The following is a 56632-nucleotide window of genomic DNA, read 5'->3' as shown; positions in this document are numbered from 1 at the left end:
CTGCCGTCGCCGGCCGCAACCCGGACGGCGTCCGTGCGGCCGCCGCCAAGTACGGTTGGGATTCCGTGGAAACCGACTGGCGCCGCCTGATCGAGCGCGATGACATTGACCTCATCGATATCTGCACCCCCGGAAACACGCACGCCGAGATCGCCATCGCCGCCTTGGAAGCGGGCAAGCACGTGCTCTGCGAAAAGCCACTGGCCAATTCGGTGGAAGAGGCGGAGAAAATGACAGCGGTTGCCCAGGCGGCAGCCGAACGCGGCGTACTGTCCATGTGCGGCTTCAGTTACCGGCGCACTCCGGCTTTGGCTTTGGCAAAGCGGATGGTCGAGGAAGGGCGCCTGGGCGACATCCGCCACGTCCGGGCGCAATACCTGCAGGACTGGCTCAGTGACGCGGATGCGCCGCTGACGTGGCGCCTGGACAAGTCCAAATCCGGCTCCGGTTCACTCGGCGATATCGGCGCCCACAGCATCGACGCCGCACAGTGGATCACGGGCTCCACCATCACCGGCGTTTCGGCGCTGCTGGAAACCTTCGTGAAGGAACGCCCTGTGGGTGGAGATTACGTGGGCCTCGGAGGTCGCGGCGGGACGGACGCCCCCAAGGGGCCGGTCACGGTGGACGACGCCGCGCTGTTCACCGCCCGGTTTGCCGGAAAACACGACGACGGTGCTGGCGCCACCATCGGCATCTTCGAAGCCACTCGTTTTGCCCTGGGCCGCAAGAACGCCATGCGCCTGGAGCTCAACGGGACCAAGGGCTCGCTGGCTTTCGACTTCGAGGACATGAACTCGCTTCAGTTCTACGACTCCGCGCTGGAACCTGACGCCGGATTCCGCAAGATCATTGTCACCGAACCGTCCCATCCGTACACGGGCAATTGGTGGCCCACCGGGCACGGACTTGGTTACGAGCACGGATTCACCCACCAGGTGGTGGACCTGGTGAATGCCATCGGCGCTGGGGAGCAGCCCACGCCGTCGTTCTCTGATGCCTTGCAGGTTCAAAAGGTGCTGGCCGCGGTTGAGGCGAGCGCGGGCAACGCGAGCCGCTGGCAGAACGTCTGAGAGGAATGAACATGACCCGACCCATCACCCTTTTTACCGGCCAGTGGGCCGACCTGCCGTTTGAGGAAGTAGCCCGGCTGGCTGGCGAGTGGGGCTTTGACGGCCTGGAGATTGCCTGCTGGGGCGATCATCTGGACCCCCGGCGCATCGTCGAGGACGACTCGTATCTTCAAAGCAAGCTGGACATCCTGGAGAAGCACCACCTCTCGGTCCATGCGATCGCCAACCACCTGACTGGACAGGCAGTGTGCGATGACCCCATCGATGAACGTCACCGGGACATCCTGGCACCAGACGTGTGGGGCGACGGCGATCCTGAAGGCGTTCGTCAGCGGGCCGCCGAAGCAATGAAGACCACGGCACGTGCGGCGGCAAAGCTTGGCGTCAAGACCGTCACGGGGTTCACGGGCTCGTCCATCTGGAAGTGCGTTGCCATGTTCCCGCCGGCTTCAGAAGGCATGATCGAGCGCGGCTACCAGGACTTCGCAGACCGTTGGAACCCCATTCTGGATGTCTTTGACGAGGTAGGAGTCCGTTTTGCCTTGGAAGTCCATCCGTCGGAAATCGCCTACGACTACTGGACTGCCAAACGCACACTGGAAGCGATCGGGCACAGGGACAGTTTTGGCCTGAACTTTGACCCCTCCCACTTCATCTGGCAGGACCTTGATCCGGTGATGTTCCTCCAGGACTTTGCGGACAAAATCTTCCATGTCCATGTGAAGGAATCCGTGCGCCAGCTCAATGGACGCAACGGTCGTCTTGGATCCCACCTACCGTGGGCGGATCCCCGCCGTGGCTGGGACTTCGTCACGGCAGGCCATGGAGACGTGAACTGGGAACCCATTTTCCGGATGCTCAACTCGATCGGATATACCGGACCTACCAGCATCGAATGGGAAGACGCCGGCATGGACCGGCTGATCGGCGCCCCGGAAGCGTTGGACATGGTCCGCCGGCTCGCTGCTATCCGTCCCCCGGCTGCAGCTTTCGATGCCGCCTTCGCCGCTCGCTGAAACTGATTTTCGAAAAGCCAACAGACTCACCCGGACGTTTACGAATATAAAGGAAAACATGACAAGCAAGAGCAAGACCGCACTGGTGGTTCGAGGCGGCTGGGACGGACACCAGCCGGTTGAGGCGACCGACCTGTTCCTCCCCTTCCTCAAAGCCAACGACTATGAGGTCAGGGTGGAGGAATCCCCCAAAATCTACGCGGACACTGAATACATGGCCGGGGTGGACGTCATCGTGCAGTGCATGACAATGTCCACCATCGAAAAGGACGAGTTCGAGGGGCTCCGCACCGCCGTCGAAAATGGCACTGGACTTGCCGGATGGCACGGCGGGATCGCGGATTCCTACCGCAACACGTCGGACTACCTGCACTTGATCGGGGGCCAGTTCGCCTGCCACCCGGGCAAGCATGAGGACGAACGGATCGGCGAGCAGTCGGATAACTATGTTCCCTACACGGTGAACATGCTCCCCGCTGCGGCCGAGCACCCCATTACCCAGGGAATCGGGGACTTTGACCTCGTCACCGAGCAGTATTGGGTTCTGGCAGATGACTACATCGACGTCCTGGCGACCACGACGCAAAAAGTCCGCGAATGGGATCCGTGGAACCGTGAGGTCACCTCCCCCGCCATTTGGACCCGGCAATGGGGCAAGGGAAGAATCTTCGTCTCCACTCCCGGCCACCGCGTGGAAATCCTCCAGGACAGCAACGTCCGCACGATCATCGAAAGGGGCATGCTGTGGGCATCCCGCTGAATGTAGGAATCATTGGCTGCGGCGCCATTATCGCCCAATACCTGACAAACTTCCGCCGGCTGGATTCCATCAACCTCGTGGCCGTCGCTGATCTGGATCCCGCCCGCGCCCAAGCTGTCGCCGACTCCTACGATGGCGTCCGTGCCTTGTCCGTGGATGAGCTGCTCGGGGCGGACGACGTCGAACTTGTCCTCAACCTGACCATCCCGGCAGCGCATGCTGAGATCGCCCTCAAGGCCATCGCGGCGGGCAAGTCCGTTTATGGCGAGAAGCCGTTGGCAGCAACCACGGCAGAGGCCCGGCAGGTACTCGAAGCGGCCAACGCGGCGGGAGTGATTGTGGGGTGCGCTCCGGATACAGTCCTCGGCACCGGTATCCAGACCGCCCGAAAAGCGATCGACGACGGCCTGATTGGCGCGCCGGTTTCGGCGACAGCCACCATGGCTACGGCAGGGCATGAGCGCTGGCATCCGAATCCCGATTTCTACTACCAGCCCGGCGGCGGTCCGCTGCTGGACATGGGCCCCTACTACGTGTCCGCACTGGTCACGTTACTTGGCCCCGTAGTGTCGGTGGTGGGCGCAGCCAGCCACACCCGCAGCGAACGCACCATCGGTTCCGGGCCCCGCCAGGGGCAAAAAATACCGGTGGAGATCGACTCCCACGTCACGGGTGTCCTCGTCCACGCTTCCGGCGCCCTGTCCACGCTCTTTATGAGCTTCGACGCCGTCAAGACCAAGAGCCCCAACATCGAAATCCATGGTGAGAAGGGTTCGCTCGTCGTTCCGGATCCCAACCACTTCGACGGCGATGTACAGCTGTTCGAGTTGGGAGCCGAGGAGTGGAAAACGCTGCCTGTCTCCGCCGGTTACGTTGACGCCGGCCGTGGCTTTGGCATCGCCGATTTGTCAGCCACTCCGGCGGGACAAGAACCCCGCGCCGGTGGCCAACTCGCTTTCCATGCCCTTGAGGTCATGGAGTCCGTGCTGGAATCCGCCAAGACAGGACAGGCGGTAGGCATCCAGAGCACGGTAAGCCGCCCGGACATGGTGGAACTGACAGAACTTTCGACGCCGGTACGCGCCTAGCGCTGCAGCCTCGGGCCGAAGTGACAGTTGACCCCCATGTTCTTCCACAACATGGGGGTCAACTGTTATTTCGTGTGCCGGGCCCGGCGCAGTGTTGCCTCCGCGTGTTTGAGGATGGGGCCATCAATCATCTTGCCTTTGAACTGGAACACGCCCGTTCCGGCCGCAGATGCTGCATCAAGAAGCTCGGCGGCCTCCGTCACGGCTTCAGGCGTTGGTGCGTAGGCCTCGCGGACTGTTGCCACCTGGCTCGGGTGGATGCAGGCTTTGGCACCGAAACCGCTGGCCACGGCGTCGAGGGATTCCACGGCCAGGCCGTCAAGGTCGGGAATGTTGACATACACAGAGTCGATGGCTTCCTTGCCAGCGGCTTTGGCGGCAAGCAGCACAGCGGACCGTGAGTGCAGGGCCACGGCCCGATAGCCGCCGTCGTCGTTCCTGCTGGAGAGACCGCCCAAGGAAGCAAGCAGGTCCTCGGCGCCCCACATCAAGGCAACGACGTTCGGCTCCGCGGCGATTGCTGAAGCATTGACGATGCCCGCGGCTGTTTCGCAGAGCGCGATCACGCGGTAGCCCTCAAGCGCCCTGAGCTGTTCGGCACTCTCCGCCTTGGCGAGCATGACAGTGCGGTAGGGAGTGTGCGCCAGGCTGTGCAGGTCCTTCTCGAATTCCGCGGAGCCCACCGGGTTGACGCGGACAATCGTGCGGCTCGGGTCCAGCTCAGCAGTGTCTCCTTCGGATCCGAGCTGCGCAAGGATCGCGCCCCGGGCACGCTGCTTGTCCCCCGGCGCCACGGCATCTTCAAGGTCCAGGATCACGGCGTCCGAACGATCCGCCGCCTTGCCGAAACGCTCCGGCCGGTCAGCGGGGCAAAAGAGGAGTGCCGGCCCCATGGTGAACGGCGTAGCCGCACCATGAAGGGACGAATCGGGAGAAGGCATGAAGGGTTCCTTGCTGCTGGGCTGCTGGAATGCTGACAAATGCGGAAACGGCCTAGGACTGTGCGGCGTGTGCTTCCTGGGTCCACATCAGGCAGGTACGAGTGGCAAGTGCCACCACCACCCCATCCTGGTTCCTGCCGGTATGTTGCATGGTCACCACACCCTGGCCGGGACGCGAGGACGACAACCGTTTGGCAGTGATCACCGTTTCCGTGTACAGGGTATCCCCGTGATAGAGCGGGTGGGGAAAGGTGACATCCGTCAGCCCCAGCTGGGCGATGATGGTGCCCTGCGTCAACTGGGTCACCGACTGCCCCACCATTGTGGACAAGGTGAACATGGAATTCATCAGCCGTTGCCCGAATGGCTGCGTTGAACTCCATGCTGCGTCCAGATGCAGCGCCTGGGTGTTCATGGTCAAGGTAGTGAACAGGACGTTGTCCGTCTCCGTGACTGTTCGTCCGGGTTTGTGGGCATAGATCACGCCCTCTTCAAGCTCATCGAAGTACAGTCCACGCTGCTCAACAACCCGGGTCATACGGTGAGTTCCTGGTCCTCTTCGAAGAGTTCAGCTCCGGTGGCAGCCACGACCTCGTCCAAAGTGACGTTGGGAGCCAGCTCGCGAAGGACCAGCCGAGGCTCCCCCTCGTCCTTGACGACGTCGATCACGGCAAGATCGGTGATGATCCGGTCCACGCAGCCCTTGCCCGTCAGGGGCAGGGAGCAGTCCTTGACGATCTTGGGCCTGCCGTTGCGGTCCACATGCTCCATCATGACGATCACCTTCTTGGCGCCGAACACGAGGTCCATGGCCCCACCCATACCCTTGACCATCTTTCCGGGGATCATCCAGTTGGCAAGATCGCCGTTGGCTGCCACTTCCATGGCACCCAGAACGGCGACATCCACGTGGCCGCCGCGGATCATGCCGAAGGACGAGGCCGAATCGAAGAACGCAGCGCCCGGTTTGATGGTGACAGTTTCCTTGCCGGCGTTGATGAGGTCCGGATCAACCTGGTCCTCGGCCGGATAAGGTCCGACGCCCAGGATGCCGTTCTCGGAATGGAGGATCACTTCCACACCTGCGGGAATGTAGTTGGGAATCAGGGTGGGCATCCCAATCCCCAGGTTCACGTACTGGCCGTTGGTGAGTTCCTGAGCCACGCGTGCGGCAAGTTCGTTGCGGCTCCAGCCTTTGGCTTCGTGATGTTCGACGTCGGCACGGCGGTACTCGTGCCGCACGGCTTCTGGACGGGGCGGGATGTCATGGTACGAGTTGTCATTCACTGTGCTGCCCCTGTCTGCCCGGTTGCCTGGCTGCTTGCTTGGCTGGTGGTCAGAGCCACCGTCCGCTTCTCAATCCGTTTCTCCATGGTGGGGGCCACCACCACTCGTTGCACGAAAATGCCAGGCGTATGGATGTGTTCCGGGTCCAGCTCACCGGCTTCCACGAGTTCCTCGACTTCGGCAATGGTTGTCTTGGCGGCCATGGCACACAGGGGGTTGAAGTTCATGGCTGTTGCATGGAAAACGAGATTGCCGTGGCGGTCGCCCTTCCACGCATGGACCAGCCCGAAGTCCGGCGTCAGCGATTCTTCCAACACGTAGTCGGCGTCCTTGAAGGTCCGCACCTCCTTGGGTTCGGAGGCGATCGCAACGTTCCCTTCGGCGTCGTACTTTTGCGGCAAGCCGCCCTCGGAGACCTGGGTTCCCACGCCGGCCTTCGTGTAAAAGGCGGGAATACCGGCGCCGCCTGCGCGCAATTTCTCGGCGAGGGTTCCCTGCGGGGTGAGGACCACTTCCAGTTCGCCCGCGAGGTACTGCCTGGCAAACTCCTTATTCTCACCCACGTAGGAGCTGATAGTGCGTCGGATTCGCCCATCCTTGAGGAGGATTCCAAGGCCCCAATCGTCCACGCCACAGTTGTTGCTGACGGTCTCCAGGTCCGTGGTGCCTTGGCTATGGAGCGCGTCGATCAGCGATACGGGGATGCCGCATAAGCCAAAACCGCCGACGGCGAGCGAGGCGCCGTCCGGGATGTCCTTCACCGCTTCCGCGGCGCTGGCAACAACCTTGTCAATCATCCTTGATCCTTCCCCTACGGTTACAGACCCAGCTCGCGGGCGATGAGCATCAACTGGACCTCAGTGGTGCCCTCTCCGACTTCCAGAATCTTGGAGTCGCGGTAATGGCGTGCCACTGTGAATTCGTTGATGAAGCCATAGCCACCGAACACCTGGGTGGCGTCCCGTGCGTTGTCCATGGCAGCCTCGCCTGCGACCATCTTAGCGATGGCCGCTTCAGTCTTGAACGGCTTGCCGGCCAGCATCCTCGCTGCCGCATCGTAATAGGCCAAACGAGCAGTATGGGCCCTCGCCTGCATCCTTGCGATCTTGAACTGGATGGCCTGGTACTTGCCGATGTTCTGGCCAAAGGCGCTGCGTTCCTTGGCATACTTCACCGAAAGATCCACGCAACCCTGGGCCGCGCCCGTGCCCAAGGCGGCAATGGCAATCCGCCCCTCGTCAAGGATGGACAGGAAGTTGGCATATCCCCTGCCCCGCTGGCCCAGGAGGTTCGCTTCAGGAACCCGGACGTTGTCCAAAGTCAGTGGATGCGTGTCCGACGCGTTCCAGCCCACCTTGTTGTAGGCCCTCTCTGCCTTGAATCCCGGGGTTTCGGTGGGCACCAGGATGGTGGATATTTCTTTTTTGGTGCTGCCGTCGGGGTTTTCCGTCTTACCGGTGACGGCGGTGACGGTCACCAAGGTGGTGATGTCCGTGCCGGAGTTGGTGATGAACTCCTTGTTGCCGTTGATGACCCATTCGCCGTTGTCCAGGTGTGCGTGGGTCTTGGTACCCCCGGCATCGGAACCTGCTTCCCGCTCGGTCAACCCGAATCCAGCCAAGGACCGTCCGGATGCCAACTCCGGAAGCCAGCGATCCTTCTGTTCCTGCGTGCCGAAACGGTATACGGGCATGGCGCCCAGGGACACACCGGCCTCAAGCGTGATCGCCACGGACTGGTCAACGCGGCCCAACTGCTCCAAAGCCAGCGCCAAGGCAAAGTAGTCCCCGCCCATGCCACCGAACTCCTCCGGGAACGGCAGGCCGAACAGCCCCATCTCCCCCATCTGCTTGACCACTTCATACGGGAAGCTGTGTTCTTCATCGTGCTTGGCGGATACGGGTGCCACCACTTCATCGGCGAATTCGCGGACGGAATCACTGAGGTCCTGGTATTCCTCGTTAAGGTCAAAACTGCTCATGGCTAAACTTCCTTGTCTGTGTCTGCAGGTCCTTCAAGAGGGCCTGCTGCGTGAATAGTGGCGAGCACTTGGTCGGCTTTGACCAGGTCGCCCGGTTTGCTGGTGAGGTGGACGGTTCCGGCAACCGATGCCACCAATTGGTGTTCCATTTTCATGGCTTCGACCGAGAGGAGTGGCTGTCCCTCTTGGACCATGTCTCCGTTGGCCACTGCCACCGAAACCACTGTTCCGGGCATCGGCGAGCGCACCTCCGGATCTGCAGCCCCCTCTTCGCGCTGGATGCCTGCCAGCATCCTCCGGAGACGTTCGGCACGGTCCAGGACTTCCAGGCGGCAGGACCAACCGTCGTTGCCAAGGTAGATCGCCCGGATCCCGTTCGTCTCTGCTGGTCGTAGCCCCACCGCATAGGTGACCAAACCGCCGTCGATCTCCAGTACGATGCCGTCCATGGTCCGTTCCACGGCGTTGACTTTGGCGGAACGGCCCGCGTCAGGGCCGCCGTCGATGACTGCCGAGAAGGTGCCGGAGTCCTCAGTCAAAGCAACGGTAGAGGTGCCGCCGCCCGGCAGCCCGAACGTGGCACTCCAGGCGCCGCGGGCGCCAACGCGCCAGGAATCAAGCGAACTCCAGGCGCTGCCGGCATGGGCAGAAGCACCAGAGTTTTCCTTCAGCCACAGCGCGTTGCTTTCGAGCCACAGCGTCAGGGCGGCAGCGATCAACTCGTTGGCGCCTGCGTGCCTGAACTCCATGGACGGCAGCCTGCGTTCGATCAGGCCCGTGTCCAGGTGGCCCGCGCGGACGTCAGGATCATTGATCAGCAGCCGGAGATATTCCACGTTCGTGTCCAGGCCCAGCAGGGTGTACCTGCCCAGGGCAGCGTCCAAGGTGTCCAGCGCAGCAGCGCGGTTTTCGCCCCACGCGATGACCTTGGCCAGCATGGGATCGTAGTCGCCGGTAATCTCAAGATCCTCGCGCATGGCGGAGTCGATCCGGACGTTCCTGTGGGAGCGTTGCTCGCCGAGCACTTTGGGATCCGTCCCGCCATTCTCGGCGAGCGCGACGACGCGCCCCATCGAGGGCATGAAGTTCCGCTCCGGTACTTCGGCATACACGCGCGCCTCTACGGCGTGGCCGTCAAGCACGACGTCGGACTGCGCGACCGTGAGTACCTCACCGGCGGCGATCCGCACCTGCCATTCAACGAGGTCTATCCCTGTGGCCATTTCGGTGACAGGGTGCTCCACCTGCAGACGCGTGTTCATCTCCATGAAGAAGAACTCATCGGGATGTTCGTCGGACACCAGGAATTCCACCGTGCCGGCACCGCTGTATTTGACCGAACGTGCTGCGTTGCAGGCTGCTTCACCAATGCGGGCCCGTTCGGCCGGGCCGTCCGCCAGCGATTCAAAGAGTGCTGAAGGAGCTTCCTCAATAACTTTCTGATGGCGGCGTTGGAGGGAACATTCGCGCTCGCCCAGGTGGATGACGTTGCCGTGGTTGTCAGCGAGGACCTGGACCTCGATGTGGCGGGGTGCCTTGATAAGCCGTTCCAGGAAAAGGGTGTCATCCCCGAACGCCGAAGCTGCCACACGCCGTGCGGTCTGCAGTGTGGCAGCCATGTCTTCGGGCCGCTGAACGATGTGCATCCCCTTGCCGCCACCACCTGCCGAGGGCTTGATGAGCAAAGGAAAACCTACCGAGGGCGCAGCGTCGATCAGTTCCTGATCGGTGAGGCCGGGGACCGCAATTCCGGGTACGCAGGGGACGTCGTAGGCCATGACATGATTCTTGGAACGAATCTTGTCACCCATGACCTCGATCGCGTCGACGCCCGGTCCGATGAACGTTATCCCCGCCACGTCAAGGGCTTTGGCGAACTCCACATTCTCGGACAGGAAGCCGTAGCCAGGGTGGACCGCCTCCGCACCGCTGCGGCGGCAGGCATCGATGATGGCATCGATTTTCAAGTAGCTCTCAGAGGGCGCCGTCCCCCCGATGGCCACTGCGGTATCGGCAAGCGCCACGTGCTTGGCGTGCTTGTCCACGTCCGAATAGATGGCAATGGAGCGGATGCCCATGTCCCGGAGGGTTCGGATCACACGGCAAGCGATCTCTCCACGGTTGGCAACGAGGACGGCGTTGAACGGACGGGATGCCGCGGTGGCGGCTGATGCTGTGGTGGTTGGCAGAGTCATGGTCACATCCTGAAGAGGCCGAAGGAGGTCTCGGGCAGTTGCTGGCGGGAAACGACGTCCAAAGCCATGCCCAGGACCCGTCGGGTGTCTGCGGGATCGATGATGCCGTCATCCCAAAGCCGGGCAGTGGAGTAATAGGGACTGCCTTGTTCTTCGTACTGCTGCTTTATGGGAGCTTTGAAGGCCTCCTCTTCCTCGGCAGACCATTCCTGACCGGCGGCCTCATACTGGTCTCGTTTGACCGTTGCAAGGACACTGGATGCCTGGTTTCCGCCCATCACGGAAATACGGGCAGCGGGCCACATCCACAGGAAACGCGGAGAGTAGGCCCGCCCGCACATGGAGTAGTTTCCGGCGCCGAAGGAGCCGCCGATGACAACGGTCAGCTTGGGGACCCTGGCTGTTGCCACCGCTGTGACCATCTTGGCGCCGTTCTTGGCGATGCCGCCTTGCTCGTAGTCTTTGCCCACCATGAAACCGGAGAGGTTCTGCAGGAAGATCAGCGGGATGCCGCGCTGATCGCAGAGTTCGATGAAGTGCGCACCCTTGAGCGAGGACTCACTGAACAGGACCCCGTTGTTGGCCACGATGCCAATGGGATGTCCATGGAGATGCGCGAACCCCGTCACCAGCGTTGTGCCGTAGTTTTTCTTGAACTCATGGAACTGGGAACCGTCCACAAGCCGGGCGATTACTTCGCGGACATCGTACTGGGCGTTGACGTCTGTGGGGACCACGCCATAAAGCCCGGAGGGGTCGACGACGGGCGGCAGGACGACGTCGAGAACGTCCCACGCCGGCGGCGCTGGCTTGGGCAAGGTGCCGACGATGTCCCGTACGATCTCCAGCGCATGCTGGTCGTTCTCGGCCAGGTGGTCCGTAACTCCGGAAATCCTGGAGTGCACGTCCCCACCGCCCAATTCCTCGGCCGTGACAATCTCGCCAATCGCTGCTTTCACCAGCGGGGGGCCGCCGAGGAAGATAGTGCCTTGGTTGCGGACGATCACTGTCTCGTCACTCATGGCCGGCACATAGGCTCCGCCGGCAGTGCATGAACCCATCACCGAGGCGATTTGAGGGATCTTCGCTGCGGACATGCGCGCCTGGTTGTAGAAGATCCGGCCAAAGTGCTCTTTGTCGGGGAACACCTCATCCTGCTTGGGCAGGAACGCTCCCCCGGAGTCCACGAGGTAGATGCATGGAAGCTTGTTTTCCAGGGCAATTTCCTGGGCCCTTAGATGCTTCTTGACCGTCATGGGGTAGTACGTGCCGCCCTTGACCGTGGCATCGTTGGAAATCACCAGGACGTGCCGGCCATGGACCAACCCAATACCGGCAATCACTCCTGCGCCCGGCGAATCATCGTTGTACATGCCGTTGGCGGCCAAAGGCGCTATCTCCAGGAAGGGACTGCCCTCGTCCAGGAGGTAGTCAATTCGCTGGCGGGGCAACAGTTTGCCACGGGCGACGTGCCGCTCCCTGGATTTCGCGGGTCCCCCAAGCGCTGCTGTGGCAAGCCTTTCCTTCAGTTCCCCTACGAGGGCCAGCTGCGCTTCCTGATTGGCTTCAAAGGTGCCGCTGTTGGGTCCTGCCAAGCTGGCGATTGTCTCCATTGACCACTGTTCCATTCCCGGCCCCAGGCCATTTCGGTTAGTGCCACGTAACTGAAATTTAGGTTAGTCTTTATTAACTGTGATGTCCAGCACAGTGGGAGCATACGAACCCACATGTCTGACAGTGGCACCAAGGAGGAGAACGTGACCGGAGGCCCGGAAACAGGCACTGTCCGCAGCCCAGCCGCAGCAACCCAGCGAGGCCAGGCCAAGGAACTCCGCAGGCTGGCATTGCTTTCAGCGGCGGCGGGACTCTTCGCGGAGAATGGCTTCAACAGGGTTTCGCTCGAGGATCTTGGTGCGGCCGCAGGCGTCAGCGGGCCCGCCGTTTACCGGCACTTCCCCGGTAAGCAAGCTGTCCTCGGCGAGCTTCTCCTCAGCGTCAGCCGCGACCTGCTCGACGGCGGCCTCCGTGTGGTCGCGGAGGCGGAGAATCCCATGGAGGCGCTGAAGGGCTTGATCCAGTTCCAGGTGGATTTTGCGCTGAGCAACCCGGACGTCATCCGCGTCCAGGACCGCGACTTCGGGAGCCTCAGCAGCGCTGACCAAGCCGAAGTCCGTGCCTTGCAGCGCGCCTACGTGGAAACGTGGGTAGACGTCCTGGCTCGCATCCACCACGGCGCAGATGTCGCCGGCCTCCGCGTCAGGGCACATGCAGCCTTTGGCCTGATCAATTCCACGCCCCACTCCGTCCGCCATCACGGACGGAGGATCGCCGTGAAGTCTGCCAGGCCCATTCTGGAGCAGATGGCTTTGGCCGCTCTGACATCAGCCTGATTGTTGCTTTTGCCGGGAGGTTCGAGCTGTCTTCCAGGTTCCTCTTAAAATGTCGGACCCCGATGAAATGATTTGATCATGGAAGATATGGGGCAGCTAACGGCAGTTCGGACGGAATCGTCCCCTGTTGTTGCTGCCCTGGCCGCTGCCCGGTCACAGCGCTTCTTGAGCATGCCGAACTTGGTCAGGGCCGGGTTCAAGGATTCGACGGCGTCCATCATCGCGATCGGCCATTTCCACGGGCTGGGCAACAGAGCCGGGCTGGCTCAGCCGAGCCCCCCTTTCGAAAATAGGCACCCCAGTCCTGCGGCGCCCGGACGGGACGTGGCGGCTCTTCTTGAGGACGGCGCGGCTCTTCTGGACCCCTTGCGGTTGACTGCAGCAGCCGATGCGGCGCGGTTGTTTGGGTTTGTTGAGGCCGCTGACTTTGCCGGCAGGATCGAGGAGATCTCCCGGTCGTTGGAGTACTTGCAGGTTGTCGCGGCGCAAGCGGTGGAAAGGACCCGGAAGGAAGCACAGCAAGCGTCGCCGGGGTCCTCGGATGGCGCGCCGGAGTGGCGGACCGGTTGGACTGAACCAGCCACGCGGGCGACGGTTACGGGCACGGCCAGCTTCCTGGATGACGGGTACCGGAATGCCGCTGAGTTCCTTCGGGCCCGGTTGCGGATCAGCATCGGGGAAGCCCGGCGCAGGCTCGCCCTCGCACCCGACGTCCTTCCGCAGACCGGAATGGCCGGGCAGGAGATCCCGGCCCGGCGCGAAGTGCTGGCCGAAGCCCTCTCCTCAGCACTGGTGCCTTCCCGGTCCGCGACGATCATCAGCAGCGCTCTGGAAAAAGTCCGGCTGCTCACCGACGACGACACCCTCACCCGGATGGAACACGCCCTCACCGTAACAGCAGTGGAAACCGACCCGGACTTCGTCACCAAAATGGCCAAACGCTGGGTCGATTCGATCGACCAAGACGGCTCCGAACCGTCCGAAGAAGTTCTCCGCCAACTCCAAGGCGCGTTCTTCCGCCGCCGACGCCGCCACGGGCTCCACCACATCGAAATCTTCGCCACCGCCGAACAATACGAAACCCTGGCCACCGCCATGAACGTCGCCACCAACCCCCGACTCACCACGGATAGTAATCCCACCGGACCGGATCTCGACCGGCGTTCCCGCCCCATGAAACTCCTCGACGGACTCGTCGGAGCCTGTGCCGTCGCGATGACCACCGGGAAACTGCCAGCAAACGGCGGACTCCGCCCCCAAGTCACGACCACCATCGACTGGCGGGACCTCGTCCAACAACTCGCCGGCACAGCCCCCACAGACACAGGACCTGATCCGCAACAGTCCCGGATCAGCTCTGGCACCGCGACCTTCGTCGGCCCGATGCACCCCAACACCATCCGCAAAATCGCCTGCGACGCCGACATCCTCCCCGTCCTGCTCGGAACCGACTCCCGCGTCCTGGACATCGGCCGCACCACCCGGATCTTCCCACCCCACATCCGCAAAGCCATCACCGCCCGCGACGGCGGCTGCGCCTTCCCCGACTGCACCATGCCCGCCCCCTGGTGCGAAGCCCACCACATCACCTACTGGTCACACGGCGGCACCACAGGAACCGAGAACGGCACCCTGCTCTGCAGCCACCACCACCACGTCATCCACAAAGAAAACTGGCGCATCGACATCACAACAGGGGTTCCTTGGTTCATCCCCCCACCCCACATCGACCCCAAACAAACACCCCGACGCAACCACCACCACACACCCCAGAGAACATAAACGTGCCCGACAATGATGGGGGGTGCGGCCGGTGCGGTGCCCCGGGTATGCGGAAGTGTGCCTGATGCTCATGGGTGCCAGATGCTCATGGGTGCCAGGTGCCTGCGCCCGTATGTTCTTGGGCCGTTCCAGTATTCCTAGGACTCACAGGGCCAGTTTCAGGGGCTGTGCGGGGCGGAAGTGGAGCCTAGGCTGAAGCTCGAACCCATACTGAATCCATAAAGCAACATGGTTGGTACCAGCCACTAACGAGGAGCGCACCATGAGGATTGCCGTAACCGGCGGAAGCGGAAAATTGGGCAGGAGCGTGGTCCGTCGGCTGAGGCAGGATGGCCACCACGTGCTCAACGTTGACCGCGCAGGCAAGAGGGGCCACGGCTACGTAAATGTGGACCTTCGCAATTATGGGCAGGTCCTGGATGTCATCCTCGGCTTGGACGACCAACACAGCGGCTTGGACGCGATCGTCCATCTGGCCGCCATCCCCGCACCGGGGTTGGCTCCGGACGCCGCAATTTTTGAAAACAACATGCTCTCCACCTACAACGTCTTTCAGGCAGCGCGGCGAGCGGGCATCAAGAAGGTGGTTTATGCCTCCAGTGAGACGGTCCTGGGACTCCCCTTCGACATCGCCCCTCCCTACATTCCCGTGGATGAGGAGTATGCGGCGCGGCCTGAAAGCACGTACTCCCTCGTGAAACACCTCGAGGAGCAGATGGCCATCCAGCTCACGCGCTGGGACCCGGCGTTGAGCATCACCGCACTAAGGTTCTCCAACGTGATGGACCCCGAAGACTATGACGCCTTCCCGTCCTTTGACTCGGACGCCACGCTGCGCAAGTGGAATCTGTGGGGCTACATCGATGCCCGCGACGGGGCCCAAGCGGTTGTCCGCGCCCTGGAGAAAGGTGCACCCGGTTTCGAGGCCTTCATCATCGCCGCTTCTGACACCGTGATGAGCCGAAGCAGCGCCGAGCTTGCCGCGGAAGTCTTTCCCGGCGTCGAGGTTGTCAAGGAACTGGGCCAGCACGATACGATGCTGTCCATCGACAAAGCCCGCCGGCTCCTTGGTTTCGAGCCGGAACACAGCTGGCGCGATGTCCACTCCAATCGGACCACCCCCACAGAAGACTGAACGCGCGACAGAAGACTGAACGCGCGACGACCCACCCCTTAGCCACAGTTTCCTGCAAGCACTCGTAAAGGGGTGGGTCGGCGCAGCTTCCTACATTCGTGAAGCTAGACCATAGTCAACACCATGGCGGGATCGGACAGGATAGCGCCAAGGTCCGCCAGGAAGCGTGAGCCCTGTTCGCCATCCACCAAGCGATGATCAAAGGACAAGCTCAGAGACATCACCTGCCGTACGGCAATCTCATCATCCACCACCCACGGCGCCTTCCGCACAGCACCCAAGGCCACAATGGCAGCCTCGCCCGGATTCAGGATGGGCGTTCCGGCGTCGATCCCAAATACTCCGATGTTGGTGATGGAGATGGTGCCGCCCGAAAGATCTGACGGAGACGTCTTGCCGGCACGTGCGGTATCTGTGAGTCCCGACAACGCCGTAGCAAGTTCCCGTAGGGTCAAGCGATCGGCATCCTTGATGTTCGGTACCGTCAGGCCGCGTGGCGTAGCAGCCGCGATGCCAAGGTTGACGTAGTTGAACTGGATAATCTCCTGGCGTGCTTCATCCCAGCGCGAATTCAACGTTGGGTTGTTCCGTAGTGCTATCAGTACCGCCTTGGCCGCGATCGTGAGAGGGGTGAGCTTGTAGCCTTCGAACGCTTTGCTGGCCCGAAGCCGCGCCAGCAATTCCATGGTCGCTGTGACATCGATCGTCAGGAATTCCGTCACATGCGGCGCCGTGAATGCGCTCTGCACCATGGCGGCCGCAGTGAACTTCCGGACACCCTTGATCGGCAAGCGCGTTTCACGCTCGCCGGTCGCTGCGGGCTCCGCCGGTGCTGCGTTTGCGGCTTCCGCTTCACCCGTGAAGCTCTGGACGTCTTCCCGCGTGATGAGTCCCCCTGGGCCAGTTCCGCGAACCAACTGCAGGTCAATCCCCAGATCGCGCGCCAGCTTACGGACCGGCGGTGTGGAACGTGGACGCTCAGCCGTGGCCGCGTCAGGGTGAGGGGTTGACTCCCGCGCCACTTCCGCGGGGCGAGCCTGCGGCGTTTCGGCTTGGACGGCTTGGACGTGGGCGCGGACGCGGCGCGTCGGCCGACCGGTGTGCTCGACGACGGCGCCATACCCCACCAGGTTCGGCTCACGTTTGGCGGGACTTGCGGTCGCCCCGCTCGCCTCGACTGGTTGCGACCCGCCGTTCGATTCAGATCCGCTGTCCGATCCAGATCCCCCGTCTGATGCAGGTTCGCTAGTGGACTTCGGTTCGCCGGCAGCCTGATGTCCAGCGGCAGGTCCGTTGCCCCCGTTGGAGGCTCCGGGGTCGTCCACTTCAAAGGAAACGATCGGTTTGCCGACCTCCACCACGGAACCGGGCTGCTCGTGCAGGGCCGCTACGACGCCGGCGAAAGGCGACGGCAGCTCGACGACGGCCTTGGCCGTCTCCACCTCCGCAATGACCTGATTGAGGGTGACGGTGTCCCCCACTGCGACCTTCCAGCTCAGGATTTCCGACTCGGTCAGGCCTTCGCCAAGGTCCGGCAGCCTGAATTCCTTGATCATGGTGGTGGTCATCCTTCCAGTCCACTCAGGGAGTTGGGGCGGCCCAAGGTGCGGTCCACGCCATCCAGAATCCTGTCCAGATCCGGGAGATGGTGCATTTCAAGCTTCGAGTAGGGGTAGGGAACGTCGAAGCCGGTAATCCGGACGGGGGCGGACTCCAGGTAGTTGAAGCAGCGCTCAGTAATGCTGGCCGCAATCTCCGCTCCGAGGCCACCGGATTGTCCGGCCTCGTGCGTGATGACCAGACGGCCCGTCTTGCGCACGGATGCTTCCACCACCGGGTAGTCAACGGGAGCCAACGAGCGCAGGTCGATGACTTCCACGGAGACTCCTTCATCAGCCGCAGCCTGGGCCGCATCCTTGGCGGTTTTAACCAGAGGGCCGTAAGCCACCAGGGTGACGTCCGAACCGGCGTTGACCACAGCTGCCTTGTCCAATGGCATCGCTTTGGAGAGGTCCATGGACTCGTCGACGTCACCTTTGTCGTGGTAGCGGCGCTTGGGTTCGAAATAGAGAACAGGATCATCCGAGGCAATGGCCTGCTGGATCATGGTGTAGGCGTCCTGAGGGTTGGACACCGCCACTACCCGAAGTCCTGAGGTGTGAGTGAAGTATGCTTCCGGCGATTCCGAGTGGTGCTCCGGCGAGCCAATGCCTCCACCGAAAGGAACGCGGATGGTGATGGGCATCTTGACCCGCCCCTGGGTCCGGTAGTGCATCTTGGCCACCTGGCTGACGATCTGATCGAAAGCAGGATAGATGAAGCCGTCGAACTGGATCTCGCACACTGGTCGGTAGCCCCGGTAGGCCAGGCCAACAGCGGTTCCGATGATGCCGGACTCGGCCAGGGGCGTATCAATCACACGGTGCTTTCCAAAGTCCTTCTGGAGTCCGTCGGTGACACGGAAGACACCACCGAGGGAACCAATATCCTCACCCATGAGGATGACCTTGGGATCGTTTTCCAGTGACTTGCGAAGGCCGGCGTTGATAGCCCGGGCAAAAGTGAGCTGGGACATCAGAGTGCACCTTCCTCGACCGGCTGGTTGAAACTGTTCAGGTATCGCGAATACTGATCCTTCTGGCGTTCAATCCAGGAATTGGGTGTGCTGTAAACGTGGTTAAAGACGTCCAACGGCTGCGGATCAGGCATGTTAACGCAGCTGGTACGGAGTTCGGCTGCAACGGCGTCGGCTTTGGCTTTGGCTCTGCTCTCAAGGTCTTCGGTGAGCAGGCCCTTGGCGTCAAGGAGCCTCCGCAGACGGAGAATAGGATCCTTGGCAGCCCAGTCCTCCAGCTCATTCGGGTCCCGGTACCGCGTGGGATCATCGGCAGTAGTGTGCGGACCCATGCGGTAGGTGACCGCTTCGATAAACGTTGGCCCACCACCGCTGCGGGCGCGATCCAAAGCCCAACGGGTAGCGGCCATGACGGCGAGGACATCGTTGCCGTCAACGCGCAGGCTGGGGATGCCGAACCCTGTTGGCCTGTCGGCCAGTTGAACGTGGGACTGCACCCGCACGGGTTCGGAAATAGCCCAGTGGTTGTTCTGGCAGAAAAACACCACGGGCGCCTGGAAACTGGCGGCAAACACCATGGCCTCGCTCACGTCACCTTCACTCGTGGCGCCATCCCCGAAGTAGGCAAGTACTGCCGTGCTGGCGCCGTCCAGTTGGACGCCCATGGCGTAACCGGTGGCGTGGAGGCTCTGGGAACCAATGATGATTTGGGGCGTCGCCATGTTGATTCGCTTTGGATCCCAGGAGTACAGGGCATTTCCGCGCCAAACCTGGGCGATCTCCGAGACATGGGCTCCACGGATGTACGCGACGCCGCTCTCACGATAGCTGGGGAAAACAAAGTCGTCGTCGCGCAAGGAACGGCTTGAACCGATCTGGGCTGCTTCCTGTCCCAGCAGCGGCGGCCAGAGGGCCAGTTCTCCCTGCCGCTGGAGGGCTGTGGCTTCGGTATCGATCCGGCGGATGACTGTCATGTCCTCCAACAAGGAGCCCAATTGCTCATCGCCGATGTCCTTGATCCAGAGATCAAATTCCGGGTGGCTGATCCGTTCGCCGTCCGGCGACACTAACTGCAGGAGGTTGCCCCCCGTCCGCAAAGGATTATGTGCACTTTGTCCGGGGCGCGGAGCGTCATTTTGCACTCCCTTGCCCGCCTTATCCGTCAACACAGGTGATCGCAACCTTCCGGCTAGGTTTTGTCGGCCCTGCTGGACTTGTGATCCAAGCACAGACCGACCCCCTGGCTCCTTCGCCAGCGTTAATTGTGACCCTACTCACAAGACGCACGGGGTACAACTACCGATGAAAAACTTGAGCATTCTGCCATGTTGGCAGCGGCCAGGCCGTGCTAATCTTGCGCATTATGCAACCTTTGGATGGCACTGACACCCGGCTCCTTTCAGCGATGGCAAAGGATCCCAGAGGGACCGTTGTGGCCCTCGCCCAGAGACTTGGCCTGTCCCGCAATACCGTCCAGGCACGCATGGCCCAGCTTGAGAAGAAGCATGCTTTTCTCTCCTTTGAGCGGCGCATCAATCCGGTCGCCCTCGGCTACCCCCTCACGGCATTCATCACCGTGCATGTCCAGCAACAGAAACTCGCCTCCCTCGCGAAGGATCTTGCGGACATCCCGGAGATCCTGGAAGGTTTTGGCCTCACCGGATCAGCCGACTTGCTCTTGCGGGTGGTGGCGCTGGACGCCGAGGACCTTTACCGGATCAACGGCAAGATCCTTGCGTGCGACGGCGTTGACCGCACCGACACTGCCTTGGCGATGCGGGAAATGATTCCGTACCGGGTGCAACCCCTGCTGGGTCGGCGCTCTGAAGGCTAAACCCCCGGGCTTTCACCTGCCGTTTAGTACCTTTTGGCCCTTGCCTGTGGAACCGTGAATGCGATTTGATTCAGATGGACGCATCGGGGGCCGGCCAGCGGTTTCCGGCTACGTGGTGGCGCTGCCGCAGGCTGCCGAAAGGGGCACTACAGTGAGCAACCCGCAGGAACCGAATGGTCGCGACGGACAGCGCAGCGGAAATCAATACGGTGGAAGCGAATACGGCCAGAACCCACCACCCGTCCCGCCCGGCCCCGGGTACTCCCCACCGAACGGGACTCCACCGCAGTGGCAACAGCCGCCGTCGTCCCCGGGCTCCCAAGGTCAGTACGCCCCTGAACAGTCCCGACCGGACCAAAACCCGTACCCGCAAGGCCAGTACCCGCCCGGTCAGTACCCGCAGAGCCAGTACGCCCCCGGCCAGTACGGCCAGCAGTTTCCACCGCCGGCCAAGAGCAGGAAGGTGCTCTGGATTGTCCTGAGTATTGTGGCAGGAGTCATCGTCCTGGCCGTGGTGGGCATCCTGGTGCTGGTGAATGTCGTGGGCAGCGCGACGTCGAAGGCGAGATCGTTGGCTGACGAGTTCACCAAGCTGGTTGTTTCAGGGCAAACAGAGCAGGCTTATGACAACTATCTGCACCAGGCCTTGAAGGACGAACTGGATAAGCAGTCCTTCATCGACGGCATTGCCAGCCTGGAACTTGATGACTCATGCAAACCCAATTACAGCTCGGTGAGCGTGAACTCGAACAACGGCAATAATAAAGCGGACATCGCGGGAACCTTGCAGTGCAGTGGCAAGACCATCGATCTCAAGTACGTTTTCGAAGGGACCGACGATCTCAAAATGAGCAGCATCCGCCTCCGTCCATAACGGCGGAAAAATAATCCAGTTTCCACCCATCCGCATCCGCTCATGGTCCGAATCACTGTTTGAGAGCCCCGTCCGGGGTTCCACAGGACGGCCGGGGAAGTCCCTGCCATCACCGGAAGGTTCGGACCAATGCGTACTTCGCCCAATCGCTTGATCGCCACCATCTTCGGAGCCGTATACCTCTTGGTAGGCGTGCTCGGATTCTTCGTCACTTCGGGAATCGGGTTCTTCGCCACCGAAGGCGCCAACCTGATCATCTTCGCGGTTAACCCCCTGCACAACGTCATTCACTTGGCCATAGGTGCAGCCCTTCTTTACGCGGGCATGAACAGCGTCACGCTTTCCAAATCCGTTAACAGCGCGGTGGGCGGCGTCTATCTGCTGGTGGGTATCCTCGGCCTTTTCCTCGTGGGTACTTCGCTGAACATCATCGCCCTGAATGGGGCAGACAACGTCCTGCACCTGGCCAGCGCTGTTGTGCTTCTGGGTGTCGCCCTGTCACAGGACAAGGCCGTCGTCGTCTCGGCCCGCGCCTGATCGCGGAACCCCGCCCACGGAATCCCTGATCGCGGAACCATCGAGACCGAGGACAGCGCCATGGCAGTCAAATATCACCCCACACTGAACGCGGCCGCGTTGTTGTTCGTCTACTTTGCGGCCATGGCCGCCGGGATGGTGGAATTGTCCATTGCGGCTGGCTACCTGACAGAAGCTGCCGCGCTTGGCTTGGTGGTTGCTGGAACGGTTGCCCTGGCAGCTGGACTCGCTTTCCTGGCGTGGTCTTTATGGGGGCTCCACCGCAACACCTTTGTCTTCGGCCGGCTTGCCTTTCCCGCTCTGGCGGTTGCGGCGGCTGCCCACATTGCCGTCCTTACAGGCGGTTTGGCGGCTAGTGAACCGTCGCTTGATGTGAGCAACCTTGCCGCTTTGGGCCTATCGCTCATGGCACTTGGCGGAGGCGGTTGGCTGGGTCGGCAGCAAAAGACCAACGACGGCGGCGCCCACGGCCTGCCAAGGACCGGGCGGCTTCTGGCAGCCGCGTTCGGGGCCGCCGTCGTTGTTGCGTCAGTTGCCACGCCGGGACTGGCAGCATCCATGGCAGGCCAGCACGCCGTCCCCCATGGCGAACACGGCCAAGCCCCCTCCGAAGGCACACCTCCAGCACAGATTCCAAGCCACCACCACTAGTGGCAATCGCCCGAACCGGCGCACCATCAACATTGCCCACTGTTGATGGTGCGCCCGGTTCGTGGATCATGGAGCCATGGATCCCGTTGAGGCGCTCGAAGAAATCTCCTTTTGGTTGGAACGTGGCCAAGCCCCCACCTTCAAGGTCCAGGCCTTCAGGAAAGCGGCCGACGCCGTTCGGCAGCTTCCGCCCGACGAGTTGGCCAGGCTCGTCCGGAACGGAAGAGTCACGAGCCTGAAAGGTGTTGGGGACCGAAGCGGGGAAGTCATCACCCAGGCTCTGGAAGACAGGGTGCCCGATTATCTGGCCGACCTTCGTGAGCGTGGCGCGGAATCTTTGGCGTCCGGCGGCGACACCCTCAAGGCTGCGTTACGCGGCGATCTGCACAGCCACAGCAATTGGTCCGACGGCGGCTCACCGATTGAGACCATGGTGGCTGCCGCCAAAACCCTGGGCCGTGAATACCTTGCCCTCACTGACCACTCCCCCAACCTGACCATCGCCAACGGCCTTAGCGTTGAACGGCTGGAGAAACAGCTCGGTGTGGTGGAAGGGATCAATGCCAATCAGGACGGCTTCCGCCTGCTCAAAGGCATCGAAGTGGACATCCTGGAGGGCGGGACCCTGGACCAAACGCCGGAAATGCTGGACCGGCTGGACGTGGTGGTGGCCAGTGTCCACTCGAAGCTGCGCTCGGACAAGAAGACCATGACCAAGCGGATGCTTGGCGGAATCAGCGATCCCCACACGAACGTCTTAGGGCATTGCACGGGCCGTCTCGTTCAAGGATCGCGCGGCACCCGTCCTGAGTCCGAATTCGATGCCATGAAGGTCTTCACCGAATGTGCCGAGTGGGGCGTCGCCGTCGAAATCAATTCACGGCCGGAGCGGCAGGACCCTCCGGACGCGTTGATCAAGATGGCGCTGGACGCCGGCTGCCTCTTCAGCATTGACAGTGATGCCCATGCCCCTGGCCAACTCGATTTCCTTCAGTATGGCGCCGAACGTGCCGAGGCACTTGGGGTGCCCAAGGAACGGATTGTCACCACATGGCCTTTGGAACAGTTGACGGAATGGCTCAGCCTCAAGAGGTGATTAGTCCTGGCATGCCCGAGGGCTCCCCCGCCGTTTGGCAGAAGGAGCCCCCCGTGTTTGGCCTCGATTCTTGTTGACCTCAGTGATCCACTGCTTTCTCTGCACCGATACCTGTCAGTGAGCGGACTTCCATCTCCGCTTGCTTGGCCGGATCCTCACGGCGCTTATGCAGGACGGTCCCCAGCCAGCCCAGCAGGAATGCGAGGGGGATGGATACGATGCCCGGGTTGCTCAGCGGGAAGAACGCGAAGTTGGCTCCCTGGATCATGGACGTCTTTGCACCCGAGACCACGGGCGAGAACGCAATGAGCAGGATGGCCGAGGCCAGGCCGCCATACATGCTCCATACGGCACCCTGTGTGGTGAACTTCCGCCAGAACAACGAGTAGACGATTGTTGGCAGGTTGGCCGAAGCTGCCACTGCGAAGGCAAGAGCCACCAGGAAGGCGACGTTCTGGCCGTTGGCGAAGATTCCACCGAGGATGGCGAGAATACCGATGACCACTACGGTGCGCCGGGCCACCTTGACCTCTGTGGTGGCGTCGGCCTTGCCCTTAGAGATGACATTGGCGTAGATGTCATGGGCAAAGGACGCCGCAGCCGTGATGGTCAGTCCCGCTACCACTGCCAGGATGGTGGCGAAAGCGACGGCGGATATGAATCCGAGCAGCAGCGGCCCACCGAGGTGGAAGGCCAGCAGGGGTGCGGCAGAGTTGACGCCGCCGGGTGCGGACTTGATCGTGTCTGCTCCAACCAAAGCCGCTGCGCCGTAACCCAGTACCAGCGTGAACAGGTAGAACAGGCCGATCAGCCAGATCGACCAGACCACGGATTTGCGTGCTTCCTTGGCTGTGGGAACCGTGTAGAAACGCATCAAAACGTGTGGGAGGGCAGCTGTGCCGAGGACCAGCGCCAAGCCCAGGGACATGAAATCCAGCTTGGACGTCTCCGTCTTCCCGTACTGCAGGCCTGGGTTGAGAACGGCCGGGTTGTTGGCGGCCTCGGCCGCGGAACCGAGCAGATTGGAGAGATTGAAGCCGTAGATCGCCAGCACCCAGGCGGTCATGACTGCAGCTCCTGCGATCAGCAGGATGGCTTTGATGATCTGCACCCACGTGGTGCCCTTCATGCCGCCGATCAGGACGTACATAATCATCAAGGCGCCGACGACGATGATCACCAAAGCTTGTCCGCCCCAGTCGCTGATGCCCAAGAGGAGCGAAATCAAGCTACCGGCTCCCGCCATTTGCGCTAGCAGGTAAAAGAAGCAAACCGCAAGGGTGGAGAGGGCTGCCGCTATTCGGACGGGACGCTGGCGCAGTCTGAACGACAAGACATCGGCCATGGTGAACTTGCCGGTGTTGCGCAAGAGCTCGGCGACAAGGAGCAATGCCACCAACCATGCAACGAGGAAGCCGATGGAGTAGAGGAACCCGTCATATCCGTTGATAGCAATGGCGCCAGTGATACCGAGGAACGAGGCCGCCGAAAGGTAGTCGCCCGCGATCGCTGTACCGTTCTGTGAACCGGTGAAGGAACGGCCGGCCGCATAGTAGTCCGCCGCGGTCTTGTTGTTCCTGCTGGCCCGGAAGACGATCACCATGGTGACGGCCACGAAGAGCGCGAAAATACCCATGTTGAGGAGCGTCGTATCCTTCAATGCGGCGACGTTTACCGCGGGGACAAGGGTGCTGATGTGGTTCGTGGTCATTTGGCTGCCCTGCTGATCACATTGCCGTCCTTATCGAACTGGTGGCCCTCGATCTCGTTGCGGATATCGGCAGCGATGGGGTCCAGCTTCCGGTTGGAGTAGCTCACGTACCAAGCGGTGATGCCGAACGTGGTGACAAATTGGAGCAGTCCGAGGATCAGGCCGACGTTGATGTTGCCCCAAACTTTGATGGACATGAAGCCGACGGCGTAGTCGGCCAAGAGAACGTAGGCGAAATACCAAAGCAGGAACGCCACTGCCATTGGGAAGACAAAACTGCGGTGCCGCTTGCGCAGCGTCTTGAACCGTTCCGTTTGCTGGACTTCCTGGAAGTCCACGGACGCTGTTGCGTCCTGGGGTTGGGCCTCATTACCCATGGTTCCTCCTGATTGTGATGTGTCCACATCAGCTCCACACGCTTTGCCAATGTGACTGCAATCACTATCGAACGCGCCGTGCCAGTGGTTCCAGAGAACCAGCTGCCACCGTCGCCCAACGGTCAGGATGCTGCGCCGAACGGTGGGACGTGAGCGAGCATCAGGAAAAACCGCGCAGGATGTGAGCGAGCATCGGGAAAAAGCCGGTGGGATGTGAGCGAGCATCAGGAAAAACCGCGCAGGATGTGAGCGAGCATCCGGCTACTCTGGCTCTATGCCTGACTCCCCGCTCTTCACCGCAGCCGCGATCGCCGTGATCGTGCTGGCCGTCGCCGTCGTCGTGGGTGTTGGGTTGAAGGTGATTCGCTCCTTCCGGGACCTTGGTACGGATGCTGAACGCGCCACCTACAACACACTCCATGCAGCCTCGCGTGCAGGGCAGCACCTGCGTGGCGGACTGCAAGCCTCTGGCGCGGCCAAGGCGAGCAAGCAACTGCGAATGCTCCTCGGCTGTGATGCGTTGGCCATCACGGACACCGGTTCGGTCCTTGCATGGGATGGGGCTGCCGAGGAGCTGAGGCCCTCCCTCATGCGTCACGCCGCGGAGGTGCTGGCGACGGGCCGGACTGCCGTGGTGCCCCACGCAGGGCATTCGGCGCACGCAAAATCCGAGCACGGCCACCATGACTTCAGTGCCGTTATTGCCCCCATCCGTGCTGGTTCCAGGGTGGTCGGATCGGTGGCTGCCCTTGCGCCTGCGGCTGGCGCCGGACTGGTAAGGGCCACCAGCGAAGTGGCTGACTGGATTGCCGCCCAGCTTGAGCTGGCTGAATTGGAGGCGTCGCGGACTCTGCTCATGGAGGCAGAAGTCCGGGCTCTTCGTGCTCAAATCAGCCCCCACTTCATTTACAACTCCTTGAACGCCATCGCTTCTTTCATCAATACAGATCCAGCACGGGCCAGGGAGCTCGTGGTGGAATTCGCCGACTTCACCAGGTACTCCTTCCGCAGGCATGGCGACTTCACCACGGTGGCCGAGGAACTGCGCTGCATCGACCGCTACCTTCTTCTGGAACGGGCCCGGTTCGGCGAGCGCGTGCAGGTGAGCCTTCGGATCGCACCCGAAGTGCTGAGCACCGTCATACCGTTCCTTAGCCTGCAACCGCTGGTGGAGAACGCGGTCCGGCACGGCCTTGAGGCGAAGGAAGGCCCCGGACACATCACCATTTGCGCCAATGATTCCGGCGCGTTCGCCGAGGTCACCATCGAGGACGACGGTGTGGGGATGGAACCTGAGCACCTGCGGTCCGTGCTTGCCGGACATACGGACGGTGAGCACGTGGGCTTGCGCAACGTGGACGCCCGCTTGCGGCAGGTCTATGGGGACGAGCACGGCCTCGTTATCGAAACGGCCCCCGGTGAAGGAACATTGATCACCATGCGGGTGCCCAAATCCCAGCCAGGACATGACGCCTGACACACCGGGCTAATCTTTAATCATGATCAACGTGCTCGTCGCTGATGACGAACTGCCTGCCGTGGAGGAGCTCGCTTTCCTGCTGGGGCGGGATGCGCGCATCGGGACCATCCATCGCGCCTCGTCCGGGGCCGAGGCTTTACGGATCCTTGACCGGGAGTCCGTTGACGCCGTGTTCCTCGACATCCATATGCCGGCCCTATCTGGTTTGGACATCGCCCGCGCCATCGCGCGCAGCAGCAGCCCGCCCGCCGTCGTGTTCGTCACCGCTGACGAAGACTGCGCGTTGGAGGCCTTTGACCTCGCTGCCATCGACTATCTCCTCAAGCCGCTCCGTGCCGAGCGGCTGGCACGATCCGTGGACCGGATCAGCGAGCTGATCAAGGACGGCGCTCCTGCTCCCGAAATGATCACGGTGGACTTGGGAAGCACTACACGCATGATCCGTCGGGATGATGTCAGCTACGTGCAGGCGCAGGGCGATTACGCCAGGCTGCACACAGCCGAAGCCAGTTACCTGATCCGCGTCCCGCTCAGCGATCTGGAACAGAAGTGGGCCGAAGCCGGTTTTATCCGGATCCACCGCAGCTACCTGATTGCCTTGGACCATGTGGGGCATTTGAAGCTTTCTGCGACTGCCCCCAGCGTAAGAGTGGCTGGCGCGGAACTGCCCATTAGCCGGCGCCACCTGCCATCGGTGCGTGACAAGCTGCAATCCACCCGCATCCGGCCTCAAGGATGACGCGCGTTCGGGTCACGGCACCACACCAAGCAGCCATACCGACCCCCACCCGGTTCCCTTACGGTGGCGAAGTCGCCGAGGATTCGGACGCGGGACGCGTTTTCGTCCGTTCCCTCATCCGCTCGCAACTGCGGCTCGCATTGGTGGTGGCCTGCGGCTTCCTGCTCATTCTCGCTGCGTTCGCCCTGTTGCTGGTCTTCGGACCAGGGGTGGCCGAGACCCGGATCCTGGGCATTCCGCTCGACTGGCTGTTGCTGGGGCTGGGGATCTACCCCGTGATCGGCCTCAGCGCCTGGCTGTACAACCGCGCGGCCGCACGCAATGAAGCCCGATATCGGGACCTTGTGGAGGACAAGTGAACCCTGCTGTTGGTTTGGTCGCCTTTCTGGCAGTTTCGATCACGACGGCGGTCATCGGCTTCTATGGCCTGCGCATCTCACGCACTACTGGAGACTTCTACGTTGCCTCGCGCACAGTCCCGCCGTGGTGGAATGCCTCCGCGATTGGCGGCGAATACCTGTCCGCCGCGAGCTTCCTGGGCGTCGCGGGACTGATCCTGCTCTCCGGAACCGATGCCTTGTGGTTCCCTGTTGGTTACACCGCTGGTTACCTCATGCTGTTGCTTTTCGTTGCCGCTCCCCTGCGGCGCTCTGGCGCGTACACCATCCCGGACTTCACCGAGGCGCGCCTGGATTCCAAGATGGTTCGACGCGTCACAAGCCTGGTAGTGGTGGCCGTCGGCTGGCTGTACATCGTGCCCCAGCTTCATGGCGCTGCGCTCACCATCCGCATCACCACGGGACTGCCGTCTTGGGTAGGTTCGACGGCGGTGGTGCTGGTGGTGTGCCTCACGGTGGTGGCAGGTGGGATGCGGTCCATTACGTTCGTCCAGGCTTTCCAGTATTGGCTCAAGCTGACTGCGTTGGCCGTTCCCGTGATTTTCGTGCTCCTGGTGCTGGCTGGAAACGACACCCCGCACCAAGCCCAGCTCCCGGTCAATCCCACTGGCCAGCCAGCCGCCAGCGCCTACCAGAACATTTCGCTCCTGGTGGCACTGCTCTTCGGGACGTTGGGCCTGCCGCACGTCCTGGTACGGTTCTACACAAATCCAGATGGACAATCGGCACGCCGCACCACATTGATCGTCCTTGGACTGCTCTCTGTGTTCTACCTCTTCCCCACGCTGTCCGGCGCTCTGGGAAGAATCTTCGCCCCGGAGCTGGCACAATCAGGACAAGCCGACGCCCTGGTCCTGCTGTTGCCTGGCAAGCTCGTGGGAGGAACAGCCGGCGAACTCCTCTCAGCCCTCGTGGTTGCCGGCGCCTTCGCCGCGTTTCTGTCCACCACGTCCGGGCTGGTCGTTTCGCTCTCAGGCGTCATCAGCCAGGACCTCTTTGGGGGAAGCGTCCGGGGATTCCGCCTCGCGGCGCTGCTTGCCGCCGTCGTGCCTTTGGGTTTTGCTTTCATGACAGACACTCTGGCCTTGGCCGGGAGCGTTGGACTGGTCTTTGCCTTTACGGCCTCCACCATTTGTCCCGTGTTGCTGCTGGGAATCTGGTGGCGTGGGCTGACCGATGCCGGGGCAATTGCGGGGATGGTGACCGGTGCGCTGCTGTGTGGCGGGGCCATGGTGATGGGCACTGTCATGGGCCAGGGCAATGCTCCTGCCTGGTTGGCGCAACCGGCTGCATGGACGGTCCCCGCTGCTTTCGCAGTGACGGTGGCAGTCTCCGTCTGGACCAAGAACCGTGTGCCGGCTTCCGTGAACCGCGTCATGTCCCGCCTGCACGTTCCAGAACGGCCAGTGGCAACGGAACGCTGACAGAAGGCACTGAACCGGCGCCCTGTTGTATTGGCACCCTGTTGTCCGGGCATGGCGCAAGGTGGACAATGACGCCATGTCCGAGGAACCGGGTGCAGCCAGCCCCGAACCGCCCATGACCCTACCGGCGTTGTCGCCCAGCATCAGGGCCCAGCTGCTGGCCACCGAACACTGGAGCCTTCTTGCTTCAAGGAGCACTACACAAGGTGAGGTGCTCACGCGTATCAGCATGTTCCTGACGTTCACATCGGCCAGCCTGCTGAGTGTTGCCCTGGTGGGACAAGCTACGCAATTCTCCGAAGCCTTCAGGGCATTCGCGCTGACCATCCTCACCATTGACCTGATGGTGGGGCTGTTAACCCACATACGCGTCATCAGCGTCGGAATGGAGGATCTTATGTACGTCATCGCCATGAACCGGTTGCGGGCCGCGTACGTAGATCTGGATCCAGGCATGGCGAGGTACCTTATGGCTGGATCCCACGACGACCAAGAAGGTTCGAAACGTACGTACTACTTCTTCGGCGGCAGGAAGGACTTCAGCCAAGTGGCCGGCAGCAGCATGATATTCATGGCAACTGTAAACGCAGCACTGATCGCCTTGTTGGTTGGCTCGGCGCTGTTGGTGGCAGGACTGCCAGCCGCTGTCGCGGTGGGCGTTGCCGTCGTGGCAGCACTGGCTTTTTTCGTTACAGTGCTGGCTCGAGGGAGGCGCCGCTACCTCGATGTGTGGAAGAACAACCCACCCATCTCCCCAACACCACGTTAGTTTGGAGGCCTTCTGCGTTTGGAGGCCTTCTCAGTCGATGGCCGCCATCAGTTCAACCACACGGTCAAGGAATGCATCCACCTGGGCTTCGTCATAGCCTTCGTCGCCCTTGGCGGCGCGGAAGACGGCGCGGCGAACGGTGTCCACGCTGAGGGGCTGATCGTGTTCCAGGTAACCGATGAGTTCGGCGCAGAGTGCATCCACGTCCTGGACGTTGTAGCTGCGGACTTTCTTCTTGGCCGGGCGGCGGAATCGTTCGCCGTCGGGCCGGTGCAGCCGTCCACGAAGGATGCCGGAGAGTTTACCGATCTGCCGCAGCCAGGCTTCCTCGCCCTGCTGGCTGATGAGGTCATCGCGTTCCCGCCTTGCGAAAGCGTCTTCAAGCCGATCCAACGCGGCGTCGACGCTGTTGGCGTCGTAACCACCCTTGACCGGGTCAAAAGCTACATCGCGTACATCCGTACTGGCCACTTGATCGGCGGCACCCACAGGGTTCTCGAAAGAAGTCCTGGCACGGCTAAGGAACGCATCCACTTGCTTGGCGTTGTAGCCATACTTGCTGCGCTCAACGCGATCGAACGTTGCGGGAATCTGGCGACGAATATCCAAAGTCACTAATTTTCCTTCATCGGGGTGTCAGACGCCGCTCAGCAGCGCGAACAGAACATAGGCTACAGGGGCCGCGAAGACGATCGAGTCCAAACGGTCCATGACACCGCCGTGGCCGGGAAGGATGCTGCTCATGTCCTTCACGCCAAGTTCGCGCTTGACCATGGACTCGGCGAGGTCTCCCGCCGTCGAAGCAGCAACCATGCCGGTAGCCAGCACCAGGCCAACCCACCACGGTTTGTCCAACATGAGGACACACGCAAGAACACCAATGATCATGGCGCCTGCGACAGAACCGGCAAATCCTTCCCAGGACTTTTTGGGACTGATTTTCGGTGCCATCGGGTGCTTCCCAAAGGAGGCGCCCACGATGTAACCGAACGTGTCATTCGATACGACCAGGAGCAGCATGGTGGCGATCTGCCAGGCTCCACCTGGAATGCCGTCCGGCCACAAGCCGACCGGAGTCGCGCCGCCGCTGGCATGCAGCGGGAGCGCGGCGAAGCTGATCAGGAACGGTATCCAAGCGAGAGTGAAGACACCCGCGAAGACGCTGCGGGGGGCACCTGCGGCACTCTCAATGGAGCGCCACAGCAGCACTGCGACGCAGCTTGCCGTCATGGTGAACAACAAGCCTTCCAAACCGCCAAAGTAGGCGGAAACAGGCATCACCAGGGTTCCGATCATCACTGGGATGATCGGCATCCTGGTCCCCTGGGCCTCGAGGGCCCTGAAAACTTCCCAAACGCCCAGCACCGCAAACGATGTTGTGAGCAGGACGAATCCGAGCGGGAGGAACAGCAGTCCCCCAAGCACGGCGAAAAGCATGGCAAGCCCGACGCCGATGGCAGCCGGAAGATTACGGCCTGCCTTCGGCGTCGGGTTCCCTCGCAGACGCCTGACGCGTTTGCTCGTATCGCGTGTCGGGACCCGCCCAGCGGGTGCCGGCTCTGCCTGGTTCATTAGACCTCGAGCAGCTCGGCTTCCTTGCGCTTGAGCAGTTCGTCAATGCTGTCGACGTGCTGCTTGGTGATGGCGTCGAGTTCCTTCTCACCGCGTGAACCTTCGTCCTCGCCGGCGTCGCCGTCCTTGACGAATTTGTCGATAGCGTCCTTGGCCTTGCGGCGGATGCTGCGGATGGAGACCTTGGCGTCTTCACCCTTGCCCTTGACGATCTTGACGTATTCCTTGCGGCGCTCCTTGGTGAGCTCCGGGATGGTGACACGGATGATGTTGCCGTCGTTGGAGGGGTTGGCGCCAACCTCGGAGTCGCTCAAGGCTTTCTCGATGTCACGCAGTGCCGTTTTGTCGTACGGCGTGATGAGGATGGTCCGTGCGTCCGGAACTGCGAAGGATGCGAGCTGCTGCAGCGGAGTGGGTGTGCCGTAGTACTCCACGATCACCTTGTTGTAGAGCCCTGGGTTTGCCCGGCCCGTACGGATCGAGGCGAAATCTTCCTTGGCTACCTCAACCGCCTTGTCCATCTTCTCGCCGGCTTCGAGCAAGGTCTCTTCGATCACGGGTTTCTCCTCAGAAAATAGTCGCTGCCCAACTGCGGGCGGCAATGCACGTTACAGGAATGCACAGTAAAGATCCGCCACGAGGGGCGGACGGTCCTAGAAATATCCTAGCCGCTGCTAGGGAGTAACCAGGGTTCCCAGCGTTTCACCCAGGATGGCGCGGGTAACGTTGCCCTCGCCCTCCATGCCAAAGACCACCATGGAGAGGTTGTTGTCCTTGCACATGGTCATGGCTGTCTGGTCCATGACCCGAATGTCCCGGCGCAGGGCGTCGTCATAGCTGAGGACATCAAGCTTTTCGGCGGAGGAATCCTTCTTGGGATCTGCGGTGTAGACGCCATCCACACCGCTCTTGGCCATCAGTACGACGTCGGCGTGGACTTCGAGCGCACGCTGTGCAGCTACTGTGTCCGTGGAGAAGTACGGCAGACCGGCTCCTGCACCGAAGATGACCACGCGGCCCTTTTCCATGTGGCGGATGGCCCGGCGAGGAATGTACGCCTCTGCCACCTGGCCCATGGTGATGGCGCTCTGGACGCGGGTTTCGACACCCGCCTGCTCCAGGAAGTCCTGCAGCGCGAGGCAGTTCATGACCGTGCCAAGCATGCCCATGTAGTCCGCACGGGAACGGTCCATGCCGCTCTGGGATAGTTCGGCTCCGCGGAAGAAGTTTCCACCGCCAACCACAATGGCTACTTCGACGTCAGCGACGGCAGCAGCGATCTGCTTGGCGATAGCGCGGACGGTCTCAGGATCGACGCCGAGCTTGCCTCCGCCGATGACCTCGCCGGAAAGTTTCAGAAGTACACGGCGGCGGGTCTTCTCGGGCTGGATTGCAGTATTGACGGTTTCCATGGTGCCTTCCCGTTGGTGGACTCTGGCTAGATTATCGTGCTGTGCGTCCGCGCAGATACTACCCGGACGGGTGCATGAAAAAGGGGCGGCCACCGAAGTGACCACCCCTTTTCATGAATTACTAGTTTCCGACTCGGAAACGGGATACTGCGGTTGCCTTGACGCCGGCTTCTTCGAGGACCTGTGCAACGGTCTTCTTGGAATCCTTGGCGAATGCCTGGTCAACCAGGACCTCACCCTTGTAGAAGCCCGTCACACGGCCTTCAACAATCTTGGAGAGGGCAGCTTCCGGCTTGCCTTCAGCCTTGGCAGTCTCTTCAGCGATGCGGCGCTCGGACTCGACCAGTTCGGTCGGGACGTCTTCGCGGGTCAGGTAGTTCGGAGCCATGGCTGCAACGTGGACAGCGATGTCGTGTGCTGCGGTGGCAGCGGCTTCGCCTTCACCATCAACAGCGAACAGGACGCCGACCTGTGCAGGAAGGTCCTTGGAGGTCTTGTGCAGGTAGGCGTCAACCGTGGTGCCCTCAACGCGGGAAATACGGCGGACAACAACCTTTTCGCCGAGGACAGCGCCCTCTTCGATGACGATTTCGGACAGCGGCTTGCCGTCGACCTCGGTAGCGAGCAGGGTTTCGAGGTCGGCAGCGCCGGACTCGACTGCAACGTTGAGGACCTTGTCAGCCAGCTGGATGAACTTGTCAGCCTTGGCGACGAAGTCGGTCTCGCAGTTGACCTCGATCATTACGCCCACGCCGTCGGTAACCTTGGCAGCAACCAGGCCCTCAGCGGTGGAGCGGCCTTCGCGCTTGGTAGCGCCCTTGAGGCCCTTGATGCGGATGATTTCGATGGCCTTCTCGGCGTCACCGTTGGCTTCGTCAAGAGCCTTCTTGACGTCCATCATGCCGGCGCCGGTGCGCTCGCGCAGGGCCTTGATGTCAGCAGCAGTGTAGTTCGCCATGTGAACCCCTCTGTCTAGAAAGTTGTGTGATTACGGACTGACAGGACAGCAGCCCACCGTGTGAGCCGCCATCCTGTCAGATGCCCCCGATGCCGTCTCCGGTCTCAGGGAAGGTCCAAATTTACTTGGTTGCTTCGGCTTCGCCGGCTGCAGCTTCAGTAGCTTCGGCAGCGGGAGCTTCAGCAGCCTCGGCGGCCGGAGCTTCTTCAGTCTTGCTGCCTTCGAGGAGCTCGCGCTCCCACTCGGCCAGCGGCTCTTCCGGAGCCTCGGTGGTGCCGGTGGCGCGCTGGTTGCGGGCGATGAGGCCCTCAGCAACGGCGTCGGCAACAACGCGGGTAAGCAGGTTGACGGAGCGGATGGCGTCGTCGTTGCCCGGGATCGGGAAGTCAACTTCATCGGGATCGCAGTTGGTGTCCAGGATGGCAACAACCGGGATGTTCAGCTTCTTGGCTTCGTCGACAGCAAGGTGTTCCTTCTTGGTGTCAACAACCCACAGAACAGACGGGGCCTTGGTCAGGTTGCGGATACCACCGAGGTTGGACTCAAGCTTGGTGAGTTCGCGCTTGAGGAGCAGGAGCTCCTTCTTGGTGTAACCGGAGCCGGCGACGTCCTCGAAGTTGATCTCTTCGAGTTCCTTCATGCGCTGGATACGCTTGGCGACGGTCTGGAAGTTGGTGAGCATACCGCCCAACCAACGCTGGTTCACGTACGGCTGGCCAACGCGGGTAGCCTGCTCGGCAATTGCTTCCTGAGCCTGCTTCTTGGTGCCGACGAACAGGACGGTGCCGCCGTGGGCGACAGTAGCCTTGACGAACTCGTAGGCGCGGTCGATGTAGGACAGCGACTGCTGAAGGTCAATGATGTAGATGCCGTTGCGCTCCGTGAAGATGAAGCGCTTCATCTTCGGGTTCCAACGACGGGTCTGGTGTCCAAAGTGGACGCCGCTGTCAAGCAGCTGGCGCATGGTTACGACGGGCATGCCGACGCTCCTTCCGGCAGGTCATTCATGAGAGAGCCCGTGGGGCTGCTCTTACCCTGCCAATAGTTGACGGTTGTTTAGCCTTTGCCCGGACGGGCGCGGCTCCTGGCATCCATTGCACTTCTCATCCGATGTGGGGCCATAAGGCTCAACCGGACCGCAAGAGGCACAATCCTCCGCAGCCTAAAGCCAAGAGGCTTCGCTGGTGGAGGGCTGGATACGCGTAGTCAGCTCTGGACCCTCACATATCTGAATGAGACATGCTCCTGAATTAGCTTGAGGGCACAGCAAACTGCTCCACCAAGTGTACTACAGCGGCACCACTCGTTTGACCGCCCGAACGCGGATGTTGTCCACATACGGCAGCCCGGGGATGGCACGGCATCGCGGAAGCCGAAAGCCTTGGTACATGGCCATTTTGAAGCTCTCCATAACCACTTTTGTCCTCGCCGCCACCCTGGCCGGAATCCCGGGTGCAACGGCGCCGGCAGAGGAGCGGTGGGCTTGGCCACTCTCCCCCAAGCCCGCCATCCTTCGCGCGTTCGATCCGCCGGACAAGCCGTGGCTGAGCGGACACCGCGGCGTGGACCTGGGGCCAACGTTCGACGGCGCCCCGGTCACCTCGCCGTCCGATGGCGTGGTGACCTTTGCCGGCGTCGTGGTTGACCGTCCGGTCCTGACGATCGATCATGGCGAGGGCCTTCGCAGCAGCTTTGAGCCGGTGATCAGCGACCTAAAACCCGGAGATGCCGTGCAAAAGGGCCAGGTTATCGGCTCCCTGGCCCCCGGACACTGCAGCTCTAGTGCTTGCATACATTGGGGCGTCCGCCGCGGCGAGGATTACGTCAACCCTTTGGGATTCGTGGAGGATCTGAGGCCATCCATCCTGCTGCCGCTGGAATAGGGTGTGTCCCCTAATGCAGAGGCCCAAATGATGACAGCCGATGAGCGCTAGGTAGCGATTACCACCCGAAAAGAGAAGCAAGAAAACATACGGCCCCAGAAAGATCGGCCCACCCAAGCCCGCGGATGGGCCGATCTCAGATCGCAGCGTTGAGCATCAGTGGCGACAGGGAGCAAACGGGTCCGTTTCGCAGGACCATACGGGGTGCTTGCAGCGGACGCAGGTCCAAGTGGTGACCTCGTTGCCTTCCGTGCAAGTGTCAGTTCCCACGTTGCCGTTCTCGCAGCCACACCGCTCGCACGTCTTATTGATGACACTCGACATCGAACTTCTCCTCATCCTCAGAGCTCGCATGGATCACGTGCCAGTAGGTCCATCATCGCGCGATTTCTATGTTCGCGGAGTGGGCAAACAGCCGGAGGGATGAGTTTTGGCTCGTATTCGAGGTGGAATTCATTTCGCCGCTCGGGCGTGTCACGGGTCGAATGCTGGCCGTGCGAAGCGCAGCGCCCCTTCGAAGCGGCGACACGTTCACTGTCCCTTGCGTGCCGTTGCCTTTTGGGCCCAAGACATCAGGAGACACGTCCTAGGCGTGATTGAACGGCAGCCGAGTACCTACACGATGGCCGAAACTCCCGTGATGGCGCGTCCGGTCACCAGGGTGTTGATCTCGTGCGTGCCTTCGTAGGAGTAGATGGCCTCCGCGTCGGAGAAGATCTTTGCCATTTCGTAGTCCGTGACAATGCCATTGCCACCCAGGATCCCGCGGCCAAGGGCAACACTTTCCCGCATGCGGGCGGTAGTGAACGCCTTCGCCAACGCTGACTGCTCGTCCTTTGCAACCCCCGCATCCTCAAGCTGGGCCAACCGCACCATCATGCCCATTGATGCCACCGCATTGCCCAGGATCTGAACCAACTGGTTCTGCACCAACTGGAAGGCCGCTAGGGGCCTGCCAAATTGCTGGCGCTCCACCGCGTAGGCTCGGGCCACATCGAAGGCAGCGAGCTGAAGCCCCACGGCTTGCCAGGCGACGGCGAGCCGGGTCACCTTGAGGACTTTGTTGGTATCGCGGAAGCTGTTGCCGTTGGCCAGCTTGAAGAAGTCCGGCACCACCACGTTGTCCAGGATGATGTCGGCGTTCTGCACAGTACGCAGGGAGATCTTGTTCTCGATCTTGCTTGCCGAGTATCCGGGCAGTGAGGTGTCCACGAGGAATGCCTTGACGTGGTTGTCGGCCACATCCTTGGCGTAGATGACCACCCAATCGGAGAACGTGGCGTTGCCGATCCAGCGCTTGGCGCCGTTGAGGATCCAGTTGTCTCCATCGCGCTGCGCGGTGGTCCGGGTACCTCCTGCCACATCCGAACCGCCCAGGGGTTCGGTCAAACCGAAGGCGCCGATCTTCTTCAAGGAGTAGATGTCCGGAAGCCAGGCATCCTTCTGCTCCTGGGAAGCAAGGGTTTCGATGGAGCCGGTGAACAGACCATCATGGACACCCATGAACGTCGCAATGGAAGCGTCGGCGCGGGTCACTTCCGCATGGAGGATGCCGGCGAAGAGATTCGAATAGCCTTGCCGGCGCACAGGGCTGACGAGGTCGATTTCCGCCAACTTAGGGATGAGCTCCATCGGAAACTCAGCGCGGTTCCAGCAGTCCACGGCGATGGGCTTGACCTCGCGGGCCAGGAACTCCCGAACCTCGGCCAGGCGGTCCTGCTCCTTGCCCGTCAGCATCTGCTCGAAGGCGTAGAAGTCACCATCGGCATAAGGAAGGTTGTTGGCGTCGAATGCAGCGTTGGACATGTGCGCTCCTTCAAGGGTGGTCACCTGCGACCACGTCACGGCCCCGGAAGTTACCGGCGAGTAGTAAGTTACTGATGAGTAACATACCGTAGTTGCACCGTTCACCGCAACGAGACGGATGGAGTAATTGAGGCTCCCGGGATTTTCACAGCGCGATCTCCTACTCGGCGGATCAGCCGGCGCCACGCAAATTCCTTGGTGCCCACGAAACGGGCTGACGACGCCCGGATTTAGGCGTCATCAGCCCGCGGGCGAGGCGCTGAAGAATTCGGGCGTCGCCAGAGAACAGAAAGGAGCCGTGGCTGACGTATGAAACGCCAACCACGGCTCCCGTGTAAAGGTAGGGCTACTCGGACTTGAACCGAGGACCTTAGGATTATGAGTCCCGCGCTCTAACCAGCTGAGCTATAGCCCCGTGACGCCCCTCCGGCCGCTAGGAAGCAGCAGTTGGGGCAAATGCACTCTAGCAATACTAATAGCTACTTGAGAGTGCTTTTGTCACACCACCATGTCCTCGTAGGAAGCCCCGCGGTAGAGGTCCTCGAACGTCTGGAGTGTCCCGTTGATGCTGTGCGGCTCCACCATCTCGCGGCTTACCTTGCCCATGGCTTTCAGCTGGTCCTCGGGAAGCTCCACCAGCTTGGTGATCTTCGCTGCTAGCTCCGTGCTGTCGTTCGGTGTGAAGAGGTACCCGTTTTCGCCATCGCGGACCAGATGCGGGAGTGCCATGGCATTAGCCAACAACACCGGAGTGGAGGCAGACATTGCTTCGAGTGTCACCAACGATTGAAGTTCTGCGGTGCCTGGCATGCAGAAAATGTCGGCCTTGATGTAGGCCTCGCGAAGTTCTTCATCGCTTGCCAGTCCAAGGAACTTCACCCGCTCCCCCAAGCCAAGCTTGGCCACCTGTGCTTCCAAGGCCGGGCGGACTTCACCGCCGCCCACGATCTCGAGCTGGACGTTGAGTTCGCGCGGGGTCTTGGCAACGGCGTCGATCAGCACATTGACGTGTTTCTCTTCGGCAAGCCGTCCAACGAAAAGAACAGTTGGATTGGCATGGGGTTCGATCGTCTCGCCCGGCTGAAGCTCATAGGCGGCAGAGTCAATGCCGTTGGACAATGGCAGGACCTTACGAAGGAACGCGTGCTGGTGCATCGCCTTGGCCGCCAGAGGGGTGGGTGTTGTGACGACGTCAGCCTGCCCCATCACCTTGCCCATATCCTTCCAGGAGATGCGCCCCACGATGTCCTTGAACCACTGCGGGAAGGGCAGGAACGGGTTCAGGTTTTCAGGCATGAAGTGGTTAGTGGCGACAATCCTGATGCCGCGCCTTACGGCCTCGTAGAGTACGTGTTCCCCAATCATGTAGTGGCTTTGGATGTGCACCACGTCCGGTTGGACTTTGTCGAACAGGAGGCTGATTTCCTTCTTGATTTCCCACGGGAAGCAGATGCGGAAGTATTCGTGGGTGAATACTCCATGCGAGCGGAGGCGGTGCACGGTGGCCTCGTCACGGAACTCGGTGTAGCTCTTGCCAGTGTCCGGACGGCAAGCCAACACGTGCACGTTGTGTCCGCGCGCCGTCATTCCCTTGGCCAGGCGGTAGCCGAACTGAGCGGCACCGTTTACGTGCGGCGGGTAGGTGTCCGCAGCGATCAGGATGGTAAGGGGTTTGTTGGTGTCGGGAATGGTCACGTGGAGAACTCCTGATGGTCACGGTGCGGAACAGCGTTGAACGGGTCAATGCCGTGGTGTCGCCGGGTTGCCGGACCGCTGGAAAGCGGCGGCGCAAGTTAAAGCTTTGCCTAGGCCTTCCGGCTTGCAGCCGCCTTCGCGTCCTTCTTACGCTTGGTGACTTCCGGGTGGTGCCGGCTCAAGGCAATAACCCCCACGATAGCAAGGGAAGCTGCGACGGCCATGCTGATTGCCATCACAGCATGGACATCGGGACGAAGCTCACCAAGGATAACGATGCCGATGGCTATGCCCACCATGGGGTCCACCACGGTGAGTCCGGCTATGACCAAATCCGGAGGGCCGCTTGAATAGGCGCTCTGGACGAACCAGGAACCCAGGCCACCGGCGGCCGCGATGGCAATGAGCGTGTACCACTGGACATTGAGCAGGAACAGACCGTTGGGATCCAGCAGATGCTTGCCGATGATTCGGGTCAGGACGGCCACGAAGCCAAACAGTATGCCTGCTCCCAAGATGTAAATGAAGGCGCTCATACGGTGTTTAAACACCACGGCCAGGGTGCCGAAAAGGCCCACGGCCAGGGCCAGGAGCATCACGATTGTCAGTTCGTCTGCAGCGCTGACGTGGTGGTTTTCCTGCGTGACAAACACAGCCAGGAGTACGAACAAGGCGGACCCAGTGACGCAGGCCGTGATGGCCACGACGGTGGCGCGGTTGATGCTCAAGCCTTGATCCTTGGCGTTGACCACAGTGGTAATGACCAGTGCGATCGCACCAATCGGCTGCACCACCGTCAGGGGTGCCGATACAAGGGCGATCGCATTCATCACCATGCCCAGGCACAACAGCAAGAGCCCAAGCATCCATCGTGGATTGCGTAGAAGCCGCAGGAACCCGTTGGAACTCAGGGCCAGGCCGCCGGTATCGGCCTTGACCGCGCTTCCTTGGCGTTGGGCGCCAATGGCAAGGAAAAAGGCACCAAGTACGGCAAGGGAAACCGCCAGCCACACCATCAGCCGTGTCCGCCGTCGTTGGACCGCAGTTCTTTGCCTTTACGCAGGATGGCCCAGTAGTAGTTGTAGGCCGCGATCCAGTGGCCCAGCAGTCCGAGGCCGAGGAAAACCCAGGCGGCGGCGAAGTAGGCGTCCGTGTAGGGAATCGGCAATTTGGAAAGAACCAGCAACGGCGTGCCCACCAGCAGGAACCCGGTGCGGATCTTGCCGATGATGCTCACGGGAAGGTCCGGATGGCTGCGGAAGTAGATCAGGGAGGCAATGGCCAGAATGGCGTCCGGCACCACCAGTGCGGCCAGGTACCACCACTGCACGACGCCGGCAATCGCCAAAGTGACTGCTACGGCTATGAGCGCCGCCCTGTCCGCCAGGGGGTCCAGGATCCTGCCCAGCTTGGAGGTTTGGTCAAAGCGGCGGGCGATGTAGCCATCCACCCAGTCAGTGCTGCCCATGATGACCAGCACGAGCACAGCGAAGCCGTATTCCTTCTGCCACAGGACCAACCACACAAAGAGCGGGACGCCCATGAAGCGCAGAACTGTGAGCATGTTGGGAACAGTGAAGAGGAGGTCGTGGTCCACCTGGGGACGGTCCGGATGCGAACCAGCACCGATAAACCTCATGGTGTCCCCCTTCCTCTACTCCAGTGTGTGCGGTACTGCGGCAGGCTGCTACTTCTTCAGCAGCTTCCGCAGGGCAACCACGAAGACTGCAGCAGCGGCGGCGAAAGCCACGAGGTCCTTCCACCGGGAAGCAAGGCGTCCGGTGAGGTCCTCAGGGACCGCCTCTCCTAGGTCAGCGAACTTCGCTGAAGCAAAGTCCTTTCCCTCCTGGAGTTTCACTGTGGCCGTGCCCAGCAAAGCCTGGCCCTGCTTTTTGACGTCCAACTGCTCGCCAAGTTCATCGCGCACGCCCGTGAGGTGTTCGCGTCGCTTGTCCAGGCGCAGGCGGAGTTCTGCTTCGGTGGGTGCCTTGACGGCGTCCGCTTCCTTGGCTGCTTCCTTTGCGGCCTTTTCTGCCTTCGCCTTTTCAGCGGCAGCTTCCTTCGCGGCCTTCGCCGCCTTGGCAGCGGGCGAATTGGGATCGAGGATCGATTCGTCGAAGGCCGAGCCTTCCTTCGCAATTCCCAGATCGTGCTTGAGTCCACGGATGGTGTCCTCAGGGATCAACGGCATGGCCTTCTTGAACTTGGCGACGCCGATCAAGGCCCCGAGCGCGACGATGACAAGAAAGACCGCTGCAACGATCAACGCCGCAAGCCAACCCGGCATGATGGTAGCCAACCCAAGAATCGCGGCCACCACCAGCGCGATCACAAGGAGCGACATGAAAACAAGGGCTACGCCAAAGAACGCGCCGGCCACCCCAACCTGGGTGGCCTTGCGCTTGAGTTCGACCTTGGCAAGGGCGATCTCATCGTTGAGTTGCCTGGGAGCCAAACGGGCAACGAGCTTGAGGGTCTTCGGCAAAGTACGGATGGCTGGTCTCGTGCTGGTCCGGCCGGTGTGACGTCCACTCATTGGGTTCCGCCTAACTGCTTCCTCTGGGCATCGTGTCGGGCGAACGCGGCCGGAAAGAGATCGCCGCGGGCACCTGTCCTCAAAACTATCATTCAGGTTCCGGCTCAACTTTCGCCCATGACACCGCGGCGCGCCTGAGGTAGCTGCATAAATATGATGTGACGGCCATAGGATAGATGATCGTGACCAATCCCATTGCTCCGGGCGATTCCCTGAGCCGACGCGAAAAGCTTGTCTACATTGTCCTTCTCGGTGCCCTGACCGCTTTGGGGCCCTTCACTGTGGATCTCTACCTTCCTGCGTTCCCTGCGCTGGAGGAGAGTTTTGGCGTTTCAGCCACGGCTATCCAGCTGACACTGACTGGCACCACCGTCGGGTTTGGCCTTGGGCAGCTGGTGGTTGGTCCCTTCAGCGACAAGTTTGGCCGTCGCCTGCCCTTGATCCTCGCCACTGCCCTTCATATCGGATCATCGTTGGGCGCTGCTTTGGCTCCGGACATTGGGTTCCTGTCCCTCTTCCGCGTGCTCATGGGTATCGGTGCCGCCGGTGGCGGCGTCGTCGCAATGGCCATGGTTCGGGACCTGTTCCACGGCTACTCGATGGTCCGCATGTTCTCCCGGATGTCCTTGGTCAACGGGCTTGCCCCGATCCTTGCCCCTATCATCGGTTCCCAGTTGCTGCTGGTGTTCCCGTGGCCCGGTATCTTCTACTTCCTGGCCTGCTACGGCACGTTGGTGATATTGGCCGCGATCTTCTTCATTCGCGAAACCCTGCCGGCTGAACGGCGCGGGAAGTCCACAGTCACAGTGCGGCAGCGGTACAAGACGGTGCTGACGGACCGGATCTTCGTGGGCATGTTAATGGTAGGCAGCCTTAACTTCGGTGGTTTGTTCGCTTACCTGTCGGCCTCCACTTTCCTGTTCCAGAACATTTACGAATTCTCTCCCCAGGAATACGGCCTCCTCTTCGGCGTCAATTCGCTGGGCATCGTGGCGGGCGTCCAGATCAGCTCAAGGTTGATCCGACGCGTGGCCCCGCAGTGGATCGTGGCCGGAGCCACGGTGTTCATGCTGCTGATGGCGGCCCTGATTATCGTGCTCGATCTCCTGCACGCAGGTCTCTGGGGCATCCTGATCCCGCTGTGGTTCTACATTTGCGCTACAGGCTTCCTGTTCCCCTGCGTCCAGGTCCTCTCCTTGGCGAACCATGGAGCCCAAGCGGGGACGGCGGCATCGCTCCTCGGCGCGGCGCAATTCATGATGGCGGGCATCGTCCCCCCTGTGGTCGGCTGGCTCGGTGTCGATTCAGCGGTACCCATGGGCGCGGTCCAGGCGGTCTGCATCACCGGAGCCATCGCCGCGCTGTGGCTCGTGGTCCGGCCGCGGACGGTCCCTTCAATCCACTAGGCCCGTCAATCCACTAGTCCCGTCCATCCACTAATCCCGGCAATCCACTAGTACGGCATTCATCAAACCGGGCCATAGGCTTTGACCATGACCAAGAAACCGCACCGCAACGGCAGGGGCCTTTTCCTCGGGGCCGTGCTTGGCGCCGTCGTCGGGGCGTTGTTGGGCCGCCTGGCCGGGAGTGCACTGTTCGGGGCGATACTTGGCGCCGTCATTGGAGCCGCCCTGCTGTACCGGGTGAACCCGGGCCCTTGGCATCGGGACTAACCGTAATCGGGCCTGTCGGCCCCGGGTCTATCGGCCCCGGGTCTATCGGCCCCCGTAAGCCCTCCCCTTAGGGCGCCCGGCAGGGCAGAATGGTGGCCAGCCGGGGGTTTCCCCCGCTTCGCCGGTGAAGGGGACATCACATGAGTGCGGCTGTGGGATATCGGGGCACTGTTTACGGCCTGGCGGCCATACGACGTCTGCCCCTGACCTTGGGACTCGTGCTGTTCCTTTGGCTTGTCGGCGCAGTTACGGGGAGCCTCATCGCCGGCCCCAACGAGGCACTCCTGGAACAAGTCGGGCTGGGTTTGGCGCTGGATCCGGGGCCGGGTTGGTCCATCTTCACCTCGTCATTCTTTGCCTCATCCTTGCTGGACTATCTGGCATGTACCGTTCTGATCCTGGTGGGCGTGGGCATCGCCGAGCGCAGTATGGGTCCATGGTTGGCCCTGGCAGCATTTATCTTTGGTTCCGCGCTCAGCGCCTTGGTGCTGATGGGGCTCGTTGCTTTTGGGACGGACAACAGCGACCAATGGCTTAGTTTCCTGGGTGGCGAGTACGTTGTGGGCGCGTACGGTGGTGCCGCCGCTGCCTTGGGATATTCGACGGCGACACTGGACGCACTCTGGCGTCGTCGCCTCCGGACATGGCTGCTGGCAGCAACGCTCATGTTTGCGTTGTTTGTAGGCGTCGCACAAACACTGCAGGCCCTTGCCGGCGCTGTCATCGGCATTCTGGCCGGTTGGGCCGTTCAGGCCCTGGTGCTGCGACGGCGTGCGGGCTCGCTTCATTCCTCGAGCCTTCGTGAGACCCGGTTCCTTGTGGGCACTGTGGTGGGTGTCTTCGCCCTTGGCCCCTTGCTCACCCAGTTAACGGGCACGTTGGAGGTGGGGCCGCTTTCTGTGGTTTCCGAGGTGATGCTTCAAGCGAGCCCCAGCGTGGACGAAGTGAAGGAAGCCTGCGACAACGACAAGAGCTGCGTCACGCTGCAGAGCGTTGTGGGCGTGCAGAGTTTCGGTGCCACCATCCTCACAGTGATCCCGGTGCTGTTGCTGCTTGTCTGTGCCGAGGGGCTGCGCCGTGGTCGCCGCCTTGCATACCGACTGACCCTGGTCATCCAGCTGTACCTGGCGTTCGTGACCAGCGTGGCAATCCTGCAGTACGTGACGGATCCGGAAGTGACACTCGGCAATGACGACATCGGCTACCTCCTGCTCTATGCCGTTCCCGCAATCCTGGCACCGCTGATCATCGCGGTCCTGCTGGTGATCAACCGCCACAAATTCCGGGTGGAGTCCAGCGATGCCGGATATCGCGTCCTGGGCAGGACTACCCTCATCATGGCTGCTGTGGCGGCGGTCCTTTACGTGGCCTTCTGGTTCGTAGAGGGCAACCCGAGCCGCTCATCGCTGTGGGACCTCGCAGGGCAATTGACCCACATCCTGGTCCCCTTCCCCGTTCCGTTCGTCGTTGAGCTGCCGCAGGGACTGCTGAGCACTGTTCTCTACGGACTGGGCGGGGATGTCATCTGGCTCTGCATCCTTTTGATGGTCCTGAACAATTTCCAGCGGTTCCGGACGCTGGCAAAAGACCCTGCTGCAGATCTGGGACACACTCGTGAATTGCTTCACGACGGCGGGGGCACCCTGTCCTGGATGGCCCTGTGGGACAACAACCAATACTGGTTCACTCCCGACAGGAGGGCTGGCCTCGCCTACCAAGTGCACAACGGAGTTGCCCTGACCGTGGCGGGTCCGTTCGGGGCCCGCCAGCACCATACCGAGGCTGCGACGGGCTTCCTGGCCCATTGCGCGGCACTGGGCCTCACACCGTGCTTCTACTCGGCCACGGCGGAGCTCGACGAGGCCCTCCTCCCCCGCGGCTTCCGCAAACTGGAGGTGGCCGAAGAAACGCTGCTGAACATCCAGGCGATGACGTTCAAAGGCAAGGAATGGCAGAACGTCAGGACCGCGGTGAACAGGGCTGAGAAGCTGTCCATCAGGGACCACTGGTACCACTACGCGGAGATGCCACCGGGGATCCGGGCACAACTGGCCGAAATCTCGGAAGAGTGGGTGGCGGACAAGGCCCTTCCCGAGATGGGGTTCACGTTGGGCGGACTGGATGAACTGAAGGATCCCGAAGTCATGTGTTGCGTGGCTGTGGACGACGACGGCCTCGTCCATGGGGTCACGAGCTGGCTGCCGGTCTTTACCGACGGCGTGGTGTCGGGTTGGACCTTGGACTTCATGCGCCGCCGAACCACTGGATTCAAAGGGGTCATGGAATTCCTGATCGCCTCTGCCGTTACGCACTTCAAGGACGACGTTCCCCACATCTCGCTGTCAGGCTCCCCGCTGGCCAATACAGGGGCCGCGACGGACGACGGTGACCACAGCGCCTTGGACCGGGTCCTGGCAATGCTGGGCAATGCACTGGAACCCATGTACGGCTTCAAGTCCCTGGCAGCTTTCAAATCGCGGTTCCAGCCCGAGCACCGCACTCTGTACATGTATTACCGGGACCCGCTGGCCCTGCCTTCCATAGGTCTTGCCGTTGGCTCGGCGTACTTGCCGGGTTTGTCTCGCGCACAGAGCGCCGGTTTGCTACGGCAAATGGTTGCCCGGGAGCCGGCCGCGTGACCGCCACCGGACGGATGCGGCAGTCATGAAGGGCCTCCTGGAAATCGAGATCAGCGGCCCGGTGGTCATGACGATAGCCGTGGTCATCGGCGTCGGGCTTTTCCTGTTGCTGTTCCTCAGGCCGTCTTCGCGCTGGGTGATCACTGCAGTGGTTGGCATTGTGGTAACAGCGGCGCTGGGTTGGTTTACGGTCTGGATCGTTGAGGATGTCCTGGACGTCTTCCACGTGGGGCTGACACCTCGCGTGTGGTTCTGGGTGATCACCGGCTTCGCTGCCCTTGGGCTGGCCGTGGTTAGTTTTCGCCACACTCCCCGGTGGCGGAAGGTGGTGGCGGCCATATCGATTCCTGTGTTCCTCCTGGTCACTGCGCTGGGCGTCAACATGGAGTTCGGGCTCAACAGGACCCTGGGCTCAGCGCTGGGGATTTCCACTGAGGAAGCCATCCAACTGAGCAAACCGGACCCGGACGCTCCCCTCCCTTCCGGACCCCTCTGGCAAAACTGGAAACCGCCAGCCAACATGCCAACAAAGGGCGAGGTGGGAACGCAGGTCATTCCAGCCACCGCCTCGGGTTTCAATGCCCGCCCTGCCGGGATCTACTTGCCACCTGCTGCCCTGACGGAGAACCCTCCCCGATTGCCCTTGTTTGTCCTCATGATGGGCCAGCCGGGCCTCCCCGACCCCCAGTACGTTTCGGCCGCGTTGGATGAATTTGCTGCGAAGAACAATGGCCTTGCCCCCATCGCGATCGTGGCCGACCAGATCGGACCGGATCAAGACGACACTCTGTGCCTGGACACAGCCAAATACGGAAACGTGGAGAAGTACATCAACGTTGACGTGGTGAACTGGGCCAAAGCAAACCTGAACATCCTCCCGGACCGCGACCATTGGACCATCGCCGGATACTCCAACGGCGGGCAGTGCGCCATCTCGTTTGCGCTCAAATACCCGAAGATGTGGGGCAATGTGGTGGACATCTCCGGTGAGGAGTTCCCCGGCGCGGAGGATCCTGCAGGCAACCTGGCCGAGATCTTTGGTGGCAACCAGGCAGCCTATGACGCACAGAAGCCCATCAACATCATGAAAGGTAAGCAATTTCCCGACACCACTGCCGTTTTCACCGTGGGCTCGGATGACGTGACGTATGTTGCAGCTGCGAAGGCTGTCTCCACAGCTGCCAAAGCTTCCGGAATGACGGTGACCTATTACGAGGTGCCAAACGGCGGGCATGTAGGCATCGCATTGAACGCCGGCCTGACCAAGGGCTTCGAGGTGCTCTATCCGAGACTCGGTTTGTCCGGTTAGGCAGGGCCTGTTGCCGGCCCGTCCCCGGCGATAAAGTTGAGATGTGCCACATTGGCAAGAGCTGCAGCCGCTTCCGGCACCTTGGCAGCGTCGGGATGAACGCATCCTGCCGCTCTGGTGGGATCGCCTGTGCTCTGTGACCAGTCCCCAGTCCGCGGCGCTCTACGCTGCTGGCCTTTTCACGGATGATCGCCGCCGGCCCATCGCCCAGTGGTACAACCCGGACGTGGACGCCGCGTTGCTGGTTGCCCCGGAGACGTCACCCGAGTGGCCGGTCCAGCGCTTTGGAATCTTCTATGCGCCACCGGGCGGAGGTTTCACCCGCGTTTACTCCGCTCCCCACGAGTGGCATCCTCGTGAACCCCGGACACCCCCGACCGAACAGGAAGCATTCCTGGCAGCCGTGGCCGAAGCCGCACGCTTCCTTCAGGTGGAGATGGATTTCGTGTAAAAAAGGTGGACCCCGCACCAGTGTGAAACCGATGCGGGGTCCTTGCGCTCCTCCGACTGGACTTGAACCAGTAACCCTTCGATTAACAGTCGAATGCTCTGCCAATTGAGCTACGGAGGAATGAAGCGGTTATGACTTTAGCAAAGGTTTTATGCGAATGCGAATCGGGCGGAGATACCCCCTGGGGGTATAAAAATACCCCCGTTCCGAAACTCCGGAACGGGGGTATTGTGCGCTCCTCCGACTGGACTTGAACCAGTAACCCTTCGATTAACAGTCGAATGCTCTGCCAATTGAGCTACGGAGGAATGAAGCGGTTACTAGCTTAACAGGGCCCCGCCGGAAAACGAAATCGAACCTCCAGGCCACTTCCGACGGTCCTCGGCAGGGGCCCTCAGGAGTCTGAACGCAAGGCTCGACGCTGCATTTCCAACACCATCAGTTCCCGGTTCAGGCGCTGGAATTCCTCGGGAAATGCAGTTGCATCAAGGCGCTGCAGTTGGCCCATCTTGTCCGCTTTAATGCGCGTGATCTGCAGCTCGAAAAGCCTTGCCAAAATGTCCCGGCAATATCGTTGCATAGCTTCCGGGGTGCTGGCCGGCAAAGGAGTTACTGCCAACTCAGAAACCAAGGGGCGCAGAGGCTCCGGGACTTCCTGCCTGATGTGCTCCACCCATGCCACGGGATCAGCCGCGTGGGCCAGTCCTGTGGCACGCACGGCTGCGTGGACCGCCGCGTAGGCAGGAGTAGCAAAATGGGACGCCTCAAAGCGCTCCCATGCCCCGTCGCCCAGGACTGAGGGCTCTTGGAGGACCACTTCCAACGCTTGGCGCTCCATGCCTGCCACGGGGTCCCGCGGGTCGGGACGGTTGAAGGCCTGAATGTTCGACGCCTGACCGTTCGACGATGCTGCCGTCGTCGTCGTGGATTGCTCCGCAGCGCCGGACTGAGCCCCGCCAGATGAAGCAGCGCCAGATGAAGCAGCGCCGGATGCCGCGCGCTTGGCTGCGGCCCCAACGTAGCGGCTGACTTCCTCAATCGGCATGCCCAACCAACCGGCTAGTTCGCGGATGTAGGCGGGGCGGATGGCGGAGTCGCGGATTTGTGCCACAACGGGCGCCGCTTCCCGAAGCGCCGCGACGCGACCTTCTACCGTGTCCAGGTTGTGCCTGCGGAGCGAGGCCCGAATGGCGAACTCGAAGAGCGGCTTCCTGCTATCGATGAGTTCACGTACTGCGGCATCGCCCTTGAGTTGACGAAGATCACAGGGATCAGCGCCAGTGGGCTCTACCGCGACGTACGTTTGCGCGACGAATCGTTGGTCTTCCTCGAAGGCGCGGAGGGCGGCCTTCTGGCCGGCGGCGTCTCCGTCGAAGGTGAACACTACTTCTCCCCCGGTGCCGTCGTCCGAAAGCAGGCGCCGGGCGATCTTGATGTGTTCGGTGCCGAACGCGGTGCCGCAGGTGGCGACCGCCGTCGTGACTCCTGCCAGGTGACAGGCCATGACGTCGGTGTACCCCTCAACCACCACCAGCTGCCGGTCCTTGGCAATGTTGCGCTTGGCGATGTCGATCCCATAGAGGACCTGGGACTTTTTGTAGAGAGTCGTTTCAGGGGTGTTCAGGTACTTTGGACCCTGATCGTCCTCGTAGAGTTTCCGGGCGCCGAAGCCGATGGTATCCCCGGCAATGTCCCGGATGGGCCAGATGAGCCTGCCACGGAAGCGATCATAGATGCCCCGGTTCCCTTCGGAAAACATGCCCGTAAGTTTGAGTTCGGCATCCGTAAACCCACGGCCGCGCAGGTGCTTGAGGAGCGAGTCCCAGCCCTGCGGCGCATAGCCCACGCCGAAGTGCTCGGCGGCCGCGCGGTCAAAGCCCCTGCCGTCGAGGAAGTTGCGGCCCTCGGCGGCTCCGGGCGTCAGCAGTTGGGCACGGAAGAACTCGTCGGCGATCTTATGGGCATCCAGGAGGCGCTGGCGCTTGCCCACTTCTTCGCGGTTCGGACCGGTGCCGCCGTCCTCGTAACGCAGCTCGTAGCCGATCCTGGCGGCCAGCTTTTCCACTGCCTCGTGGAAGGAACTGTGGTCCATTTTCTGGACGAAGGAGATGGCATCCCCGTCTTCGCCGCAGCCGAAGCAGTGATATCTGCCCACTTGGGGGCGGACAGTGAAGGATGGTGAGCGTTCGTCATGGAAGGGGCACAGGCCCTTGAAGCTGCCCAAGCCAGCACTCTTCAGGGTGACGTAACCGTCAACGACTTCCTTGATATCCGTGCGCTGGCGTACTTCGTCGATATCTTCACGTTTGATGAGGCCAGCCACGTGACCATCCTAGCCGCTTGCCCCAAGAAGCCCCGCCGTTAACGGACCGACGGAAGCGTTACCAGAGCGACGGCAGGCTCCCCACCAGGCGCTCGTACATGGCCAGCGCTGAACCATCCGTCAGCGATGCAACTTGGTCAATCACTACCCGCAGCCGCGCACCGTCGTCGGCAGCGTCACGCCAGTCAGCGGCGAACATCGGTTCGAGGTGGCGGTCGCCTGTGGCGTTCAGCACGCCCACCAGGGCGTGCAGGACTTCGCGCTGGCGTTCATAAACGGGCTGGCGGTGGTCCGTGGAAATGACGAACGTGGTGGCCAGGCCCTTCAGGACCGCGATTTCGGTCACTGTGTCCTCCGGGACCATCAGCTCGGCGCCATAGCGGGTCAGGTTGGAAGGGCCAAAATGGTCACGCGTGGTTTCCATGGCGCTTTGGCAGAACCGGCCGATGAGCTGGCTGGTCATGTCCTTCAGCGCGGCCATGGACTTGCGGCTGCCATCGGCCTCACGAACCCACACGGCGGTGGCCTCCAACCGGGCAAGGGCAGCATCAATGTCAGCAGGATCGTTGTGTGGGAGGTACCACTGCTTGGTGTAGCCCACGACGCGGGCACGGTGGTCCGGATTCTCCATCCACTTCAGTTGGAAGTGGCCGGCAACGATTGCGTCCTCGACGTCATGGACGGAATAGGAAATATCGTCCGCGAGGTCCATCACCTGGGCCTCGATGCAGGAACGGTTGCCCGGAGCGCCTTCACGCAGCCATTCGAACACGGGAAGATCGTCCTCATACGCGCCGAACTTGCTGGTGCGGTGGCCATGGATGACGGGGGCGTCGACGGCGGACCACGGGTACTTGGACGCAGCATCAAGGCTGGCGCGGGTCAGGTTGAGCCCGGCGGGCCTGCCGTCCTCAGCAAGGACTTTCGGTTCCAGGCGCGTTAACAACCTCAACGTCTGCGCGTTGCCTTCGAAGCCACCAATGGTGTGTGCCACCTCATTCAGGGCAGATTCACCGTTGTGGCCAAAAGGTGGGTGACCGAGGTCATGGCTAAGGCATGCGGTATCCACGACGTCCGGATCGCATCCGAGTGAACGGCCAAGTTCACGGCCTACCTGCGCAACCTCCAGGCTGTGCGTCAGACGGGTACGAACGAAATCGTCGGTATCAGGAGCAACAACCTGGGTTTTTGCGCCCAGCCGTCGCAGGGCCGAGGAATGCAGGACCCGTGCGCGGTCGCGTTCAAAATCGGAACGGTACGTGGTCTTTCGCGACTCTTCCACCCACCGCGCAGAATCTGCTTCGGTGTAGCCCGGAATTGCCAGCACGTAATCGTGCGGCGTTCCAGTGCGGCCCAGCATCGCTTCGGTTCCCATGGGTATCTGCCTCCTTAAAGCGCCGTGGTGTGGTGCCTCTTGAGCCAGTCTTACACGTGTGAAGCTAGCCGCCTGACACGTCCAGCTCTGCTGCGGAGATTTCAGCACTTTGTTCCGCGTTCAGCTGACGGCTCATGAGCCAGTCCTTGGGCAGCGCGGGTTTCTTCGGTGATCCGGCGCGGCCGCGCGGGCCCTCGGAATCGATGCCCGGATACGGCAAATCCATGTCCAGCTCTTCAAGGAGTCCGCGCAGGACCTCAAGGGTGGGAACCGTGGCCAGCTTGGCGCGAAGCTCCCCGCCAACTACGTAACCCTTGAAGTACCAAGCCATGTGCTTTCGGATTTCCCGCAGTGCCTTGTACTCATCGTTGCCGAAGGTCTCCACCATGAGCTCTGCGTGACGGTAGACGCCTTCGGCGACCTCCCGCAGGCCCGGACGGTGCCGCTGGTCGCTGCCTTCGAACGCCGCCTGCAGATCACCGAACAGCCACGGACGGCCCTGGCAACCACGGCCAACCACTACGCCATCCACGCCGGTTTCCCGGACCATGCGGACAGCGTCCTCGGCGGACCAGATATCACCGTTTCCCAGCACTGGAATGTCTGGCAGCGCTTCACGAAGACGCGCGATGGCGGACCAGTCAGCCTGGCCGGAATAGAACTGTGCGGCCGTTCGGCCGTGCAGGGCGACGGCGGCCACGCCTGCATCGCGCGCGATACGTCCGGCGTCGAGGTATGTCAGGTGGTCCTCGTCAATGCCCTTGCGCATCTTGATGGTGAGCGGAATACCGCCCTTGGAAGCTTCTTTAACCGCGGTCTGGACGATGGACGTGAAGAGGTCGATCTTCCATGGCAGCGCGGAACCGCCACCCCTGCGGGTGACCTTGGGCACCGGGCAGCCGAAGTTGAGGTCGATGTGGTCAGCCCGGTCTTCCTCGACGAGCATGCGGACTGCCGCGCCGACCGTTACGGGGTCAACACCGTAGAGCTGCACGGAACGCACTTTCTCATCCTCGTCATGGGAGATGATGCGCAAAGATTCCGGAGTCCGTTCCACCAGCGCACGCGATGTCACCATCTCGGCCACGTACAGGCCACCACCGTATTCGCGGCAGAGCCTGCGGAAGGCTGAGTTGGTGATGCCCGCCATGGGGGCAAGGATCACGGGAGTGTCCACGGTGATCCCGCCGAGCTGCAAAGGCGGAAGCTCAAGCTTTGGGGCAGGGGGCGTTGCTACTACAGTCACCCATCCATTGTCGCAAATCAGGGCAAATCGGCTCTCGGGCGACTATTCGGCACAGCACGTTCCCGCGTCTGTTCCGTAATTCCCTACAGGAGCCAACCGTTATCGGCAGCGATTCGTACCGCCTCGGCTCGTGTCCTTCCACCGGTCTTGGCCATCGCCGCGGAGAGGTAGTTCCGCACCGTCCCTTCGGAAAGGATCGCTGTCCTGGCAATGTCCGCAACAGTTCCACCGGCAGCGGCAGCCCTCAACACTTCCGTCTCACGCTCCGTCAGGGGGCTGTCGCCGGACGTCAGCGATTCCGCAGCGAGTGCTGGATCCACCACTCGAAGCCCCCGGTGAACGCGGCGCACCGCATCGGCCAGTTGTCGCGCCGGGGTATCTTTGACGACAAACCCCGATGCTCCGGCCTGCATGGCGCGTTTTAGGTAGCCAGGCCGCCCAAAGGTGGTAACCATCAGTACCCGGCACGAAGGCGCCGCCCGGCGTACGGCAGCTGCTGCGCTGATTCCATCCAGGCCCGGCATCTCGACATCCAGCATCGCGACGTCCGCGGAATGCTCCACCACAGCAGCGGCGACGCCCGTGCCATCGCCCAATTCTGCAACCACCTCAATGTCTGGCTCCAACCCCAGCAATGCCACCAAAGCCCCACGCACCAGTGCCTGATCGTCAGCGATCACCAATCGGATACTCATACGTCAACTGCCAATCTGAACCCTCCAAGGTCACTGGTGCCGACGCTGACGCTTCCGCCAGCCACAGCCGCCCTCTCCCGTATGCCATCCAGCCCGCTTCCCGGACGGGCTTCGGGAGCCGGCCCCACGCCGTCGTCCTCCACCAGGACGCCGGACGCTGTCAGCAGGACGCGGCAACGCGCGGCGCCGGAATGCCGCACAACGTTGGTGATGCCTTCCCTCAATACCCAGCCGAAGAGCTCGCGATGCCGGGCAGGAACTTGCTCAACTGTCCCGGGCAACTCGGCCTCGATCCCTGCCGATTCCAGCGCACTCCTGGCAGCTGCGAGTTCGGCGAGGACATTGACGCCGCGATAACCGGCGACAGTGGCCCTCACATCAGCGAGGGCGCCGCGGGCAAGGTCCTGCACGTCGCTGATTTCCGCCGCTGCCCTGTCCAAGGACGGCCCAGCGGCTCCTTCCATCAACCGGCCGGCCAATTCAGCCTTGACGGCGATCACCGTCAGTGAGTGTCCCAGGATGTCATGCATGTCGCGTGCAACCCGGCTCCGCTCGGCGGCAACGGCCGCATCCGCCAGTTCGCTTTGTGCCGCACGCAACCGGGACGTCTGCCGGATCATCCGTGCAAAGGAAGACATCATGAGGCCCAGCGACAAGATGAGTGCCGGCTGGGAAAAGGCCTGCTCCGGTGTGTCTGTGGACAGCCCGGTAGCCAAGGAGACTGCCGCAAGCGCCACGATCAGGGCGAAGTCAACGCGCGGTGGCAACGCTGTCATGGCAATCGCACAGGCGAGGAACGGCCACGTCCAGAGTGCCTCCCGGCCGACCAGGAAAATCACCAGCCCGTTCAAGGCGAAGAGAATGCCGACGCACACCAGGCCTGTCCGGCTGCCGCGGCGCCGGCTGTACATCGGCAGAACGGCGTAGGCGACGAAGAAGGCAATCAATGATGTGGAGGCTGCCAGCTTCCAGGGAAGCGGCTCGTTGACGGACCACACCAGGTTCCACGTGGGCCAAGCCCAGAGAAGAATGGATAAGCCTGCGCCTGCAAACCATCTTCTGGGTCCAGGCCCACGGAACATGCCACCGGTCTTCTCGGAGCTCATGACCCCCACCCTAGTCAACGTGGACAGGATCAGACGCGCTTGGTGTCGCGACGAAATGCGAGCGCGGCTCCGCCAACGAAGATCGCGAGCCAGATGACCACATTTACGATCCACATTGCATCGAAGTCGCCAGTGATGGGGCTCCGAGCCAACTGCCCGATCCCATATGCCGGGGTGAACTTGGCGATGGCACCAAAGGTCTCGCCCATGATCTCGATCGGCATAAAGAGCCCGCCAAGCATGGCCAGGATAGCCAGTGCCGGGCCAAGGATCTGCATTACATTCTGGCTTGGCATGAGATACCCCACGAACAAGCCCAGCGCTGCGAAAACCAACGAACCCAGCCAGGCAACCAATCCAGCTGTCACCCATGTCTGGAGGTCCATGGTGACCCCGGCCAAAGCGCCGATGACGAATTGGGCGATCACAGCGACGAGCGACAACGTCAGGGCTGCCGCAGCCTTGACAGCAATATAGGCACCGGGAAGCAGAGGAGTAAGCCGGAGCTGCCTGCTCCACCCTTGCGCACGTTCCACCGCCACCTGGCTGCCGGCTCCGGTGGCCGCGGTCATGGCTGCGTACACCGTCAGACTGATCAGGATGTACTGACCATAGCTGTGGCCGTTGGGCAACTGCTGGTTCTTGTTGGACAGGCCGAAGATGAAGAAGAAGATCGCGGGCATGACGACTGTGAAGATGACTGTCCTGCGGTTGCGGAGCATCCGCTTGATCTCGATCCACAGGAACGTCCGGTTGATACCGCCCGCGGAGGGCTTGCGGTCCTGCATTGCTGTTGCCGTACTCATGCCCGGTCTCCTTCGAGTGCGGGTTCGGTGGTTTCTGATTCTGCTCCATCCCCTGTGAGCGCCACGAAGGCCTCCTCAAGGTTGTTCGCCACGACTTCCAGATCGTGTGCTGCAGTGCTGTTCAGCAGGTAGCGGACCACCGCGTCCGAGTCCCCCGTGCGTACGGCGAGCCTTCCGCCGTCGTAGTCAACGGTGTCCGCTGGTGGGAGTCCCGCCAGAAGATGCCGGTCAGCGGCTGGCAAGGAAGCCTTGACAGTGCGGCCGGAGGCAAGGTTCTTGATCTGGGCCGCCGTGCCATCGGCAACTACCGTGCCCTGACGGACCAAGACGATCCGATCCGCGTAAGCGTCCGCTTCCTCAAGGTAGTGGGTGGCGAAAATTACTGTCCGGCCGCGCGAGGCGTCCGCCCTGATGGCGGCCCAGAAATCGCGGCGGCCAGCTACGTCCATGCCGGTGGTCGGTTCGTCCAGGATCAGCAGTCCGGGATCCGACACCAGCGCCATCGCAAAGCGGAGGCGCTGCTGCTGGCCGCCCGAGCATTTCTCCACCCGTCGGTTGGCGATATCCAGGATGCCGGCACGGGTCAGCGCCTCCTCCACTGGCCGCGAGGAGTCAAACATTGCGGCCGTTAGCTGAACGGTTTCGCGGACAGTGATATCCCGAAGCAATCCGCCGGTCTGCATGACGGCGGCCACTTGTCCTCGGGCGATGGCGCCGCGGGGCGAGTGGCCGAAAATCGAAACCTCACCTTGGTCGGGGGTGCTAAGACCTAGGATCATGTCAATGGTGGTGGTCTTGCCTGCACCATTGGGCCCAAGGAAGGCCACAACTTCGCCTTGGTGCACGGTCAGATCCAAGCCACGAACGGCACGGACCTCCCCGAAGCTCTTGTGCAGTCCGACGGCGTGGACTGCCGGCACTCCCGTGATTCCCATGGTTCTCCCTGATTGGCGGTCTTGTTCCACCATCCATTCAAGCCGGGATTGCCCCCGTGGACCCGTGGAGGGTGTCACCGGTCCAAGATGACAAATGTC

Annotated in this window: 53 protein-coding genes and 3 tRNA genes (1 of these 56 only partly in view); 23 read left to right on the top strand and 33 right to left on the bottom strand. The window is 61.8% G+C overall.

Features of this window, described 5'->3' with window-relative positions:
- The 4 genes in view from AB4Z15_RS09135 to AB4Z15_RS09120 are tightly spaced (at most 58 nt apart) and all read left to right on the top strand, a layout consistent with a single transcriptional unit that may run on beyond the window.
- Positions 1-1073: the 3' portion of a Gfo/Idh/MocA family protein gene (locus tag AB4Z15_RS09135; RefSeq protein WP_442017022.1), read on the top strand. Its footprint begins 121 nt before the window's first position; only the last 1073 of its 1194 coding nucleotides appear in the window; its start codon lies beyond the left edge, outside the window; the stop codon is at positions 1071-1073.
- 11 nt (positions 1074-1084) lie between these two features.
- Positions 1085-2089: a sugar phosphate isomerase/epimerase family protein gene (locus AB4Z15_RS09130; RefSeq protein WP_442017021.1), complete on the top strand. Its 1005-nt coding sequence runs from the start codon at positions 1085-1087 to the stop codon at positions 2087-2089.
- 58 nt (positions 2090-2147) lie between these two features.
- Positions 2148-2849: a ThuA domain-containing protein gene (locus AB4Z15_RS09125; protein ID WP_442017020.1), complete on the top strand. Its 702-nt coding sequence runs from the start codon at positions 2148-2150 to the stop codon at positions 2847-2849.
- Complete coding sequence (locus tag AB4Z15_RS09120) at positions 2834-3937, top strand: Gfo/Idh/MocA family protein (protein WP_442017019.1); 1104 nt, start codon at positions 2834-2836, stop codon at positions 3935-3937. Before AB4Z15_RS09125 ends, AB4Z15_RS09120 begins: the two co-directional genes overlap by 16 nt.
- Positions 3938-4002: 65 nt before the next feature.
- Here AB4Z15_RS09120 and AB4Z15_RS09115 read toward each other — a convergent pair whose 3' ends face one another.
- From AB4Z15_RS09115 to AB4Z15_RS09085, 7 genes are read right to left on the bottom strand one after another with little or no spacing between them, the layout of a single operon-like run.
- Positions 4003-4878, bottom strand: a complete 876-nt coding sequence (locus AB4Z15_RS09115) for an HpcH/HpaI aldolase/citrate lyase family protein (RefSeq protein WP_442017018.1) — start codon at positions 4876-4878, stop codon at positions 4003-4005.
- 52 nt (positions 4879-4930) lie between these two features.
- Positions 4931-5416, bottom strand: coding sequence for a MaoC family dehydratase (locus tag AB4Z15_RS09110; RefSeq protein ID WP_442017017.1), 486 nt, complete (start codon positions 5414-5416; stop codon positions 4931-4933).
- Positions 5413-6165, bottom strand: coding sequence for a CoA transferase subunit B (locus tag AB4Z15_RS09105; protein ID WP_442017016.1), 753 nt, complete (start codon positions 6163-6165; stop codon positions 5413-5415). The genes AB4Z15_RS09110 and AB4Z15_RS09105 overlap by 4 nt, the downstream gene beginning before the upstream one ends.
- The gene (locus AB4Z15_RS09100; RefSeq protein ID WP_442005741.1) at positions 6162-6962 is read right to left on the bottom strand and encodes a CoA transferase subunit A; all 801 of its coding nucleotides are present in this window, start codon (positions 6960-6962) and stop codon (positions 6162-6164) included. Before AB4Z15_RS09100 ends, AB4Z15_RS09105 begins: the two co-directional genes overlap by 4 nt.
- A 20-nt stretch (positions 6963-6982) precedes the next feature.
- Positions 6983-8146: an acyl-CoA dehydrogenase family protein gene (locus AB4Z15_RS09095; RefSeq protein ID WP_442017015.1), complete on the bottom strand. Its 1164-nt coding sequence runs from the start codon at positions 8144-8146 to the stop codon at positions 6983-6985.
- Between the two features lie 2 nt (positions 8147-8148).
- Positions 8149-10341, bottom strand: coding sequence for an acetyl/propionyl/methylcrotonyl-CoA carboxylase subunit alpha (locus tag AB4Z15_RS09090; RefSeq protein WP_442017014.1), 2193 nt, complete (start codon positions 10339-10341; stop codon positions 8149-8151).
- A gap of 2 nt (positions 10342-10343) precedes the next feature.
- A complete protein-coding gene (locus AB4Z15_RS09085; RefSeq protein ID WP_442017013.1) occupies positions 10344-11954 on the bottom strand; it encodes a carboxyl transferase domain-containing protein in 1611 nt (536 codons plus the stop codon).
- A 114-nt stretch (positions 11955-12068) separates the two neighbouring features.
- Here AB4Z15_RS09085 and AB4Z15_RS09080 point away from each other — a divergent pair, with 114 nt between their 5' ends.
- From AB4Z15_RS09080 to AB4Z15_RS09070, 3 genes are all read left to right on the top strand, one after another.
- Positions 12069-12731, top strand: coding sequence for an SACE_7040 family transcriptional regulator (locus tag AB4Z15_RS09080; RefSeq protein ID WP_442017012.1), 663 nt, complete (start codon positions 12069-12071; stop codon positions 12729-12731).
- A gap of 78 nt (positions 12732-12809) precedes the next feature.
- Positions 12810-14513, top strand: coding sequence for a DUF222 domain-containing protein (locus AB4Z15_RS09075; protein WP_442017011.1), 1704 nt, complete (start codon positions 12810-12812; stop codon positions 14511-14513).
- 262 nt (positions 14514-14775) lie between these two features.
- Positions 14776-15648: an NAD-dependent epimerase/dehydratase family protein gene (locus tag AB4Z15_RS09070; RefSeq protein WP_442017010.1), complete on the top strand. Its 873-nt coding sequence runs from the start codon at positions 14776-14778 to the stop codon at positions 15646-15648.
- 104 nt (positions 15649-15752) lie between these two features.
- Here the strand turns inward: AB4Z15_RS09070 and AB4Z15_RS09065 are convergent, their stop codons facing one another.
- Genes AB4Z15_RS09065 through pdhA form a run of 3 tightly spaced genes read right to left on the bottom strand, consistent with a single transcriptional unit; the run spans position 15753 to position 19392 of the window.
- Positions 15753-17216 (bottom strand): dihydrolipoamide acetyltransferase family protein, encoded by a 1464-nt coding sequence (locus AB4Z15_RS09065; RefSeq protein ID WP_442017009.1) that lies wholly within the window; start codon positions 17214-17216, stop codon positions 15753-15755.
- A complete protein-coding gene (locus tag AB4Z15_RS09060; protein WP_442006253.1) occupies positions 17213-18223 on the bottom strand; it encodes an alpha-ketoacid dehydrogenase subunit beta in 1011 nt (336 codons plus the stop codon). The genes AB4Z15_RS09065 and AB4Z15_RS09060 overlap by 4 nt, the downstream gene beginning before the upstream one ends.
- Entirely contained in the window at positions 18223-19392 is a 1170-nt protein-coding gene (gene pdhA, locus AB4Z15_RS09055) for a pyruvate dehydrogenase (acetyl-transferring) E1 component subunit alpha (protein WP_442006252.1), read from the bottom strand. The genes AB4Z15_RS09060 and pdhA overlap by 1 nt, the downstream gene beginning before the upstream one ends.
- Before the next feature lie 194 nt (positions 19393-19586).
- Here pdhA and AB4Z15_RS09050 point away from each other — a divergent pair, with 194 nt between their 5' ends.
- The 5 genes from AB4Z15_RS09050 (at position 19587) to AB4Z15_RS09030 (ending at position 23215) form a co-directional block, all read left to right on the top strand.
- Positions 19587-20057 (top strand): Lrp/AsnC family transcriptional regulator, encoded by a 471-nt coding sequence (locus AB4Z15_RS09050; protein ID WP_442006251.1) that lies wholly within the window; start codon positions 19587-19589, stop codon positions 20055-20057.
- A 58-nt stretch (positions 20058-20115) separates the two neighbouring features.
- A complete protein-coding gene (locus AB4Z15_RS09045) occupies positions 20116-20931 on the top strand; it encodes a hypothetical protein (RefSeq protein WP_442017008.1) in 816 nt (271 codons plus the stop codon).
- Between the two features lie 129 nt (positions 20932-21060).
- Entirely contained in the window at positions 21061-21468 is a 408-nt protein-coding gene (locus AB4Z15_RS09040) for a DUF4383 domain-containing protein (RefSeq protein WP_442006249.1), read from the top strand.
- A gap of 60 nt (positions 21469-21528) precedes the next feature.
- Positions 21529-22119 carry a hypothetical protein gene (locus AB4Z15_RS09035; RefSeq protein WP_442006248.1) on the top strand — a complete coding sequence of 197 codons (591 nt, stop codon included), beginning with the start codon at positions 21529-21531 and terminating at the stop codon, positions 22117-22119.
- Positions 22120-22195: 76 nt separating this feature from the next.
- The gene (locus AB4Z15_RS09030) at positions 22196-23215 is read left to right on the top strand and encodes a PHP domain-containing protein (RefSeq protein WP_442006247.1); all 1020 of its coding nucleotides are present in this window, start codon (positions 22196-22198) and stop codon (positions 23213-23215) included.
- A 79-nt stretch (positions 23216-23294) separates the two neighbouring features.
- Here AB4Z15_RS09030 and AB4Z15_RS09025 read toward each other — a convergent pair whose 3' ends face one another.
- Together AB4Z15_RS09025 and AB4Z15_RS09020 are read right to left on the bottom strand one after the other, a co-directional pair.
- A complete protein-coding gene (locus AB4Z15_RS09025) occupies positions 23295-24926 on the bottom strand; it encodes a solute symporter family protein (protein WP_442017007.1) in 1632 nt (543 codons plus the stop codon).
- On the bottom strand, positions 24923-25303 hold the full coding sequence (locus AB4Z15_RS09020; RefSeq protein WP_442006245.1) for a DUF485 domain-containing protein: 381 nt from the start codon (positions 25301-25303) through the stop codon (positions 24923-24925). The genes AB4Z15_RS09025 and AB4Z15_RS09020 overlap by 4 nt, the downstream gene beginning before the upstream one ends.
- A 274-nt stretch (positions 25304-25577) precedes the next feature.
- On the opposite strand from AB4Z15_RS09020, the gene AB4Z15_RS09015 reads away from it, so the two are divergent.
- The 5 genes from AB4Z15_RS09015 to AB4Z15_RS08995 all read left to right on the top strand — a co-directional run bounded on the left by AB4Z15_RS09015 (position 25578) and on the right by AB4Z15_RS08995 (position 30113).
- Positions 25578-26780 (top strand): sensor histidine kinase, encoded by a 1203-nt coding sequence (locus tag AB4Z15_RS09015; protein WP_442017006.1) that lies wholly within the window; start codon positions 25578-25580, stop codon positions 26778-26780.
- A 22-nt stretch (positions 26781-26802) separates the two neighbouring features.
- Positions 26803-27522 (top strand): LytR/AlgR family response regulator transcription factor, encoded by a 720-nt coding sequence (locus tag AB4Z15_RS09010; protein WP_442017005.1) that lies wholly within the window; start codon positions 26803-26805, stop codon positions 27520-27522.
- The gene (locus AB4Z15_RS09005; protein WP_442006242.1) at positions 27519-27881 is read left to right on the top strand and encodes a hypothetical protein; all 363 of its coding nucleotides are present in this window, start codon (positions 27519-27521) and stop codon (positions 27879-27881) included. Before AB4Z15_RS09010 ends, AB4Z15_RS09005 begins: the two co-directional genes overlap by 4 nt.
- Positions 27878-29344, top strand: coding sequence for a sodium/solute symporter (locus AB4Z15_RS09000; RefSeq protein ID WP_442006241.1), 1467 nt, complete (start codon positions 27878-27880; stop codon positions 29342-29344). The genes AB4Z15_RS09005 and AB4Z15_RS09000 overlap by 4 nt, the downstream gene beginning before the upstream one ends.
- A gap of 76 nt (positions 29345-29420) precedes the next feature.
- Positions 29421-30113, top strand: a complete 693-nt coding sequence (locus tag AB4Z15_RS08995; protein WP_442006240.1) for a hypothetical protein — start codon at positions 29421-29423, stop codon at positions 30111-30113.
- Positions 30114-30143: 30 nt separating this feature from the next.
- Here the strand turns inward: AB4Z15_RS08995 and AB4Z15_RS08990 are convergent, their stop codons facing one another.
- The 6 genes from AB4Z15_RS08990 to rpsB all read right to left on the bottom strand — a co-directional run bounded on the left by AB4Z15_RS08990 (position 30144) and on the right by rpsB (position 35034).
- A complete protein-coding gene (locus tag AB4Z15_RS08990; protein WP_442006239.1) occupies positions 30144-30728 on the bottom strand; it encodes a DivIVA domain-containing protein in 585 nt (194 codons plus the stop codon).
- 21 nt (positions 30729-30749) lie between these two features.
- The gene (locus AB4Z15_RS08985) at positions 30750-31685 is read right to left on the bottom strand and encodes a phosphatidate cytidylyltransferase (protein WP_431119376.1); all 936 of its coding nucleotides are present in this window, start codon (positions 31683-31685) and stop codon (positions 30750-30752) included.
- Complete coding sequence (gene frr, locus AB4Z15_RS08980; protein ID WP_216925335.1) at positions 31685-32242, bottom strand: ribosome recycling factor; 558 nt, start codon at positions 32240-32242, stop codon at positions 31685-31687. Before frr ends, AB4Z15_RS08985 begins: the two co-directional genes overlap by 1 nt.
- Positions 32243-32359: 117 nt before the next feature.
- Positions 32360-33097 (bottom strand): UMP kinase, encoded by a 738-nt coding sequence (gene pyrH / locus AB4Z15_RS08975; RefSeq protein WP_224092194.1) that lies wholly within the window; start codon positions 33095-33097, stop codon positions 32360-32362.
- A gap of 121 nt (positions 33098-33218) precedes the next feature.
- Entirely contained in the window at positions 33219-34055 is an 837-nt protein-coding gene (gene tsf, locus AB4Z15_RS08970; RefSeq protein ID WP_442006238.1) for a translation elongation factor Ts, read from the bottom strand.
- Between the two features lie 121 nt (positions 34056-34176).
- On the bottom strand, positions 34177-35034 hold the full coding sequence (rpsB, locus tag AB4Z15_RS08965) for a 30S ribosomal protein S2 (protein ID WP_442006237.1): 858 nt from the start codon (positions 35032-35034) through the stop codon (positions 34177-34179).
- Between the two features lie 409 nt (positions 35035-35443).
- On the opposite strand from rpsB, the gene AB4Z15_RS08960 reads away from it, so the two are divergent.
- Positions 35444-35938, top strand: coding sequence for a M23 family metallopeptidase (locus AB4Z15_RS08960; protein ID WP_442017004.1), 495 nt, complete (start codon positions 35444-35446; stop codon positions 35936-35938).
- A gap of 615 nt (positions 35939-36553) precedes the next feature.
- Here the strand turns inward: AB4Z15_RS08960 and AB4Z15_RS08955 are convergent.
- The 6 genes from AB4Z15_RS08955 to AB4Z15_RS08930 form a co-directional block, all read right to left on the bottom strand.
- Positions 36554-37744 carry an acyl-CoA dehydrogenase family protein gene (locus tag AB4Z15_RS08955; protein WP_442006235.1) on the bottom strand — a complete coding sequence of 397 codons (1191 nt, stop codon included), beginning with the start codon at positions 37742-37744 and terminating at the stop codon, positions 36554-36556.
- Between the two features lie 341 nt (positions 37745-38085).
- Positions 38086-38159: transfer RNA gene (locus AB4Z15_RS08950), tRNA-Ile, on the bottom strand.
- 83 nt (positions 38160-38242) lie between these two features.
- Complete coding sequence (locus AB4Z15_RS08945; protein WP_442017003.1) at positions 38243-39439, bottom strand: glycosyltransferase; 1197 nt, start codon at positions 39437-39439, stop codon at positions 38243-38245.
- A 110-nt stretch (positions 39440-39549) separates the two neighbouring features.
- A complete protein-coding gene (locus AB4Z15_RS08940; RefSeq protein WP_442006233.1) occupies positions 39550-40455 on the bottom strand; it encodes a DMT family transporter in 906 nt (301 codons plus the stop codon).
- Positions 40455-41078 carry a CDP-alcohol phosphatidyltransferase family protein gene (locus AB4Z15_RS08935; protein WP_442006232.1) on the bottom strand — a complete coding sequence of 208 codons (624 nt, stop codon included), beginning with the start codon at positions 41076-41078 and terminating at the stop codon, positions 40455-40457. Before AB4Z15_RS08935 ends, AB4Z15_RS08940 begins: the two co-directional genes overlap by 1 nt.
- Positions 41079-41126: 48 nt before the next feature.
- Positions 41127-41975 (bottom strand): phage holin family protein, encoded by an 849-nt coding sequence (locus AB4Z15_RS08930; RefSeq protein WP_442006231.1) that lies wholly within the window; start codon positions 41973-41975, stop codon positions 41127-41129.
- Between the two features lie 176 nt (positions 41976-42151).
- Here AB4Z15_RS08930 and AB4Z15_RS08925 point away from each other — a divergent pair, with 176 nt between their 5' ends.
- The 5 genes from AB4Z15_RS08925 (at position 42152) to AB4Z15_RS08905 (ending at position 48047) form a co-directional block, all read left to right on the top strand.
- Positions 42152-43381 carry a multidrug effflux MFS transporter gene (locus AB4Z15_RS08925; protein ID WP_442017002.1) on the top strand — a complete coding sequence of 410 codons (1230 nt, stop codon included), beginning with the start codon at positions 42152-42154 and terminating at the stop codon, positions 43379-43381.
- An 87-nt stretch (positions 43382-43468) separates the two neighbouring features.
- Positions 43469-43648, top strand: a complete 180-nt coding sequence (locus AB4Z15_RS08920; RefSeq protein ID WP_442017001.1) for a glycine zipper domain-containing protein — start codon at positions 43469-43471, stop codon at positions 43646-43648.
- 140 nt (positions 43649-43788) lie between these two features.
- A complete protein-coding gene (locus AB4Z15_RS08915; protein ID WP_442017000.1) occupies positions 43789-46287 on the top strand; it encodes a bifunctional lysylphosphatidylglycerol flippase/synthetase MprF in 2499 nt (832 codons plus the stop codon).
- A gap of 25 nt (positions 46288-46312) precedes the next feature.
- Entirely contained in the window at positions 46313-47596 is a 1284-nt protein-coding gene (locus tag AB4Z15_RS08910; protein WP_442006227.1) for an alpha/beta hydrolase, read from the top strand.
- Between the two features lie 43 nt (positions 47597-47639).
- Positions 47640-48047, top strand: a complete 408-nt coding sequence (locus tag AB4Z15_RS08905; RefSeq protein WP_442006226.1) for a hypothetical protein — start codon at positions 47640-47642, stop codon at positions 48045-48047.
- A gap of 47 nt (positions 48048-48094) precedes the next feature.
- Here AB4Z15_RS08905 and AB4Z15_RS08900 read toward each other — a convergent pair.
- From AB4Z15_RS08900 to AB4Z15_RS08860, 9 genes are all read right to left on the bottom strand, one after another.
- Positions 48095-48167: transfer RNA gene (locus tag AB4Z15_RS08900), tRNA-Asn, on the bottom strand.
- A gap of 115 nt (positions 48168-48282) precedes the next feature.
- Positions 48283-48355 (bottom strand) — tRNA-Asn (locus AB4Z15_RS08895).
- A gap of 86 nt (positions 48356-48441) precedes the next feature.
- Complete coding sequence (dnaG, locus tag AB4Z15_RS08890; RefSeq protein ID WP_442016999.1) at positions 48442-50370, bottom strand: DNA primase; 1929 nt, start codon at positions 50368-50370, stop codon at positions 48442-48444.
- Between the two features lie 58 nt (positions 50371-50428).
- Positions 50429-51745: a deoxyguanosinetriphosphate triphosphohydrolase gene (locus tag AB4Z15_RS08885; RefSeq protein WP_442016998.1), complete on the bottom strand. Its 1317-nt coding sequence runs from the start codon at positions 51743-51745 to the stop codon at positions 50429-50431.
- Positions 51746-51809: 64 nt separating this feature from the next.
- Entirely contained in the window at positions 51810-52991 is a 1182-nt protein-coding gene (gene dusB / locus AB4Z15_RS08880) for a tRNA dihydrouridine synthase DusB (RefSeq protein ID WP_442006223.1), read from the bottom strand.
- A gap of 83 nt (positions 52992-53074) precedes the next feature.
- Entirely contained in the window at positions 53075-53686 is a 612-nt protein-coding gene (locus tag AB4Z15_RS08875) for a response regulator transcription factor (protein ID WP_442006222.1), read from the bottom strand.
- Complete coding sequence (locus AB4Z15_RS08870; protein ID WP_442006221.1) at positions 53683-54792, bottom strand: sensor histidine kinase; 1110 nt, start codon at positions 54790-54792, stop codon at positions 53683-53685. The genes AB4Z15_RS08875 and AB4Z15_RS08870 overlap by 4 nt, the downstream gene beginning before the upstream one ends.
- A gap of 29 nt (positions 54793-54821) precedes the next feature.
- Positions 54822-55598 (bottom strand): ABC transporter permease, encoded by a 777-nt coding sequence (locus AB4Z15_RS08865; RefSeq protein WP_442006220.1) that lies wholly within the window; start codon positions 55596-55598, stop codon positions 54822-54824.
- A complete protein-coding gene (locus tag AB4Z15_RS08860; RefSeq protein WP_442006219.1) occupies positions 55595-56533 on the bottom strand; it encodes an ABC transporter ATP-binding protein in 939 nt (312 codons plus the stop codon). The genes AB4Z15_RS08865 and AB4Z15_RS08860 overlap by 4 nt, the downstream gene beginning before the upstream one ends.
- Positions 56534-56632 lie beyond the last annotated feature (99 nt).

The organism is Paenarthrobacter sp. 2TAF44 (assembly GCF_052114885.1).
Classification (GTDB): domain Bacteria; phylum Actinomycetota; class Actinomycetes; order Actinomycetales; family Micrococcaceae; genus Arthrobacter.
This window is presented reverse-complemented; position numbering and strand designations above follow the sequence as displayed.

Coding starts and splice junctions, on each gene's coding strand:
- AB4Z15_RS09090 (WP_442017014.1), bottom strand. CDS start 10,341: ATGACTCTGCCAACCACCACAGCATCAGCCGCCACCGCGGCATCCCGT.
- AB4Z15_RS08935 (WP_442006232.1), bottom strand. CDS start 41,078: ATGAGGTTTATCGGTGCTGGTTCGCATCCGGACCGTCCCCAGGTGGAC.
- AB4Z15_RS09130 (WP_442017021.1), top strand. CDS start 1,085: ATGACCCGACCCATCACCCTTTTTACCGGCCAGTGGGCCGACCTGCCG.
- AB4Z15_RS08995 (WP_442006240.1), top strand. CDS start 29,421: ATGTCCGAGGAACCGGGTGCAGCCAGCCCCGAACCGCCCATGACCCTA.
- AB4Z15_RS09020 (WP_442006245.1), bottom strand. CDS start 25,303: ATGGGTAATGAGGCCCAACCCCAGGACGCAACAGCGTCCGTGGACTTC.
- AB4Z15_RS08960 (WP_442017004.1), top strand. CDS start 35,444: ATGGCCATTTTGAAGCTCTCCATAACCACTTTTGTCCTCGCCGCCACC.
- AB4Z15_RS09110 (WP_442017017.1), bottom strand. CDS start 5,416: ATGACCCGGGTTGTTGAGCAGCGTGGACTGTACTTCGATGAGCTTGAA.
- AB4Z15_RS09045 (WP_442017008.1), top strand. CDS start 20,116: ATGCGATTTGATTCAGATGGACGCATCGGGGGCCGGCCAGCGGTTTCC.
- AB4Z15_RS08925 (WP_442017002.1), top strand. CDS start 42,152: ATGATCGTGACCAATCCCATTGCTCCGGGCGATTCCCTGAGCCGACGC.
- AB4Z15_RS08955 (WP_442006235.1), bottom strand. CDS start 37,744: ATGTCCAACGCTGCATTCGACGCCAACAACCTTCCTTATGCCGATGGT.
- AB4Z15_RS08910 (WP_442006227.1), top strand. CDS start 46,313: ATGAAGGGCCTCCTGGAAATCGAGATCAGCGGCCCGGTGGTCATGACG.
- AB4Z15_RS09100 (WP_442005741.1), bottom strand. CDS start 6,962: ATGATTGACAAGGTTGTTGCCAGCGCCGCGGAAGCGGTGAAGGACATC.
- AB4Z15_RS09005 (WP_442006242.1), top strand. CDS start 27,519: ATGACGCGCGTTCGGGTCACGGCACCACACCAAGCAGCCATACCGACC.
- AB4Z15_RS09070 (WP_442017010.1), top strand. CDS start 14,776: ATGAGGATTGCCGTAACCGGCGGAAGCGGAAAATTGGGCAGGAGCGTG.
- AB4Z15_RS09030 (WP_442006247.1), top strand. CDS start 22,196: ATGGATCCCGTTGAGGCGCTCGAAGAAATCTCCTTTTGGTTGGAACGT.
- AB4Z15_RS08885 (WP_442016998.1), bottom strand. CDS start 51,745: ATGGGAACCGAAGCGATGCTGGGCCGCACTGGAACGCCGCACGATTAC.
- AB4Z15_RS09040 (WP_442006249.1), top strand. CDS start 21,061: ATGCGTACTTCGCCCAATCGCTTGATCGCCACCATCTTCGGAGCCGTA.
- AB4Z15_RS09125 (WP_442017020.1), top strand. CDS start 2,148: ATGACAAGCAAGAGCAAGACCGCACTGGTGGTTCGAGGCGGCTGGGAC.
- rpsB (WP_442006237.1), bottom strand. CDS start 35,034: ATGCCCGTCGTAACCATGCGCCAGCTGCTTGACAGCGGCGTCCACTTT.
- AB4Z15_RS09060 (WP_442006253.1), bottom strand. CDS start 18,223: ATGTCCCAGCTCACTTTTGCCCGGGCTATCAACGCCGGCCTTCGCAAG.
- AB4Z15_RS08915 (WP_442017000.1), top strand. CDS start 43,789: ATGAGTGCGGCTGTGGGATATCGGGGCACTGTTTACGGCCTGGCGGCC.
- AB4Z15_RS09015 (WP_442017006.1), top strand. CDS start 25,578: ATGCCTGACTCCCCGCTCTTCACCGCAGCCGCGATCGCCGTGATCGTG.
- AB4Z15_RS08870 (WP_442006221.1), bottom strand. CDS start 54,792: ATGAGCTCCGAGAAGACCGGTGGCATGTTCCGTGGGCCTGGACCCAGA.
- AB4Z15_RS09080 (WP_442017012.1), top strand. CDS start 12,069: ATGTCTGACAGTGGCACCAAGGAGGAGAACGTGACCGGAGGCCCGGAA.
- AB4Z15_RS08940 (WP_442006233.1), bottom strand. CDS start 40,455: ATGGTGTGGCTGGCGGTTTCCCTTGCCGTACTTGGTGCCTTTTTCCTT.
- AB4Z15_RS08920 (WP_442017001.1), top strand. CDS start 43,469: ATGACCAAGAAACCGCACCGCAACGGCAGGGGCCTTTTCCTCGGGGCC.
- AB4Z15_RS09115 (WP_442017018.1), bottom strand. CDS start 4,878: ATGCCTTCTCCCGATTCGTCCCTTCATGGTGCGGCTACGCCGTTCACC.
- AB4Z15_RS09095 (WP_442017015.1), bottom strand. CDS start 8,146: ATGAGCAGTTTTGACCTTAACGAGGAATACCAGGACCTCAGTGATTCC.
- tsf (WP_442006238.1), bottom strand. CDS start 34,055: ATGGCGAACTACACTGCTGCTGACATCAAGGCCCTGCGCGAGCGCACC.
- AB4Z15_RS09065 (WP_442017009.1), bottom strand. CDS start 17,216: ATGACCACCACCATGATCAAGGAATTCAGGCTGCCGGACCTTGGCGAA.
- AB4Z15_RS09010 (WP_442017005.1), top strand. CDS start 26,803: ATGATCAACGTGCTCGTCGCTGATGACGAACTGCCTGCCGTGGAGGAG.
- AB4Z15_RS08985 (WP_431119376.1), bottom strand. CDS start 31,685: ATGAACCAGGCAGAGCCGGCACCCGCTGGGCGGGTCCCGACACGCGAT.
- AB4Z15_RS08865 (WP_442006220.1), bottom strand. CDS start 55,598: ATGAGTACGGCAACAGCAATGCAGGACCGCAAGCCCTCCGCGGGCGGT.
- AB4Z15_RS08930 (WP_442006231.1), bottom strand. CDS start 41,975: ATGAGTGGACGTCACACCGGCCGGACCAGCACGAGACCAGCCATCCGT.
- AB4Z15_RS09050 (WP_442006251.1), top strand. CDS start 19,587: ATGCAACCTTTGGATGGCACTGACACCCGGCTCCTTTCAGCGATGGCA.
- AB4Z15_RS09085 (WP_442017013.1), bottom strand. CDS start 11,954: ATGGAGACAATCGCCAGCTTGGCAGGACCCAACAGCGGCACCTTTGAA.
- AB4Z15_RS08875 (WP_442006222.1), bottom strand. CDS start 53,686: ATGAGTATCCGATTGGTGATCGCTGACGATCAGGCACTGGTGCGTGGG.
- AB4Z15_RS09075 (WP_442017011.1), top strand. CDS start 12,810: ATGGAAGATATGGGGCAGCTAACGGCAGTTCGGACGGAATCGTCCCCT.
- AB4Z15_RS09025 (WP_442017007.1), bottom strand. CDS start 24,926: ATGACCACGAACCACATCAGCACCCTTGTCCCCGCGGTAAACGTCGCC.
- pyrH (WP_224092194.1), bottom strand. CDS start 33,097: ATGGAAACCGTCAATACTGCAATCCAGCCCGAGAAGACCCGCCGCCGT.
- AB4Z15_RS08860 (WP_442006219.1), bottom strand. CDS start 56,533: ATGGGAATCACGGGAGTGCCGGCAGTCCACGCCGTCGGACTGCACAAG.
- AB4Z15_RS09035 (WP_442006248.1), top strand. CDS start 21,529: ATGGCAGTCAAATATCACCCCACACTGAACGCGGCCGCGTTGTTGTTC.